46 protein-coding genes and 2 pseudogenes (1 of these 48 running past the window's edge) are annotated in these 57,671 nt (G+C 52.3%); 27 read left to right on the top strand and 21 right to left on the bottom strand.

Translation table 11 applies throughout. The annotated features are described in order from the left end of the window. The 3 genes from aat to infA all read left to right on the top strand — a co-directional run. A protein-coding gene (gene aat, locus ON072_RS15435; protein ID WP_025011174.1) for a leucyl/phenylalanyl-tRNA--protein transferase crosses the window boundary here: on the top strand, positions 1-628 show its 3' portion. Its footprint begins 83 nt before the window's first position; only the last 628 of its 711 coding nucleotides appear in the window; its start codon lies off the left edge, out of view; it ends in the stop codon at positions 626-628. Next, complete coding sequence (locus ON072_RS15430; protein WP_025011175.1) at positions 618-1,328, top strand: arginyltransferase; 711 nt, start codon at positions 618-620, stop codon at positions 1,326-1,328. Before aat ends, ON072_RS15430 begins: the two co-directional genes overlap by 11 nt. Positions 1,329-1,408: 80 nt before the next feature. After that, complete coding sequence (infA, locus tag ON072_RS15425; RefSeq protein ID WP_005500725.1) at positions 1,409-1,627, top strand: translation initiation factor IF-1; 219 nt, start codon at positions 1,409-1,411, stop codon at positions 1,625-1,627. A 191-nt stretch (positions 1,628-1,818) separates the two neighbouring features. On the opposite strand, the gene clpA is transcribed toward infA, so the two are convergent. Then, on the bottom strand, positions 1,819-4,077 hold the full coding sequence (clpA, locus tag ON072_RS15420; protein WP_028781435.1) for an ATP-dependent Clp protease ATP-binding subunit ClpA: 2,259 nt from the start codon (positions 4,075-4,077) through the stop codon (positions 1,819-1,821). Between the two features lie 34 nt (positions 4,078-4,111). Further along, entirely contained in the window at positions 4,112-4,420 is a 309-nt protein-coding gene (gene clpS, locus ON072_RS15415; RefSeq protein WP_025011177.1) for an ATP-dependent Clp protease adapter ClpS, read from the bottom strand. A gap of 396 nt (positions 4,421-4,816) precedes the next feature. Here clpS and cspD point away from each other — a divergent pair, with 396 nt between their 5' ends. Beyond that, entirely contained in the window at positions 4,817-5,023 is a 207-nt protein-coding gene (cspD, locus tag ON072_RS15410; protein WP_025011178.1) for a cold shock domain-containing protein CspD, read from the top strand. A gap of 99 nt (positions 5,024-5,122) precedes the next feature. On the opposite strand, the gene ON072_RS15405 is transcribed toward cspD, so the two are convergent. Continuing rightward, entirely contained in the window at positions 5,123-7,348 is a 2,226-nt protein-coding gene (locus ON072_RS15405) for an NADP-dependent isocitrate dehydrogenase (RefSeq protein WP_107111454.1), read from the bottom strand. Between the two features lie 324 nt (positions 7,349-7,672). Between ON072_RS15405 and ON072_RS15400 the strand changes: the two genes are divergently transcribed. The 6 genes from ON072_RS15400 (at position 7,673) to ON072_RS15375 (ending at position 13,517) form a co-directional block, all read left to right on the top strand. Next, positions 7,673-8,503, top strand: coding sequence for a pseudouridine synthase (locus ON072_RS15400; protein WP_107111455.1), 831 nt, complete (start codon positions 7,673-7,675; stop codon positions 8,501-8,503). Further along, a complete protein-coding gene (locus tag ON072_RS15395; RefSeq protein WP_208141770.1) occupies positions 8,496-8,948 on the top strand; it encodes an NUDIX hydrolase in 453 nt (150 codons plus the stop codon). Before ON072_RS15400 ends, ON072_RS15395 begins: the two co-directional genes overlap by 8 nt. Positions 8,949-9,115: 167 nt before the next feature. Then, entirely contained in the window at positions 9,116-10,231 is a 1,116-nt protein-coding gene (gene mnmA / locus ON072_RS15390) for a tRNA 2-thiouridine(34) synthase MnmA (RefSeq protein WP_028781431.1), read from the top strand. Positions 10,232-10,234: 3 nt separating this feature from the next. Beyond that, positions 10,235-10,852 (top strand): high frequency lysogenization protein HflD, encoded by a 618-nt coding sequence (gene hflD, locus ON072_RS15385; protein WP_028781430.1) that lies wholly within the window; start codon positions 10,235-10,237, stop codon positions 10,850-10,852. A gap of 28 nt (positions 10,853-10,880) precedes the next feature. Further along, positions 10,881-12,251 carry an adenylosuccinate lyase gene (gene purB / locus ON072_RS15380; protein WP_025887690.1) on the top strand — a complete coding sequence of 457 codons (1,371 nt, stop codon included), beginning with the start codon at positions 10,881-10,883 and terminating at the stop codon, positions 12,249-12,251. A 123-nt stretch (positions 12,252-12,374) separates the two neighbouring features. Then, on the top strand, positions 12,375-13,517 hold the full coding sequence (locus ON072_RS15375) for a ribosomal protein uL16 3-hydroxylase (RefSeq protein WP_071237476.1): 1,143 nt from the start codon (positions 12,375-12,377) through the stop codon (positions 13,515-13,517). Between the two features lie 128 nt (positions 13,518-13,645). Here ON072_RS15375 and ON072_RS15370 read toward each other — a convergent pair whose 3' ends face one another. Next, on the bottom strand, positions 13,646-14,080 hold the full coding sequence (locus ON072_RS15370; RefSeq protein WP_044734627.1) for a DUF4826 family protein: 435 nt from the start codon (positions 14,078-14,080) through the stop codon (positions 13,646-13,648). A 300-nt stretch (positions 14,081-14,380) separates the two neighbouring features. Here ON072_RS15370 and ON072_RS15365 point away from each other — a divergent pair, with 300 nt between their 5' ends. Together ON072_RS15365 and ON072_RS15360 are read left to right on the top strand one after the other, a co-directional pair. Beyond that, positions 14,381-15,415, top strand: a complete 1,035-nt coding sequence (locus tag ON072_RS15365; protein WP_107004919.1) for a Glu/Leu/Phe/Val dehydrogenase dimerization domain-containing protein — start codon at positions 14,381-14,383, stop codon at positions 15,413-15,415. A gap of 174 nt (positions 15,416-15,589) precedes the next feature. Beyond that, a complete protein-coding gene (locus ON072_RS15360) occupies positions 15,590-15,928 on the top strand; it encodes a hypothetical protein (protein WP_232786092.1) in 339 nt (112 codons plus the stop codon). Positions 15,929-15,956: 28 nt separating this feature from the next. Here the strand turns inward: ON072_RS15360 and ON072_RS15355 are convergent, their stop codons facing one another. The 4 genes from ON072_RS15355 to ppsA all read right to left on the bottom strand — a co-directional run bounded on the left by ON072_RS15355 (position 15,957) and on the right by ppsA (position 22,857). Continuing rightward, positions 15,957-16,379, bottom strand: a complete 423-nt coding sequence (locus tag ON072_RS15355) for a MarR family winged helix-turn-helix transcriptional regulator (RefSeq protein ID WP_025011184.1) — start codon at positions 16,377-16,379, stop codon at positions 15,957-15,959. Positions 16,380-16,827: 448 nt separating this feature from the next. Further along, entirely contained in the window at positions 16,828-17,277 is a 450-nt protein-coding gene (locus tag ON072_RS15350) for a DUF1285 domain-containing protein (RefSeq protein ID WP_025011185.1), read from the bottom strand. Positions 17,278-17,345: 68 nt separating this feature from the next. Further along, complete coding sequence (gene ydiJ, locus ON072_RS15345; RefSeq protein ID WP_107004920.1) at positions 17,346-20,390, bottom strand: D-2-hydroxyglutarate dehydrogenase YdiJ; 3,045 nt, start codon at positions 20,388-20,390, stop codon at positions 17,346-17,348. Positions 20,391-20,487: 97 nt separating this feature from the next. Beyond that, entirely contained in the window at positions 20,488-22,857 is a 2,370-nt protein-coding gene (ppsA, locus tag ON072_RS15340) for a phosphoenolpyruvate synthase (RefSeq protein ID WP_025887681.1), read from the bottom strand. 124 nt (positions 22,858-22,981) lie between these two features. Between ppsA and ppsR the strand changes: the two genes are divergently transcribed. From ppsR to ON072_RS15320, 4 genes are all read left to right on the top strand, one after another. Further along, complete coding sequence (gene ppsR, locus ON072_RS15335; RefSeq protein WP_028781424.1) at positions 22,982-23,794, top strand: posphoenolpyruvate synthetase regulatory kinase/phosphorylase PpsR; 813 nt, start codon at positions 22,982-22,984, stop codon at positions 23,792-23,794. 242 nt (positions 23,795-24,036) lie between these two features. Beyond that, positions 24,037-25,101, top strand: a complete 1,065-nt coding sequence (locus tag ON072_RS15330; RefSeq protein ID WP_144190663.1) for a 3-deoxy-7-phosphoheptulonate synthase — start codon at positions 24,037-24,039, stop codon at positions 25,099-25,101. A gap of 196 nt (positions 25,102-25,297) precedes the next feature. After that, positions 25,298-25,729 carry an acyl-CoA thioesterase gene (locus ON072_RS15325; RefSeq protein ID WP_025011189.1) on the top strand — a complete coding sequence of 144 codons (432 nt, stop codon included), beginning with the start codon at positions 25,298-25,300 and terminating at the stop codon, positions 25,727-25,729. A gap of 225 nt (positions 25,730-25,954) precedes the next feature. After that, on the top strand, positions 25,955-26,620 hold the full coding sequence (locus tag ON072_RS15320) for a response regulator transcription factor (protein ID WP_025011190.1): 666 nt from the start codon (positions 25,955-25,957) through the stop codon (positions 26,618-26,620). Positions 26,621-26,643: 23 nt separating this feature from the next. Here the strand turns inward: ON072_RS15320 and ON072_RS15315 are convergent, their stop codons facing one another. From ON072_RS15315 to ON072_RS15305, 3 genes are all read right to left on the bottom strand, one after another. Further along, positions 26,644-27,105, bottom strand: coding sequence for a hypothetical protein (locus tag ON072_RS15315; RefSeq protein ID WP_025011191.1), 462 nt, complete (start codon positions 27,103-27,105; stop codon positions 26,644-26,646). A 164-nt stretch (positions 27,106-27,269) separates the two neighbouring features. Beyond that, the gene (gene fghA, locus ON072_RS15310) at positions 27,270-28,106 is read right to left on the bottom strand and encodes an S-formylglutathione hydrolase (protein ID WP_062793911.1); all 837 of its coding nucleotides are present in this window, start codon (positions 28,104-28,106) and stop codon (positions 27,270-27,272) included. A gap of 10 nt (positions 28,107-28,116) precedes the next feature. Beyond that, the gene (locus ON072_RS15305) at positions 28,117-29,241 is read right to left on the bottom strand and encodes an S-(hydroxymethyl)glutathione dehydrogenase/class III alcohol dehydrogenase (protein WP_274626093.1); all 1,125 of its coding nucleotides are present in this window, start codon (positions 29,239-29,241) and stop codon (positions 28,117-28,119) included. Positions 29,242-29,373: 132 nt separating this feature from the next. Between ON072_RS15305 and ON072_RS15300 the strand changes: the two genes are divergently transcribed. Then, positions 29,374-30,267: a LysR substrate-binding domain-containing protein gene (locus ON072_RS15300; protein ID WP_274626092.1), complete on the top strand. Its 894-nt coding sequence runs from the start codon at positions 29,374-29,376 to the stop codon at positions 30,265-30,267. 174 nt (positions 30,268-30,441) lie between these two features. Here ON072_RS15300 and ON072_RS15295 read toward each other — a convergent pair whose 3' ends face one another. From ON072_RS15295 to ON072_RS15280, 4 genes are all read right to left on the bottom strand, one after another. Next, positions 30,442-30,945: a YaiI/YqxD family protein gene (locus ON072_RS15295; RefSeq protein WP_256873008.1), complete on the bottom strand. Its 504-nt coding sequence runs from the start codon at positions 30,943-30,945 to the stop codon at positions 30,442-30,444. Positions 30,946-31,093: 148 nt separating this feature from the next. Beyond that, positions 31,094-31,879, bottom strand: a complete 786-nt coding sequence (locus ON072_RS15290) for a hypothetical protein (RefSeq protein ID WP_107004923.1) — start codon at positions 31,877-31,879, stop codon at positions 31,094-31,096. A gap of 14 nt (positions 31,880-31,893) precedes the next feature. Further along, positions 31,894-32,334 (bottom strand): hypothetical protein, encoded by a 441-nt coding sequence (locus ON072_RS15285; protein ID WP_144128438.1) that lies wholly within the window; start codon positions 32,332-32,334, stop codon positions 31,894-31,896. Between the two features lie 183 nt (positions 32,335-32,517). Next, positions 32,518-33,093: a helix-turn-helix domain-containing protein gene (locus tag ON072_RS15280; RefSeq protein ID WP_025011196.1), complete on the bottom strand. Its 576-nt coding sequence runs from the start codon at positions 33,091-33,093 to the stop codon at positions 32,518-32,520. A 129-nt stretch (positions 33,094-33,222) separates the two neighbouring features. Here ON072_RS15280 and ON072_RS15275 point away from each other — a divergent pair, with 129 nt between their 5' ends. The 7 genes and pseudogenes from ON072_RS15275 to ON072_RS15245 all read left to right on the top strand — a co-directional run. Beyond that, entirely contained in the window at positions 33,223-34,395 is a 1,173-nt protein-coding gene (locus ON072_RS15275) for a benzoate/H(+) symporter BenE family transporter (RefSeq protein ID WP_028781414.1), read from the top strand. Positions 34,396-34,732: 337 nt separating this feature from the next. After that, positions 34,733-35,707 carry a hypothetical protein gene (locus tag ON072_RS15270; RefSeq protein WP_045284114.1) on the top strand — a complete coding sequence of 325 codons (975 nt, stop codon included), beginning with the start codon at positions 34,733-34,735 and terminating at the stop codon, positions 35,705-35,707. A 741-nt stretch (positions 35,708-36,448) separates the two neighbouring features. After that, the gene (locus ON072_RS15265; protein ID WP_144128439.1) at positions 36,449-37,729 is read left to right on the top strand and encodes a hypothetical protein; all 1,281 of its coding nucleotides are present in this window, start codon (positions 36,449-36,451) and stop codon (positions 37,727-37,729) included. A gap of 2 nt (positions 37,730-37,731) precedes the next feature. Further along, positions 37,732-39,852, top strand: coding sequence for a LodA/GoxA family CTQ-dependent oxidase (locus ON072_RS15260; RefSeq protein WP_107004926.1), 2,121 nt, complete (start codon positions 37,732-37,734; stop codon positions 39,850-39,852). 67 nt (positions 39,853-39,919) lie between these two features. Beyond that, a complete protein-coding gene (locus ON072_RS15255) occupies positions 39,920-41,101 on the top strand; it encodes an NAD(P)/FAD-dependent oxidoreductase (protein WP_273643738.1) in 1,182 nt (393 codons plus the stop codon). Between the two features lie 458 nt (positions 41,102-41,559). Further along, positions 41,560-41,961, top strand: coding sequence for an NAD(P)/FAD-dependent oxidoreductase (locus ON072_RS15250; RefSeq protein WP_144222244.1), 402 nt, complete (start codon positions 41,560-41,562; stop codon positions 41,959-41,961). 406 nt (positions 41,962-42,367) lie between these two features. Further along, positions 42,368-42,508 (top strand): annotated as a pseudogene (locus ON072_RS15245) (IS110 family transposase); the annotation flags it as partial. A gap of 13 nt (positions 42,509-42,521) precedes the next feature. On the opposite strand, the gene ON072_RS15240 reads toward ON072_RS15245, so the two are convergent. Together ON072_RS15240 and ON072_RS15235 are read right to left on the bottom strand one after the other, a co-directional pair. Then, positions 42,522-43,055 (bottom strand): hypothetical protein, encoded by a 534-nt coding sequence (locus tag ON072_RS15240; RefSeq protein WP_011080376.1) that lies wholly within the window; start codon positions 43,053-43,055, stop codon positions 42,522-42,524. Between the two features lie 89 nt (positions 43,056-43,144). Beyond that, the gene (locus ON072_RS15235; RefSeq protein WP_107004927.1) at positions 43,145-43,702 is read right to left on the bottom strand and encodes a hypothetical protein; all 558 of its coding nucleotides are present in this window, start codon (positions 43,700-43,702) and stop codon (positions 43,145-43,147) included. A gap of 313 nt (positions 43,703-44,015) precedes the next feature. On the opposite strand from ON072_RS15235, the pseudogene ON072_RS15230 reads away from it, so the two are divergent. After that, positions 44,016-44,977: pseudogene (locus ON072_RS15230) on the top strand (integron integrase). Between the two features lie 410 nt (positions 44,978-45,387). On the opposite strand, the gene ON072_RS15225 reads toward ON072_RS15230, so the two are convergent. Beyond that, positions 45,388-48,612 carry a S41 family peptidase gene (locus ON072_RS15225; RefSeq protein ID WP_107004928.1) on the bottom strand — a complete coding sequence of 1,075 codons (3,225 nt, stop codon included), beginning with the start codon at positions 48,610-48,612 and terminating at the stop codon, positions 45,388-45,390. 330 nt (positions 48,613-48,942) lie between these two features. Between ON072_RS15225 and ON072_RS15220 the strand changes: the two genes are divergently transcribed. Then, positions 48,943-49,695 carry a phosphatase PAP2 family protein gene (locus ON072_RS15220; RefSeq protein WP_261753042.1) on the top strand — a complete coding sequence of 251 codons (753 nt, stop codon included), beginning with the start codon at positions 48,943-48,945 and terminating at the stop codon, positions 49,693-49,695. A gap of 94 nt (positions 49,696-49,789) precedes the next feature. On the opposite strand, the gene ON072_RS15215 is transcribed toward ON072_RS15220, so the two are convergent. Further along, the gene (locus ON072_RS15215; RefSeq protein WP_261753043.1) at positions 49,790-53,218 is read right to left on the bottom strand and encodes a hybrid sensor histidine kinase/response regulator; all 3,429 of its coding nucleotides are present in this window, start codon (positions 53,216-53,218) and stop codon (positions 49,790-49,792) included. Positions 53,219-53,816: 598 nt separating this feature from the next. Here ON072_RS15215 and acs point away from each other — a divergent pair. Further along, positions 53,817-55,769 (top strand): acetate--CoA ligase, encoded by a 1,953-nt coding sequence (acs, locus tag ON072_RS15210; RefSeq protein WP_208156327.1) that lies wholly within the window; start codon positions 53,817-53,819, stop codon positions 55,767-55,769. A 452-nt stretch (positions 55,770-56,221) separates the two neighbouring features. On the opposite strand, the gene ON072_RS15205 is transcribed toward acs, so the two are convergent. Further along, positions 56,222-57,391: a DcaP family trimeric outer membrane transporter gene (locus ON072_RS15205; RefSeq protein WP_208141812.1), complete on the bottom strand. Its 1,170-nt coding sequence runs from the start codon at positions 57,389-57,391 to the stop codon at positions 56,222-56,224. Positions 57,392-57,472: 81 nt separating this feature from the next. Further along, the coding region (locus ON072_RS15200) for a hypothetical protein (RefSeq protein WP_274626091.1) at positions 57,473-57,671 on the bottom strand (199 nt) is incomplete at its 5' end.

The following is a 57,671-nucleotide window of genomic DNA, read 5'->3' as shown; positions in this document are numbered from 1 at the left end:
GGCCATTGGCGGCGACCTGCATCCCAGGCGGTTACTCAACGCCTATTACGAGGGCATTTTCCCCTGGTTCAATACCCATGACCCCATTCTCTGGTGGTCTCCGGATCCCCGCGCCGTCTTTGTTCCTGGCAGCATCAATATCTCCCGTAGTCTACGCAAGTATTTGAAAAAACAGGATTGGACTTTCAGCATCGACCGAGCCTTTGCCGATGTGATGGCCGGTTGCGCCATGCCGCGAAAAGATCAGCCCGGCACCTGGATAACCGGAGAGATACGTCTGGCCTACCAGGAGCTGCACCACCTGGGTCATGCCCACTCCTTCGAGGTCTGGGACAATGGTCGCCTGATAGGTGGCCTGTATGGCCTGGCCGTGGGTCAGGTGTTCTGTGGCGAGTCCATGTTCCACCGTAAAACCAACGCCTCCAAGGCGGCCTTTATCGCCCTGCACCAATATGCACTCAAGCAGGGTTTCAGGCTTATCGATGCCCAGGTGATGAATCCGCACCTTGAGAGCCTCGGAGCCAAAAGTTTAAAGCGTAAAGATTTTCTCGCACTCTTGAAACAATTCAGGGACGGTAGTCTTGCCAGGGATTGCTGGCAAACCGACGAGGTCAAACTTGAACTCTGATAACCATGCCATTGCCATAGGCCTCAGCCAACCCTTTGCCTGCAGCTACCTGAGCGGACAACAGGAGCAGTTATTGGTGATCCAGGAAGATGAGCTGGACTTGTCACTGTTTGAGCGCCTGTTGGCACTGGGGTTTCGCCGCAGTGGCAGCGCCATCTACAAGCCCCGTTGTCCCCACTGCAACGCTTGTCAGCCCATCCGAGTTCCCCTGGATGAATTTCGCCTGTCCAAAAGACAAAAACGCACCCTGGCCAAAAACCGTGACCTGCACTTTAGGATTGTGACCGAGGAAACCCCGGCTCACTATCCCCTCTATGAGCGTTATATCTGTGCCCGCCACAGTGACGGCCCCATGTATCCTCCGAGCGAAGAGCAGTACCGTCATTTTCTCGCCTGTGAGTGGCTCAGCCCGGTGTTTATCGAACTTTGGCATGGTCAGCGACTGGTTGCCGTGGCGGTGACAGATCTCCTGCCCCAGAGCCTGTCAGCCATCTACAGCTACTTTGACCCGGACTACAGCGACCGCTCCCTCGGGATCTTACTGGTACTGCTGCAATGCCGCCTGGGCAAATTGATGTCGAAATCGTTTCTCTATTTGGGATATCAAATAGATAACCACGACAAAATGGGTTACAAGCGACTCTACCGCCCCTATGAGATCCTCGGCGTTCAGGGCTGGCAGAAAAGCGACAATCACTGAGGCCTCCCCTTTACAGCCGCTGTAATTTGCGGCATGATACGGCGGTTTTTTACATTCGAGGCTAACGGGATAACTGATTAATGGCGAAAGAAGACAACATTGAGATGCAAGGGACTATCCTTGAAACCTTGCCAAATACAATGTTTCGGGTTGAACTGGAAAATGGTCACGTTGTGACTGCTCACATTTCCGGTAAAATGCGTAAAAACTACATCCGAATCCTGACCGGTGACAAGGTCACTGTGCAGCTGACTCCATACGACTTGAGCAAAGGCCGCATCGTCTTCCGCTCACGCTAAGATCCCAGTTATTTCTCAAAAGCCGGCTGTGCCGGTTTTTTTGCTGGTGAGCCCATGGGGGCGACCCACTGCGCAGCAGGCGCACCTGGCCTGCCGTTGTCTATCCAGGCATCAATGTGTCGGATAAGGGTCAGGATTCAGAATAAAAATGGCTGCCAGTGGCAGCCATTTTTTTGTTTCGACTTAGCTTCTCAGGAGATCTTCTCCGGCGCTTCCGTGTTGATTTCCAGTTCGCCATCTTTGACATCCACATGGGCGATGCCACCGGACTCAAGTTTACCAAACAGGATTTCATCGGCCAGCGGCCGTTTCAGCAGATCCTTGACCACTCTGGCCATAGGTCTGGCCCCCATGGTCTTGTCGTAACCCTTCTCGGCCAGCAAGGTTCTGGCTTCATCACTGACTTCCAGCGTCACCCCTTTCTGATCCAACTGTGCCTGCAGCTCGACCAGGAACTTGTCCACCACCTTGGCGATAATGGTCATATCCAGATGGTTGAACCAGATAATGGAGTCGAGTCGGTTGCGAAACTCGGGCGAGAACACCTTATTGATCTCCGACATCGCATCCTGGCTGTGATCCTGCTGTTTGAAGCCAATGGACTTACGCACAGTTTCCTGCACCCCGGCGTTGGTGGTCATCACCAGGGTCACGTTGCGGAAATCCGCCTTGCGCCCATTGTTATCGGTCAAAGTACCGTGATCCATTACCTGCAGCAGCAGGTTATAGATATCCGGATGCGCCTTTTCGATTTCATCGAGCAGCACCACACAGTGAGGCGTCTTGATCACGGCATCGGTCAGCAAACCACCCTGATCGTAGCCGACATAACCCGGAGGTGCGCCAATCAAACGCGACACAGTATGGCTTTCCATATATTCGGACATATCGAAGCGGATAAGCTTGAGCCCGAGGCAAGCCGCCAACTGATTGGTCACCTCTGTCTTACCCACCCCGGTTGGGCCGGCAAACAGGAAGCTCCCCACAGGTTTATTTTCATTGCCAAGACCACTGCGTGCCAGCCGAATCGCCGCGCTGAGACTCTCTATCGCCTTGTCCTGACCGAACACCACCATCTTCAGGTTGCGTTCCAGGTTTTTCAGCAAGTCCTTCTCGGAAGAAGTCACTGTTTTTTCCGGGATCCTGGCCATCTTGGCGATGATGGTTTCAATCTCGCTCTGACCCACGGTTTTCTTGCGTTTGCTCTGAGGCATCATCGCCATCCGCGCCCCCGCTTCGTCGATCACATCGATGGCCTTGTCCGGCAGATGTCTGTCGTTGATATGCTTATCCGACAGGCTGGCAGCGCTGGCCAAGGCCGCCAGGGTATAACGCACCCCATGATGTTCTTCGTAACGGCTCTTGAGCCCCTGAAGTATCTTGGTGGTTTCGGCCACCGAAGGCTCGTGAATGTCCACCTTCTGGAAGCGCCGCGCCAGTGCCCTATCCTTCTCAAAAATACTTTGATATTCCTGAAAAGTAGTGGAGCCCATACAGCGCAGATTACCGCTGGAGAGCAAGGGCTTGAGCAGGTTGGATGCATCCATCACCCCACCGGATGCCGCGCCGGCACCGATAATGGTGTGGATTTCATCGATGAACAGAATCGCATTCTGATCCGCTGTTAACTCCTTGAGCAGGCTCTTGAAGCGTTTCTCGAAGTCGCCGCGATACTTGGTGCCGGCCAACAGCGCGCCGAGATCCAGAGAGTAGACGGTCGCTTCGCTTATCACCTCAGGCACAGACTCATTGACTATCCGATAGGCCAAACCTTCGGCGATGGCGGTCTTTCCGACGCCAGCCTCGCCCACCAGCAGCGGGTTATTCTTGCGGCGACGGCAAAGAATTTGAATCGAGCGTTCAATTTCGTTATCGCGGCCGATAAGCGGATCTATCTTGCCCTGCTTGGCCATCTCATTGAGATTACTGGCAAACTGAGCCAGCATGCTGCGCTCTTCTGTAGCTTCGGATTGATCTTCCAGGCTTTCCTGCGACCCCGGAGCATCGGCCTCATCGTTCTTGGCAAAGCCGTGAGAAATATAATTCACCACATCCAGGCGGGTAATATCGTAACGGCGCAGCAGATAAACCGCCTGGGACTCCTGCTCACTGAAAATGGCTACCAGCACGTTGGCGCCGGTCACCTCATTGCGGCCTGACGACTGCACATGAAACACTGCCCGTTGCAGCACCCGCTGGAAACCCAGTGTCGGCTGAGTCTCACGTTCATCATCGGGATCGCTGATAATGGGTGTGGTCTGGGTAATAAAGTTGGCGACCTCCTCCTTGAGTCGGTCGATATTGGCGCCACAGGCGAGCAAGGCATCCCTTGCGGCGGGGTTATCGGTCAGCGCCAGCAGTAGGTGCTCAACCGTCATATATTCGTGACGGGCATCTCTGGCTTGTTGGAATGCCAGGTTCAAGGTCACTTCAAGATCTTTGTTCAGCATACGCACCCCCTAAAAAACTACAGAGACAGGCTGGTTAAGCTTCCTCTAACGAACACAGTAACGGATGTTGGTTTTGTCTTGCAAACTGATTCACCTGAACCACTTTGGTTTCGGCTATCCCGAACGGGTAAACGCCGCAAACCGCTTTTCCCTGATGATGTATGGTCAACATAATGTCTGTGGCTTCCTGTTCATTCTTGCGAAAGAACAGCTGCAGTACCTCCACAACAAAGTCCATTGGGGTATAGTCATCGTTGTTCAGAATCACTTTATACATTGGAGGTGGTTGCAATTCCTGCTCAACCCCTTCCTCCACACGTTCTATCTGTCCAGTCTTACCCATGATTCAATATTAGCCTCTCAACTTGGCTTCTACCAACACTATGCCCGGCCATGTCTCAAAGTACCGCTTGGCGGGCCCTGGGCGGTATTGCCCTTTATCACACTATACTCTGGCGCGGCGGCGCTTGTCTAAGGCGTTTCTAACTCATGCTTATTTTTCAATCGGTTAAAACGTATACGCCGAGAATAAGCCTAAGATGTTCCAGGTAGGCATTACCGATAAAGTGCCACCATGGCAAAACCGTATACGCACAGTAACAAATACAATGTTGTTTTTTTGTTAACTTAAGCTTGACATCCAGCAACACTGCTTACATTCTGTTATCTGAGCGCCTGCTAAAGCGCTCAAAAGTTTTACTATCTTACTGGGAAGCAGACAATAGAAGGAAGTGGAAGTATGGCAAGCGGAACTGTTAAATGGTTCAACAACGCCAAAGGATTCGGGTTTATCTGCCCTGATGAAGGTGGTGAGGATGTTTTTGCGCACTATTCAACCATTGAAATGGAAGGCTACAGAACTCTAAAAGCAGGCCAACCTGTTGAATTTCAAGTTGAGAAGGGCCCAAAAGGTATGCATGCCTCGGCTATCTCTCCAGTTAAATAACCGGGTGAACAGAGATGAAAAAAGGCGGGGTTATCCCCGCCTTTTTAATGCCTGTTTAGCAATTGAATGAGGGAGAACTCCCTCATTCAGCTTTCAGTATCAAGCGCTCAGAAGACGATTCAGGCTGGCACTCGGGCGCATAGCCTGCTCGGCTTTAACAGGATCCAGCTTGTAGTAGCCACCCAGTTCAACGGCACCACCCTGGGCACCATTGAGTTCCGCCACTATCTGCTCTTCTGCAGCCACCAGGCCTTCGGCCAGAGGTGCAAAATAAGCTTTCAGCTCGGCATCCTTGTCCTGCTTGGCCAGCGCGCTGGCCCAGTACTGTGCCAGGAAGTAATGACTGCCGCGGTTATCCAGCTGCCCCACCTTACGGGATGGTGATTTGTTGTTATCCAGGAACTGCCCTATCGCCTGATCCAGGCAATCAGCCATCACCTGTGCCTTGGCATTGGCTGTCGTCTGGCTTAGGTGCTCGAGTGAGGCTCCCAACGCCAGGAACTCGCCCAGAGAATCCCAACGCAGGTGGTTTTCCTCTTCAAACTGCTGTACATGCTTGGGCGCACTGCCACCGGCACCCGTTTCGAACAGACCGCCACCGTTCATCAGCGGGACGATTGACAGCATCTTGGCACTGGTACCCAACTCAAGGATAGGGAACAAGTCGGTCAGGTAGTCACGCAGCACGTTGCCTGTTACCGAAATCGTGTCCTTACCGGCTTTAATACGCTCAAGGGAGAAACGGGCCGCCTTTTCAGGTGACATGATGTGCAACTCAAGCCCATCGGTATCGTGCTCAGGCAGGTAGGCCTTCACTTTAGCGATCACCTGGGCATCGTGGGCACGGTTTTCATCCAGCCAGAATACCGCCGGAGTGTTGGTCAGTCTTGCACGGCGTACGGCCAGCTTGACCCAGTCACGGATAGGTGCGTCTTTTACCTGGCACATGCGCCAGATATCACCGGCTTCAACGGCGTGGGACATAAGCAGATTGCCGTCCTTGTCCAGTACTTTAACCGTACCGGCCGCAGGGATTTCAAAGGTCTTGTCATGGCTGCCGTACTCTTCGGCCTTCTGTGCCATCAGACCCACGTTTGGCACGCTGCCCATGGTTGCAGGGTCGAAGGCGCCATGTTCCTTACAGAAACTGATGGTTTCCTGGTAAACACCGGCATAGCAACGATCCGGGATCAGCGCCTTGGTATCTTTCAACTGGCCATCCGGGCCCCACATCTGGCCGCTGGAGCGGATAGCCGCCGGCATGGAAGCATCGATAATCACATCGCTTGGCACATGAAGGTTGGTGATGCCCTTGTCTGAGTTCACCATCGCCAGCTCAGGGCGGCTCTGGTAGACGGCGGCGATATCGGCTTCAATGGCCGCTTTCTGCTCGGCCGGCAACTTGGCTATCTTGGCATAAACATCACCCAGACCATTGTTGACGTCCACACCCAGCTCACGCAAAGTTTCACCGTGTTTGGCAAATACATCTTTGTAGAACACCTTCACCGCATGGCCGAACATAATAGGATCGGACACTTTCATCATGGTGGCTTTCAGGTGCAGTGACAGCAGTACATCTTCCTTGCGGGCCGCTTCAATTTCGCGCTCGAAGAAGGCGGTCAGTTCACGCTTGCTCATAACGGCCGCATCTATGATTTCACCGGCCAGCAACTTAAGCCCTTGCTTGAGCACCAGTTGGCCGCCATCATTTTGTTCCAGCACTATGCTGACAGTATCGGCCTCTTTGAGGGTAACGGACTGCTCGCTGCCGTAGAAATCCCCTTGTTGCATGTGGGCCACATGAGATTTGGAGTCCTTGCTCCAGGCACCCATTGAATGCGGGTGCTTACGGGCATAGTTCTTGACCGAAGTCGGGGCGCGGCGATCTGAGTTCCCTTCACGCAGCACAGGGTTTACCGCACTGCCTTTGATCTTGTCATAACGGGCCTTGATTTCCCGTTCTTCATCGGTTTTGGCTTCGGCCGGATAGTCAGGCAGATCATAGCCCTTGGACTGCAGCTCTTTGATACAAGCCTGCAGCTGAGGAATGGACGCACTGATATTGGGCAGTTTGATAATATTGGCTTCGGGCTGGGTTGCCAGCTCACCAAGCTCAGCCAGGTGATCGCCGATACGCTGCGCTTCGGTCAGACGCTCGGGGAAGGCGGCAATCACACGGCCGGAGAGAGAAATATCACGGGTTTCGACATTGATGCCGGCTGCCTGAGTAAAGGTTTTGATGATAGGCAGTAGAGATAAGGTCGCCAGAGCCGGCGCTTCATCTGTCTGCGTATAGATGATAGTGGGGGTTTTATCAGTCATTTTCAGTCCTACGCTTTTTATAAAAATGAGTTGTTATAAGTGTTGTTATTCTTTAATTTCCTTGCCTCTTTCGCCCTGGATACCTCTACCGTCGGTAATCTATGTCTATCTTGTTATGGGCGTAAAAATTGGTTGTAGATCACAATTTGGCGAACATCATAGAGCATTCCGGCCAAGATTCAAATTCCACTATAGGCGAGTGACAGGTACACTTTGCCAAAAGTCACAACCCCGTGTCGCCGCCAAACCAGACATAGGTGTTACACTCAGGCATATCACTCCCAAATGGTCAGAGCACGCGGCTCAAGCAGCCAGGATATCTCAATGAATTCGCCAACCTCCCAACCAAGACGTAAACCCAAACGCCAGCCCAGTCACCCCAAGGGCCCTGACGGTAAAGAGTTTGGCCGAGAGAAGAGTCAGCGTTCCACCAAACCAAGCCCCAACAGCAAGAGTTTCAGTAGCAAGAGTCCTAATAACAAAAGCCCCAATAACAAGAGACAGGGCCTGAATAAAAAGCGCCCTGGTCCTCAAAAACCCCGGCCAAAAGTACCACCACTCTCGGTTGCAGAAACCCAGGTGGTGCTGCTCAACAAACCCTTCGATGTGTTATGCCAGTTTACCGATGAAGGCGGACGACGCACGCTCAAAGATCTACTGCCCATCGCCGGTATCTATGCCGCCGGCCGCCTGGACAGAGACAGCGAGGGTCTGTTACTGCTCACCAATAACGGTCAGTTGCAGGCCAAGCTGACCCAACCCAACAAGCACACCTTCAAGACCTACTGGGTACAGGTGGAAGGCGATGTCGATGACACCGCGATTCAAGCCTTACGTGAGGGAATTGAGTTGAAAGATGGCCCCACCCTACCTGCAAAAGTCCGACGACTGCAACAACCCGAATCTTTGTGGCCACGTAATCCGCCCATTCGTGAGCGGCGCAATATCCCCACCACTTGGCTGGAGATCTGTATCCGCGAAGGGCGCAATCGTCAGGTACGAAGGATGACAGCCCATGTCGGGTTTCCCACTTTAAGATTGATACGTTATGCCATAGGCGATCTCAGCCTGGATACCGAGCAAGGGCAATGCCTGCAACCCGGTGAATATCGTACTCTTTCTGAGGCGGCGATTAAGGAGCTTCTCCATGACTGAACGTTATCGCCCCAATGTAACAGTGGCCTGCATTATTGAGGCAGAGAAGCGTTTTTTGCTGGTCGAGGAATTGATAGAAGGCCAACAGAAATTTAACCAACCGGCCGGTCACCTGGAAGCAAATGAAAGCCTTATCGACGCCTGTCGCCGCGAGGTGCTCGAAGAAACCGGCCTGACTGTCACCCCTGAAGCCCTGGTGCGGATAGATCAGTTCAGTGCTTCCAAAGAGCTGGCCTTTTTACGTTTCACCTTCTGTGCTCGCCTGGTCAAGTGTCAGAGTGCCAAGCCGTTGGACGTCGCCATCAAGGCCGCCCATTGGTTGCGCATGGATGAAATCACGGCCTTGGGGTCCAAGCTTCGCAGCCCCTTGGTCAGCGCCACACTGGAGAGCTATTTGCAGGGACAACGGCTGCCGTTATCTTTGCTCAATAGCGAGCTGTTGTGATTAGCTCTGGGCACCAAGGCGTGATAGAATACGCCCCCGCAGAAACTGAGCGCCTTATGGCTGTTTGTCCACCCCAGCGTCGCGCCAATAACGGCCTGCCACAACCGGGCACAAGCAGCAGTTCTCTTTTCGGGCGTTCATGAATGAATTCAACGGTTTTAGGATCTATGACAGCTAACACTCCCAATGCATCAGGAAAAAAAGTCATTGTCGGCATGTCCGGCGGTGTCGACTCATCTGTTTCAGCCTATCTGCTGCTCCAGCAGGGCTATCAGGTAGAAGGCCTGTTCATGAAGAACTGGGAAGAAGATGACACCGACGAATATTGCTCTGCCGCCGAAGATTTAAAAGATGCCCAGGCTGTCTGTGACAAGCTGGGCATCAAGTTGCACACAGTCAACTTTGCCGCCGAATACTGGGACAATGTGTTCGAATATTTTCTGGCCGAGTACAAGGCCGGACGCACGCCTAACCCGGACATCATGTGCAACAAGGAGATCAAGTTCAAAGCCTTCCTTGAGTTTGCCGATGACATTCTCGATGCCGACTATATCGCCATGGGCCACTATGTGCGCCGCCGTGATACCGACGGCAAAACCCAGCTGCTTCGCGGCATAGATGGCAACAAGGATCAGAGCTACTTCCTCTACACCTTGAGTCACCAACAGGTGGCACGTAGCCTGTTCCCTGTGGGTGAACTGGAAAAACCCGAAGTTCGCCGCATCGCCGAAGAGCAAGGGCTGGTCACCTTCAACAAGAAAGACAGCACCGGTATCTGTTTTATCGGTGAGCGCAAATTTACTGAATTCCTTGGCACTTATCTGCCCGCGCAACCGGGCAAAATCGAGAGTGTCGACGGTGAAGTGATAGGCGAGCATCAAGGGCTGATGTACCACACTCTGGGCCAGCGCAAAGGCCTTGGGATTGGCGGCATGAAAAACAGCAACGACAATCCTTGGTATGTGGTCGACAAAGATCTGAAACGTAATGTATTGGTTGTCGCCCAAGGCGGCCAACACCCAAGACTCATGTCGGTTGGCCTCACAGCCAGACAGTTGCACTGGGTAGACAGACAAGGCCCGGCCGATGGCGCAAAAATCACGGTCAAGACCCGTTATCGCCAGCAGGATATCCCCTGCACTGTTTATGTCCAGGGTGACGATGAGCTGAGAGTGATCTTCGACGAACCTGTGGCGGCAGTCACGCCAGGGCAGTCGGCAGTATTCTACGACGGTGAAGTCTGCCTGGGTGGCGGCATCATAGAAACCCTGATTAGGGAGTAATCATTGAGCGAGCAATTGCATGACCGCACCATGGCATTTGCCGGCATATTGCAGGCTATCGCCCAGGTGCAATACATAGCCCGCCACGGGGAAAGCGATCCGCAGCAGTTGGCTGCGGCACTCGATGGCATCATGGTGACAGATCCCGAGAATATCGATGAGATCTATCCCGACAAAGTTGTGCTGGCCAACGGCTACAAGTGGATTATCAACCAACTGGGTGACAGCGCCCAGAAAGATGTGGAAATCACCCGCTATCTGGTCGGCATTCTGGCGCTGGAGCGTAAACTGAGCCGCAACCAGGCGGCTCTGGGGATGCTGTCTGAGCGCATCAATCAGGTGCATCGCCAATTGAGCCACTTTGCCATAACCGACGAGCAGGTTATCGCCAACCTGGCCAGCATCTACAGCGATATCATCAGTAATTTGGGGCCCAAGATCCAGATTTCGGGCAACCCCAACATACTGCAGCGGCCACTGGTCCAACATAAAATACGCGCCTTGTTGCTGGCAGCAATGCGCAGTGCCGTACTCTGGCGTCAACTCGGCGGCAAACGCAGACATCTGGTGTTTGCCCGCAAGGCGATCGTCGATACAGCTAAAAAAAGCCTCACCCTATAATAAAGCCAAGTTCATCAAGGAGCTTATAATGGATCTTTCCGCACTGACTGCTATCTCACCGGTAGACGGGCGTTATGGTAGTAAAACCGCCGAACTTCGGGGGATATTCAGCGAGTACGGTCTTACCAAGTATCGTGTTCAGGTCGAAATCAACTGGCTGAAACTGCTTTCCAGCTGCCCTGAAATCGAAGAAGTCCCCCCCTTCAGTGAAGAAGCTCTGGCATTGCTGGACAATATTCGCGATAACTTCAGCGAAGCCGATGCCCTGAGAGTCAAAACCATCGAAGCCACCACCAACCATGACGTTAAGGCGGTGGAATACTTCATCAAGGAAAAAATCGCCGACAATGCCGAGCTGGCCGCCATAGGCGAGTTCGTGCACTTTGCCTGCACCAGTGAGGACATCAACAACCTGTCCCACGGCCTGATGCTGACCGAAGCCCGTGAACAGGTACTGCTGCCATACTGCCAGAAGCTGGTCGATGCCGTTAAAGAGCTGGCCAGACGTTACAAGACTGTGCCTCTGATGTCCCGTACTCATGGCCAACCCGCCTCGCCTTCGACTCTGGGTAAAGAGATGGCCAACGTTGCCGTACGTCTCGAACGCCAACTCAAACAAATTGAAGCGGTTGAGATCATGGGTAAGATCAACGGCGCCGTGGGTAACTACAACGCTCACCTGTCGGCCTACCCAGAAGTTAACTGGCATGAGCTGTCACAGCGCTTTGTCACCAGCCTGGGGCTGAACTGGAACCCCTACACCACTCAGATTGAACCGCACGACTATATTGCCGAGCTGTTCGATGCCGTGGCCCGTTTCAATACCGTGCTGATTGATTTTGACCGTGATATCTGGGGTTATATCGCCCTGGGTCACTTCAAGCAGAAGACTGTGGCCGGTGAAATCGGCTCATCCACCATGCCGCACAAGGTTAACCCTATCGACTTTGAAAACTCGGAAGGTAACCTGGGCATAGCCAACGCCCTGATGCAGCATCTGGCCAGTAAACTGCCGGTTTCCCGCTGGCAGCGCGATCTGACCGACTCCACAGTACTGCGTAACCTGGGTGTGGGTATCGCCCACTCGCTGATCGCCTACCAGGCCACACTCAAGGGTGTCAGTAAGCTGGAAGTCAACGAGGCGCACCTACGCGATGAACTGGATCACAACTGGGAAGTGCTGGCCGAGCCGGTACAGACAGTCATGCGCCGCTATGGCATCGAAAAGCCTTACGAGAAGCTCAAGGAGCTGACCCGTGGCAAGCGTATCGATGGTCAGCAGCTGGCAGCCTTTATCGACGGTCTGGAGCTGCCTGAGAACGTGAAACACGAACTCAAGCAACTGACGCCGGCCAACTACATAGGCCGCGCCGAAGCCTTTGTCGATGATTTGAACTGATAGCCTCTTGGCTGTCACGGGCGGTACTGGTTTCCAGTACCGCCTTTTTTCTCCCCGGGGTTTATGCCGTTGCAAGCGGGATAACTGACTGGCCATTGAAACAGTTTATGGATTGGATAACAGATGACGAACACTTACCAGCTGACTCTGGACAGCAATGCCTTTGTTAAAGAGGTGTGGCAGCAACAACCCAAGGTGATCAGACAAGCCTTCAAGGACTTTGTCGATCCTATCGCCGCCGATGAGCTGGCAGGCCTCGCCTGTGAAGAGGAGATTTCCTCACGGGTGGTAATCACCAGGGGGCAGGACTGGGAAGTGATCTCAGGCCCATTTGAAGACTATGACAAGTTCGGTGAAGAAAACTGGCAACTGCTGGTACAGGCCGTCAACCACTGGTATCCGGACTCACAGGGTCTGGTGGAAGCCTTCCGTTTCCTGCCGGACTGGCGCTTTGATGACCTAATGGTGTCCTTTGCCACGCCGGGTGGCGGTGTCGGCCCCCATATCGACAACTATGATGTCTTTATCATTCAAGGCGAGGGGCGCAGGCGCTGGACAGTGGGTGCCAAGGGTCAATACGCCAAGCGTGGCAACAATCCCAATACCCCTTTGATTGAAGACTTTGAGCCCATCATAGATACAGTGCTGGAGCCCGGCGACATGCTGTATATTCCGCCCGGTTTCCCCCACAGGGGCGAAACCCTGACCCTGGCACTGTCCTACTCAATAGGCTTCCGGGCACCGAGTCAGCAAGAACTTATCAGCGAAATGGCCGACTTTATGCTTGATCAGGATCTCGGCCACAAACGCTTCACTTCGAGTGAAGAAGCCGGGCAACCTGCGCTGATCGCCAAGAGCCAGCAACAGGGGATGATGGCGCTGCTGAAAGAGCTGACTGAAAACCCTGACTATTATCAGGGCGTGCTTGGCAAGTTGCTGAGTCAGAACCGCTTTGAACTGGATATTTGCCAGGGTGAGCCTATGAGTACCGAGGAACTCATTGAAGCCGCGGCCGAAGGCGCTGTATTCAAGCGCATAGGTGGGCTTAAAATTCTCATGCTGGAAGACGATCCCAACTGCCGACTGTTCATCAATGGTGAAGCTTTTGAATTGCCGCAAGGCAGTGAAAAGCAGGCGCAGCTTATTGCCAATCACACCAGCATCAGCGGCGAAGATCTTGAGTCACTGCTTCAGGATGATGCCGTGGCATTGCTGCTGTGCGAACTTTTGGAAAAGGGTTATTGCTATCTCAGTGACGAGGAATGAGCCGACTACCCTACTGCTAAAGCCGAGGTTTGAGAACCCTTATTCAGACTCTCACTTGGCTTGGCCAGACACTGCACAGACACTAAAAAAGCAGCCTACGGCTGCTTTTTTTGTTTGCTCTAGGGTTATCAGCCCCAGAGTTTATCGTCTTCCTGGATCTTGTATAGGCTCTCGGCTCTGGAAACCAGCAACTGGGCGAACTTGGCCTGGGTAGGGTCTTTGGTCGCCCCAGATTGCACCAGGTTCTCGGCCTTGAGCTGCCAGGTCAGCGAAAAGTGACGCAAGGCTTCGCGAGCAGTGGCTGCTACGCTGACATCAACATAGTCAGAAGGCAAGTCACCGGACATCACCCAATAGGTCTTGTGGCTGGGCTGTTTGGATTCGATTTTCCACATGGCTACATAAGGCGCCAGATAACGGCTTTCCGCCGGTACCACTTTGCTGGGGATCACCCCTTTCTCTGCAAGAAATTTATTGGCTTTCTGGAACTGTTCACGCACCCAAGCCTGGCGCAAGGCTTCCTGCTGTTCGGCGTTAGGCGGTGTACTTGTCTGTTCAGTCATAAACTTTCCTTTCTTCTTGTTTGTTTTTATTGTGTTTTTATATTCTGTATCTGTTCAACTAAGCCTCTGGCCGGTTTTTCAGTACCCACTCCATAATGAGACGACTATGGGTGGCTGACTTCAGTTTTCAACCAGCTTTACGTTAACGTAAGGTGGAAAGCAAAATTGCCAGATAGATCACAAATATTCTGCTCATCAGCTTTGTTGAGAGTATCGCTAAATGCTATGGTTCTGCAATAAATATAACAAGCGGTCGGCGGCCGCTAAGCGCCGCCCCAATAAGCACAGCGGAGAACAGACGTGGCTGTATTTAATCATGTATCATTCGACGAACATGAACAGGTAGTATTCTGTCATGACAAGGAAAGTGGCCTGCGTGCCATCATCGCCATCCACAACACCAACCTGGGCCCTGCTGTAGGCGGTTGCCGTATGTGGAACTACCAATCAGGTGATGAAGCCCTCACTGACGTGTTGCGCCTCTCCCGCGGTATGACTTACAAGAACGCGCTGGCCGGTCTGGCCATGGGTGGCGGTAAGTCGGTGATCATAGCCGATCCCAAGACAGAGAATCGTGAGCAGCTGTTCCGCGCCTTTGGCCGTTTTGTTCACAGCCTGGGCGGCCGCTACTACTCGGCCGAAGATGTGGGTACCACCCCTGCCGACATCATGATTGCCCATGATGAAACCCCTTATGTGCTTGGCCTGGAAGGAATGAGCGGCGATCCCTCTCCTTTTACCGCCATGGGAACTTACCTGGGTATCAAGGCTGCCGTTAAACACAAGCTGGACAAAGATAGCCTCAAGGGCCTCAAGATAGCCGTTCAGGGCGTAGGCCATGTGGGCTATTATCTGTGCAAGCATCTGCATGAAGAAGGCGCAGAGCTGTTTGTAACCGATATCCATCAAGCATCACTGGACAAGGTCGCCACCGACTTTGGCGCCGTAGTGGTTGCCCCTCAGGACATCTATGCTCTGGACGTCGATGTCTATGCACCTTGCGCCCTGGGCGCCACACTTAACGACACCACACTGCCACAGCTGAAAGCGAGCATAGTCGCAGGCTGCGCCAACAACCAGTTGGCCGAGCCACGCCATGGTGAGCAACTCAAGCAGATGGGCATCCTCTATGCCCCAGACTATGTGATCAACGCCGGTGGTATCATCAACGTGTCTTTCGAAAAAGACTATGATGCCACCAAGTCTACCGCCAAGGTTGAAGAGATCTACAACACCCTGTTGTCTATCTTCAAGCAGGCCGATGAGCAAAACCGCACCACGGCTGAAGTAGCAGATGAGATGGCCCGCGCCATCATCAATGGTACCCAAGCCTAAGCTCGCTCATATTCCCATAAAGGGGCCTTCGGGCCCTTTTTTATTACTGAAAAAATTTTCCTCCTGTCGGCAAATAGATAAGCACCGGAAACAGAAAATTCATTTTTACGGACTGGCAAGCGTCATCTGCCTCTGCTTGACTTAGCATTCGTCATCTCGAAGGTCAGGGAGTCAATGATGCTCAGATTCGGCTATGAAGTGGAACAGCAAAAGGTTGAATTACAGGCCAGCAACTGGAATGGATTTGAGCGTTTGTTTGTCGACGGTAAAGTGGTATCCAGCAAATTCAACCTAGGGCTGCACAGCGAGCACAGCTTCAAGTTGCGTAACGGTGTACGTTGCCGAATGCAACTCCTGGTTGACCCCACCACAGAGCTGACTATCTGTCGCATCTACAAGTGTAACCGCCTGCTGGCGAGCCTCAAACAGGGGAAACAGCAGTCAAGCCGCTCACATCTGCAACACTGGTTGCTACTGGGGGGATTGGTGTGCGTGCTATTAGTTTATCTTTGATTTACCGAGCACACATTCAACCATAGGGTTAACGCTTGTCAGTATGATTGATCTTGTTGAGCAGCATGAGCAGCTGCCCTCTTTCCGGCTCATCCAAGGCTGCCATAAACTTCTCGTTGACCCGCTCGGCCTCGCGGATTAAGTCCTGCTCCATCGCCTTGGCCTGATCGGTCAGGAAAATTTGAAACGCACGCCGGTTGTCTTCTTCCTGATGGCGATAGATTAAGCCTTGTACCTGCAGTTGATCCAGCAGGCGTGTCATGGTGTAGTTGGCCACATCACAGCGACGTGACAACTCGGTTTGGCTGATCCCTTCCTCTTGCCAGAGCGCAAACAACACAGGCCAGAGTTTAATATCCAGCTGATAACGCTTCAGGCGGCTATCCAGTTCATGTTGCAATTCCACGTTCAGATGGGATACCAGATAACCGAGACTCTCTTTGCGGTTCAAGCAACACCTCCTGTACTTCAGGGCTTGTCTGTTCGCTATCGGCAGGGCTTCGCCCCATTCAGCAAAATCGCTTATTCTGCTTCATTGGCGCCGGGCCATTTCCACTGCCGAGTTTAACTATACCACTGTGCCAAATGATTGACCTACTCAGTGGCATGAAAGCAGCGCAAGGTAGGACATCTCCAGCGGAATAAATCTGCATTGACCGCCCTATACGCAGCTTTTTAACTCGCCTTTTGGGGCATATCTACCAGTCCAGTATCCGCTTTAAACTTGAGTGGCGGCCTTGATTCTGAGTCAATCAAACTTCTATACGAATGGTATTAATACTACCACCTGCTGAATATTTCACTAACACAAGAAAGGAGAATAATGGGGCATTTACAGTCAGGCTACTGTAAATAAAGGTTTTATATCTGCCTGAATGGCAAAGCGATTCCTTTGACTTTTAACTCAGTAAATAGGTTTCGGCAAAGCGATAGAAACAGGCACGCCCAAGCCTGGCCTTTAGACCTCGAGGCAAGCTTACCAATAGCCCGGATTCGGCGCTCTCAAAGGCATTGAGCCCCAGCACCTCGAACTCATTACCCTGGGAGCAAACCAGGGCAAAACGGCTGCTCTCGGCCTCGATATCCAGCTGCTTGTAATCAACTATGATGAGCGGTGTGTCGGCCACCGCTACCTTCAAACGCTCTGCCGGGGTAATCAACAGATGTTCACCCTCGATGCAGTGCAAAATACTACTGAAGAGCCTGGCGAACTTGGCCGGCAACGGTGAGTTGAGATAATACCAGTCGCCTTTAACGTCTATCTCAAACAGGGCTTGCTGCTGACACAAGTCCGGCCTTGCCCCAAGCCCTTTCAGAGCGTCACTCACCTTGTCTGCCGACTGTTTCATCCTGACTTCCTATTCTTGGGTTCCCTATTCATGGGCTCCACACTTTTGGAGCCCTATTCTTGGCGCTCTCAGGCTTGCGTTTGAGTCAGCTCCAGCAAGGCTTCGATGGGGTGCCTGGGCCTAAAGCCACCAAAGCGTTTGACCTGGCTGCGACAGGAGTAGCCGGACACCAGTATCTGCTCCTGCGGCAGCGACTTTATCGCCTCGTCCCAGGACATCTCATACAGAGCCTTGGAGCGTGGCAGGTTTTCCAGCTCATGGCCATAGGTACCGGCCATGCCGCAACAACCCAGATTCACGGTTCCCAACTTGGCACCAAAACGGGCAAAGATGGTTTGCCATTCTTTGGCAGTGCCGGGGCGAGCACTGGATTCAGTGCAGTGGCTGAACCAGGTGAACTCGCGCCCGCTTGCAGACAGTTGCGGTAACTGCTCGAGCATGGCACTGAGCCACTCGCTGGCAAGCTGGACATTGAATTGGCCGCGCTTGGCGCCGAGCGCCTCACGGTATTCGTCGCGATAAACCAGCACCAACGCCGGATCTACCCCCACCATGGGCATGCCAAGGGCATGCACCTGATTGAGAAAATCGGCGGCGGTCTGTGCCGTCTTGGCAAACTGCTCCAGAAAGCCCTTGATATGAGCCGGTTTACCGTTGGGCTTGAACGGCAGCAATACCGGCTTGAGTCCAAGCGCTTCGATCAGGCGAATAAAGCGATAAACCAGTTCGGCATCGTAGAAGCTGTTGAAAGGATCCTGCACTACCAACACATAGTTTTGTCGCTCAGCGGCGGGGATAGCGCTCAAGGCGTTGAGATCATAACCACGGCTGGGGTGAGCATCCAGGCGCTGTTTCAGCGTAGGAACAGACAGCGCAGGCGCATCCACATACCCCAGAGCCTTCTTAATCACCCACTTGGATAGAGGATTCTGCGCCGCAAAGTTACTCAGCCGGGGCGCCTTGGCCATCAGCTGCACCGAATCCTCGACACCGGCCACCAGATAATCCTTGGCGGGACGCTGATAACGGCGGTAATAGATACTGAAAAACTGTGCCCGGAACTTGGGGACATCCACCTTCACCGGACACTGGCCGGAGCACGCCTTACAGGCGAGACAGCCCTTGAGCGACTCCATCACCTCGTGGGAATAGTCGTATTCTTTCTTGGCGTTGAGGCTGTTCTGCAGCCGCTGCAATAAGCCCATGGGTTTGGACTTGGCCAGCAGATTGACGTCAACGCCTTCAGATTCCAGCAGTCGCAGCCACTCACGCATTAATCCGGCGCGGCCCTTGGGCGAATGGATCCTGTCTCCAGTCACCTTGAAAGAGGGGCACATGGGCGAAAAGCGGCTGTAGTTGAAACACAGGCCGTTGCCGTTACAATTCATCACATCCGGGAAGGCATCGCGGACACTGACAGGTATTTGCCTATCGAAACTACCGCGCTTGGTACTGTCGACATTGTAGATAAGCTGTTGGCCTTTGGGCGCCACCAGCTTACCCGGGTTGAGTTTATTCTGGGGGTCGAACAGCGTCTTAATTTCTTCAAGCTCGCTCCAAAGCTGCTCGCCAAATACCTGGGGGCCATACTCACCACGCACGCCTTTACCGTGCTCGCCCCACATCAGGCCGCCGTATTTCTGCGTCAGTGCTGCCACTTGATCCGAGACGGTGCGCAGCAAGGCTTCATCCTTGGGATCGCACATATCCAGCGCCGGACGCACGTGCAGCACCCCGGCATCCACATGGCCGAACATGCCGTATTGCAGTTGATGGCTATCCAACAGGGCACGGAACTCCATGATATAGTCGGCGAGCTTTTCCGGTGGTACGGCGGTATCTTCGGCGAAGGCTATCGGTTTGCGGCGGCCTTTGGTGGCCCCGAGCAGCCCGACCGCCTTCTTGCGCATGGCATAAATCTTATTGATGGAACCGGCATCCCGGGTAAGCTGATACCCAAGCACCCCTTTTTCACCGGCAGCAATCTGTGCATCCAGCGCCACGGCCAGACGCTCTGCCCGCTCATCGACCTGGGCTTGTTCTCCGGCAAACTCCACCATGTTAAGGCCATCGATTACCTTGCCGGGCACTTCCTGGATAAGCTCGGATACCGAGTGCCAGATAATGTCTTCCCGCGCCAGATTCAGCACCTTGGAATCGACGGTTTCCACCACAGTGGCATTGGCGAGCACCAAGTCGGGCGCATGGCGCAGTGCCGATTCAAAAGAGTCATACTTGATGTTGACCATAAGGCGGCTGGCCGGCAAAGGGGTGATATCCAGTTTGGCCTCAGTCACCACCGCCAGCGTACCCTCTGAGCCCGTGAGGATCCGCGACAGATTGAATTCGCAGAGCTGTTGATCCCAGACATTTTTCAGATCGTAACCGGTCAAAAAACGGTTCAGCTTGGGAAAGCGCTGTTCAATCAGCTCTCGCTGCTCACGGCAGCGACGGGCCACCTCGGTAATCAACTTGTTGCCGAGCGGGTTGTCAGTGACCTTCTCACCCGATTCCAGTGCCTCGCGGCTCACCGGAGCCGTGTGCAGCACACTGCCATCCACCAACACACTGGTAAGCTCCAGCACATGATCCGAGGTCTTGCCATACACCAGCGAGCCGGCGCCGGAAGCATCGGTATTGATCATGCCGCCCAGAGTGGCACGGTTGGAGGTGGAAAGATCCGGGCTGAAGAAAAAGCCGTGCGGCCGCAGCGCATCATTGAGCGCATCCTTGACCACACCGGCCTCGACTCTGACCCAACCTTCCTCTGGATTAACTTCCAGCACCCGGTTCATATGGCGCGAGAGGTCCAGCACTATCCCATGGGTCAGCGCCTGGCCATTGGTTCCTGTACCACCGCCGCGGGCACTGAAGACCACCTTGGCAAAAGCTTCCTCACAGGCGAGCCGCAACGCCATGGCAATATCGGCGCTGTCTCTGGGATAGAGCACCGCCTGCGGCAGGAACTGATAGACAGAGTTATCCGTCGCTTGAGCCAAGCGGGCACTGTAGCGCCTGTCGATATCGCCGCGAAAGCCTCGCTGCTCAAGCGCATCCAGATAATCCAGATACAGGGGTTCCAGAGTTTGTTGGTGTGATAATAGGGGTAACATCTTATTGCTCGGCTCAATTATTGTTATCGGGCCATTATAAACAAAAAGAAGCCGCTAAAAAGCGGCTTCTTTCATAACTTACTGAGTTGTTTCAAGCTTAGCCGTGGGCTTCAGCCAGGTACAACCAGGTGTCGATCACTGTGTCGGGGTTCAGAGACACTGTGTCTATGCCCTGCTCCACCAACCAGGCAGCGAAGTCGGCGTGATCCGAAGGACCCTGACCACAGATACCCACGTAAGCACCCTTGGCCTTGGCAGACTTGATAGCCATCGCCAGCAATGCCTTAACGGCTTCGTTACGCTCGTCGAACAGGTGACTGATGATGCCCGAGTCACGGTCCAGACCCAGAGTCAGCTGAGTCAGGTCGTTGGAGCCGATGGAGAAACCATCAAACATCTCCAGGAACTGATCCGCCAGCAGGGCGTTGGATGGCAGTTCACACATCATGATGACGCGCAGACCATCTTTACCACGCTCCAGACCCTGCTCTTTCAGCAGTTCGATAACCTGACGGCCTTCTTCAAGAGTACGAACGAACGGGATCATGATCTCTACGTTCTTCAGCCCCATGTCGTTACGAACCCGCTTGATGGCTTCACACTCGAGGGCGAAACAATCACGGAACGACTCGGAGATATAGCGGCTGGCGCCACGGAAGCCCAGCATTGGGTTCTCTTCCTCTGGCTCGTACTTGTCACCGCCGATCAGGTTGGCATATTCGTTTGACTTGAAGTCAGACATACGCACGATGGCCTTCTTGGGGTGGAATGCTGCAGCGATAGAAGAGATACCTTCCACCAGACGGGCAACATAGTATTCAACCGGAGATTCATAACCGGCAATCATCTCGGTGATCTCGGCTTTCAGCTCATCGGTTTGCTGATCAAATTCCAGCAGAGCCTTGGGGTGAATACCTATCATGCGGTTGATGATGAACTCGAGACGGGCCAGACCCACACCTTCGTTAGGCAGACGGGCAAAGTCGAAGGCGCGGTCAGGGTTACCCACGTTCATCATTATCTTCATCGGCAGATCAGGCATGGAATCTACGCGGCTGGAAATCACATCAAACTCCAGCTTGCCTTGATAGATATAACCTGTGTCGCCTTCAGCGCAGGATACCGTCACTTCCTGACCGTTTTGAATTTTGTCGGTCACGTCACCACAACCCACTACCGCAGGCACGCCCAGTTCACGGGCAATGATAGCAGCGTGACAAGTACGACCACCACGGTTGGTGACAATGGCGCTGGCGCGCTTCATGATAGGTTCCCAATCCGGGTCGGTCATATCGGTAACCAGTACATCGCCTGGCTGGATCTTGTCCATTTCGTCGATAGATTTGAGCACCTTGGCAACACCTGAACCCACCTTGTGGCCAATGGCACGACCCTCACAGATCACTTCGCCACGGCTCTTGAGGTGATAACGCTCAATCAGCTGCACATCTTCACGGGAGCGTACGGTTTCAGGGCGAGCCTGAACTATGTAGAGACGACCGTCGTTACCGTCTTTGGCCCATTCGATATCCATCGGACGGCCATAATGCTTTTCAATGATCATCGCCTGCTTGGCCAGCTCCATCACTTCTTCATCATTGATGGAGAAAGTCATGCGCTGTTCTTTGGCGACATCTTCAATTTTCACCTGCTTGCCGTGAGATGCATCATCCGAGTACACCATCTGGATCAGCTTGCTGCCGATGTTACGACGAACAACGGCCTTGTGACCGGCAGTCAGGGTTGGCTTGTGTACGTAGAACTCGTCTGGGTTAACCGCACCTTGTACTACCATTTCGCCCAAACCGAAGGAAGAAGTGATAAATACCACGTCCTTGTTACCGGACTCGGTATCCATGGTGAACATCACGCCTGAAGCCGCCTTGTCGGAACGTACCATGCGCTGAACACCGGCTGACAGCGCCACACCGCGATGGTCGTAACCCTGATGCACACGATAGGAGATAGCGCGATCATTGAACAGGGAGGCAAACACATGCTTGATGGCAACCAATACAGCTTCGAAGCCCTTCACGTTGAGGAAGGTTTCTTGCTGACCGGCAAATGAAGCGTCGGGCATATCTTCTGCAGTGGCAGAGGAACGCACGGCGAATGAGGCGTCTTGGGTTTCAGAGGCTAATTTTTCGTAGGCTTCCCGAATCGCTTGTTCGAGTTCTGGCTGAAATGGGGTTTCGATAACCCACTGTCTGATCTGTGCACCAACTTTAGCCAGTGCGTTGACATCATCTACATCCAATGTGTCAAGAATGTCGTATATCTTCTGGTTTACTCCACTTTGCTCAAGAAACTCATTGAACGCGTGGGATGTGGTCGCAAAGCCGCCAGGTACTTGAACACCGGCATTGGCCAGATTACTGATCATTTCACCAAGGGAAGCGTTTTTACCGCCGACCTTGTTGACGTCACCCATGCCTAATTCCTGATACCAGAGTACGTATTGCTGCACAGTTCTATCTCCGCAAGTTTATTTCAGTGGCCCCTTCACACGAGGGCAGCGGCATTTTACACTCCGTGGCAACAAGCGTAAATCTATAATTTTATTTGTAATTTTATTACTACACGAGGTCGGCATGGCACGTAAAGTATTCTACATTTCTGATGGAACAGCGATCACGGCCGAAGTGTTTGGTCACGCAGTACTTTCTCAATTTCCATTGGAATTTGACTCACTTACCATTCCTTTTGTGGAAAATACTGCTAAGGCAGAAGCCGTTAAAAAGCAGATTAATGATAGTTTTATTACAACAGGGGAACGGCCTCTGGTGTTTCATTCCATCGTCAAACCGGAAATTCGCGACATCATTTATTCCAGTGAAGGCCTGGACTACGACTTTCTCAACACTTTTGTCGCGCCACTGGAGCAACAATTGGGGGTACCGGCCAGCCCGGCACTGCATCGCACCCATGGTATGGCCAACGCAGGTTACGATGCCCGTATCGACGCCATTAACTTTGCCATGGAAAACGACGACGGCCAGACCATGAAGCATATGGACAAGGCCGACATTATCCTGCTTGGGGTTTCCCGCTGCGGCAAGACGCCATCAAGCCTCTATCTGTCGATGCAGTTTGGTATCAAGGCCGCCAACTATCCTTTTATTCAGGATGATATGGACAACCTCAAGCTGCCCGAGGTGCTGAAACGCAACAAATCCAAACTGTTTGGGCTGACCATTGAACCCGTACGCCTGCATGAGATACGTCAGAGCCGAATGGAGAACAGTCGCTATTCCTCCTTGCGCCAATGCCGCCTCGAAGTCAAAGAGGTGGAGATGATGTTCAAGAAAGAGCGCATCCCTTATATAGACACCACCAACCAATCGGTCGAGGAAATTGCCACCAAGATCCTCGATGCCACGGGTCTTGAGCGCCATATGTTCTGAAAATCCCCCCAGGCGGCAGACAAAACCTGCCCGAGTTGAAACTGAGTTACAGAATGGCATTTTCTGGCTAACTACTTGTTACCACAGTGCGAACCCTGAATGGCTCAAGTGGGACTTGACACTTTTTCAAGGCCCACTTGGGCAATTATCGGACAATTGCCACTTTGCAGCTCGGCTCGATTGGTTATAATCCGACACAAGATAAGCGCAAAGCGCTCAAGAAATTTCCCCCGGTATCATGAATGACCATTAAAACAGACGAATTACGCACCTCTCTCTTATGTAAAGTGATCTCACCTGCCCAACTCGCATCTGAGTATCCATTGACTCAGGAAGCCGCAGACTACCTGGTTGAACAACGCCGCGAAGTCGAAGCCATTATTCAGGGTGACGATCCGCGTTTGTTGGTCATCATAGGACCCTGCTCCATCCATGACACAGAAGCGGCCCTGGAGTATGCCGGTCGCTTGGCCAAGCTGCACCATGAACTCAAAGACGATCTCTGCATTCTGATGCGGGTCTATTTTGAGAAGCCCCGCACCATAGTCGGCTGGAAAGGCCTGATTTCCGATCCTGACTTGGACGGCAGCTTCAGCCCCAATAAAGGCCTGCGCCTTGCCCGCAAGTTACTGCAGCAGATCACCGAGCTGAAACTGCCTATCGCCACCGAGTTTTTGGATATGGTGAATGGTCAGTATATTGCCGATCTCATCACTTGGGGCGCCATCGGGGCCCGCACCACAGAAAGCCAAATTCACCGCGAAATGGCCTCGGCACTCTCCTGCCCGGTAGGCTTCAAGAACGGTACCGACGGCAACATCAATATCGCCGTCGATGCAGTGCGCGCCGCCAGAGAACCACATATCTTCTACTCTCCGGACAAAGACGGCTCACTGGCGGTCTACCGCACCCATGGTAATCCGTACGGGCATATCATTCTGCGCGGCGGTAAAACTCCCAACTACAGTGAGCAACATGTGACCAAAGCCAGAGAGCAGATGGACTCGGTTGGGATCCACTCCGGCATAGTGGTCGACTTCAGCCATGGTAACAGCCAGAAGCAGCACAAGAAGCAGCTGGAAGTCGCCGAAGATATCATGACGCAGCTGCGCAGCGGCTCCACCGCCATTGCCGGTATCATGGCCGAGAGTTTTATTGTGGAAGGCAATCAGAAAGTGGTTGCCGGTGAGCCACTCACTTACGGCAAAAGCATCACGGATGCCTGCCTGCACTGGGAAGACTCGGAAAAGCTGCTCAGAGATCTGGCCGCTGCTGCCAAGGAAAGACGCCGCCTGCAGGGCAAATGAGTCGCCCAGATACGGACCACTGAAATGGAATCGCCCCGGTATCTCCACGCTGGAGATGTCGGGGCTTTTTCATGCCCGGATACATTTGAACATCCAATATTTTTCATGCAGGGCTTTCTGGCCCAGGCTGTCAATCCGCCTTTGGTCGAACTATAATACCGCCCCTGATTTTCCAGCATAACCTTGAGGTTGCCGTATGCCAGAAACGACACAGAGCCAATATGAAGTGGCGGTAGCACGCCGAATTGAACAAGCCGAGGCTCGGGTGATCAAGGCGGTTTTCCCGTCCATTACCAATCATCACAACACACTGTTTGGCGGTGAAGCCCTCGCCTGGATGGATGAAACCGCCTTTATCGCCGCCACCCGCTTTTGTCGCAAGACACTGGTCACCGTCAGCTCTGACAGAATCGATTTCAAAAAACCGATCCCCGCCGGTAGCCTGGCAGAATTGATCGCCCGGGTGATCCATGTGGGCAACACCTCGATGAAAGTCGAAGTGAACATTTTTGTAGAAGATATGTATCAGGATAAGCGCGAGCACGCTATCCGCGGTGTCTTCACCTTCGTGGCTGTCGATGAAGACAGAAAGCCGACCCAGATCTGGAGTGATGATCTGGCCAACTAAGCCCTCGCATAATCCTGGCCTGTATCTGGCTACAGGCTTTTTAGGTTTCATTCTGCAACAGTCTTTGCCGCTGAAAAGGCTTTTATTGACCGTCATTCTCGACTAAAGTCTAAAAGCGACAGTAACAAAAAGTCACTTAAACCCTGATAAAGCAATAGGATTATTTGTCACTTTTCTGTTACATTGACCCTTCTTCAGCGTGCAGAGCCATAATCATAACAAGCCATGAAGCCAGAAAACTTAAATATTATCATCGCCGATGATCACCCTTTATTTCGCAATGCCCTGCGCCAGGCGCTTAACAGTGGTTTATCCAATACCCGCTGGTTTGAGGCCGACAGTGCCGATGCGCTGCAAAAACTGCTTGAGCAAACTCATCAGGGCTATGATCTGGTACTACTGGATCTGCAGATGCCGGGCTCCCATGGCTACTCCACCCTTATCCATCTGCGCGCCCACTTCCCCGAACTGCCGGTGATAGTGATTTCAGCCCACGAAGATGCCGCCACCATCAGCCGTGCCCTGCACTACGGCGGCGCCGGTTTTATTCCCAAATCGGCTTCGATGGAAACCTTTATCGAAGCAATCACCGCAGTAATGTTCGGCGATATCTGGCTGCCTCAAGGCATAGAGTTGGTTGAAATCAATGATGAGGACGAAACCGACAAGGTCGCCGGCAAGCTCTCTGAGCTGACGCCGCAGCAATACAAGGTGTTGCAGATGTTTGCCGAAGGCCTGCTCAACAAGCAGATAGCCTACGACCTGGGCGTATCCGAGGCGACCATCAAGGCCCACGCCACCGCTATCTTCCGTAAGCTGGGGGTTCGCAACCGCACCCAAGCCGTGATAGCGCTGCAGCAACTGGGGATGGAAAAGGTCGAGATCAACTGATCTCACCGCTTCCCAAAGATTTTTCAGTCCTCCATGGCGGCACATTTGCCAAGATAGATGATTTCCGGCGCACCCGGGCACAACACTTCGACACACTCATCGCCGGTGCAGATAAGATGTGACCAGCCTTCGCTGTGTCCATGGAAGAAACTGATTGGGCTTTCCTGCGACCAGGCGTGATCTTTAATCAGGCGGCTGTTGTAACCCTGTTCGTCCCCAAGCTCGCTCAGCGCCTGCCAAAGTTCCAGCAACCCATGTTCATCCAACATACGAAACGCAGTGACCGAGTGGTAATGCAGCCGATAGCGCCCTTCACTCGGTAAATGAAACAGCTCCAGGCTGAGATCGACTCCGGGATGGGGCGTATTTTTGATTTGATAGCGTTTGCCGCCGGGAAGCTGCAACATGAAATCACCGCCCCAGAAGAGCCCGGTGATAAAAAGATCCCCCTGCTCAAAGGGTGTCTGCCATCTGCCTATTTTCATGCTCCCTCCCATTAATCCCTACGCTCGTTAATCCCCCCTCAGACAAAAGTGGGGTAAACAAGAAAGTACTCAACAAGCGGATACCGGGCAATGGCCGCTATAACGCATAAAAAAGCGCCGCCGGGGCAAACCCTCGGCGGCGCTGCATTTGAGAGGCTCAGCGTTTACAAGCCCAGATGGCCGGCATGAAACTTAAGCTGCTCGTCGATAAATGAGGCGATAAAATAGTAGCTGTGATCATAGCCGGGGTGGCTGTGAAAACTCAGCGCAATTCCAGCATCAGTGGCTGCGGCCTGCAAGGCCTGTGGCAGTAACTGCTCGGCCAGAAACAGATCACTCTCGCCCTGATCAACCCGCATCGGTAGCCCTTTGGCACCACTTTTTATCAGCTCTACCGTGTCATAAGCCTTCCAAGCCTCCCTGTCGCTGCCAAGATAGGCAGCAAACGCCTTCTGGCCCCAAGGGCACTGGCTAGGATGACTGATGGGGGCAAAGGCACTGGCGCTGAGATAACGGCCCGGATTTTTAAGGGCTATCATCAGCGCACCGTGGCCGCCCATGGAGTGACCGGCAATGGCGCGCTTATCCGATACCGGAAAGTGCTGTTCTATCAATGCCGGCAACTCATCTACCACATAGTCATACATACGATAGTGGCTGCTCCAGGGGGCCTGGGTAGCATTGACATAAAAACCGGCCCCCAACCCCAGATCGTAGGCGGCATCATCGGCATCGGCCACGCCTTCTCCGCGCGGACTGGTATCCGGGCAAACAATGGCCAGCCCCAGCTGAGACGCGAGGCGCTGGGCCCCGGCCTTTTGCATAAAGTTTTCATCCGTACAGGTCAACCCGGAGAGCCAATACAACACAGGTACCTTTTGGCTATTGGCCTGCTCCGGCAGATAGATGGCGAAACGCATCTCGCAGTTCAGACTGCTGGAGTGATGACGATACTGCTTGTGCCAGCCTCCAAACGACCTGTTGTTACTGATATTTTCCATCAGAAGGTCCTCAGAAGTGGATCACGCTGCGAATGCTCTTGCCTTCATGCATCAGCTCGAAGGCTTCATTGATATCTTCAAGCCCCATGGTGTGGGTGATAAAGTCATCCAGCTTGAATTTACCGGCCAGATAATCTTCCACTATGCCAGGCAATTGTGAGCGTCCTTTGACACCACCGAAAGCCGAGCCTTTCCACACCCGGCCGGTCACCAGTTGGAAAGGTCTGGTGGAGATCTCCTGTCCGGCACCGGCAACCCCGATGATCACTGACTCGCCCCAGCCCTTGTGGCAACACTCGAGCGCCGAGCGCATCACATCCACATTGCCGATACACTCGAACGAATAATCGACGCCGCCGTCGGTCAAATCCACAATCACCTGCTGAATAGGCTTGTCATAGTCCTTGGGGTTGATGCACTCGGTTGCCCCCAGCTTCTTTGCCAGTTCAAACTTGGATTCATTGACATCTATGCCTATGATGCGACCGGCCTTGGCCATCACAGCGCCAATCACCGCCGACAACCCTATGCCGCCGAGCCCGAAGATGGCCACTGTGGTACCCTCTTCCACCTTGGCAGTGTTCATTACAGCGCCCATGCCGGTAGTGACACCGCAGCCCAGAAGGCAGATCTCTTCCAGCGGTGCCGACTTGTTGACTTTGGCCAGGGAGATCTCAGGCAATACAGTATATTCAGAGAAAGTCGAGCAGCCCATGTAGTGGAAAATCGGCTTGCCGTCTTTGAAGAAACGGGTGGTACCATCCGGCATCAGGCCCTTGCCCTGGGTCTCGCGGATCTTCTGACACAGGTTAGTCTTGCCGGAGCGGCAGAACTTACACTCACCGCATTCAGGCGTGTAAAGAGGAATAACATGATCTCCCACCGCCACACTGGTGACGCCTTCGCCGACCATCTCCACTATACCGCCGCCCTCATGGCCGAGAATGGCCGGAAACACGCCTTCTGGGTCGTCGCCGCTCAAAGTAAAGGCATCGGTATGACACACACCACTGGCAACAATGCGCACCAATACCTCACCGGCCTTGGGCAACATCACATCCACCTCTTCCATCTTCAACGGCTCACCGGCAGCCCAGGCTACGGCGGCGCGGGACTTGATAAATTTGTCTGTCATTGTCGCTTCCTTCTGTTGTGATTGATTCGGTAACGAACCTCTTGGCTCATAAACCGGTTGCCAACATTGTATTTATTCCCAAATAAAAGATAATCAGCCAAATATACAAATCACTTTTACTGAGAAGTAATAATGAACCACTGGGAAGGGATCAGCGAATTTATCGCCGTGGCCGAGAGCCAGAGCTTTACCCGCGCCGCCGAGCGGCTCAACTTGTCTGTAGCGCAGATAAGCCGCCAAATCGCCGCGCTGGAGAAACGCCTGGCAAGCAAACTCTTTTATCGCACTACCCGCAAGGTGTCGCTCAGTGAAGAGGGTCAGCTTTATTATCGCCACTGCCGCTTGCTGCAAGATGGTATAGAAGAAGCCGAACGCGCCCTTGGCAGTTTGAAACAAACCCCGCAGGGCATGCTGCGGGTGACGGCGCCGGTCACTTACGGCGAGCAGTTTATTCTGCCGCTGCTGAATGACTTTCTCTGCCTGCACCCCAAGCTGGATCTGCAACTGGATCTCAACAACAAGACGCTGGATCTGATTGATGGCGGTTATGATTTGGCGATTCGGCTGGGTAAGCTGGCGGACTCCAGCTTGATGGCGCGGCGTCTTGGCAGTCGCCGCAATTATGTCTGTGCCAGCCCGGAGTATCTGGCCAACCACGGCGTGCCCCACACTCTGGGCGAGCTGCATCGGCATCAATGTTTACTGGGTAACCACCCTTACTGGCGTTTTATCGAGCAGGGCCAGGAACGTCAATGGCGTTTGAGTGGCCGCTTGGTGTGTAATTCTGGCCCTGGGTTATTGGATGCTGCCCGCAAAGGGCTCGGGCTGGTGCAACTGCCCGATTATTATGTCGGTGAGGATCTCGCCAGCGGCGCCCTGGTATCTGTGCTCGAGGCTTACCAGGCGGCGCCTGAGGGTATTTGGGCCTTATACCCACATAACCGCCATCTGTCGCCCAAGGTCAGTCTACTCTTGGACTTTTTGCAGCAGGCGCTGCCGGAGGCGCCGGATCTGGGCAAGTCTTGAATGGATGCCCTGCCTTGAATGGATGACAGGTCTTGAGCTGCAGCCAGATCTTAAATAGGAACTGAATTCTGCGTAGACTCTGAATCCTGCATAGCCGCTAAAATTTCAACTCTCTGAGCTTTCGAGTCCCCGTGATTTCGAATCTCTGTGATTTCAAATCTAGACTTGGCAGGCTTACCCCTGACGCGTCTTAGCGCGCTGCCAGTGCAGCAGATATTTATCCAGCTCATTGGCAAAAGCTTGTCTATCTGCCTGGCTCAACTTGGGACTGCCACCGGTATCTATACCGCTGGCACGCAGGGTATCGAGAAAATCCCGCATATTGAGGCGGGCACGCACATTGTCGCGATTCAGCAGCTCACCGCGGCTATTGAGCGCCTTGGCGCCCTTGTCTATCACCTCGGCCGCCAGCGGAATATCATTGCTGATCACCAAATCGCCGGCCTGACACAGGCGCACGATTTCGTTATCGGCCACATCAAACCCCTTGGGAACTTGTAAGGTTTTGACACTGGCAGCACCTGTTATCCTGAGCGCCTGATTGGCGACAAAAGTGACATTGATGCCGGTACGCGCCGCCGCCCGCACTAACATTTCGCGGATCACTACCGGGCAGGCATCGGCATCGACCCAGATTTGTGCCAGGTCTGATGCCTGCTCATTTTGATTCTGCTGCACTCGCGCTCCTTTAGTTTGCAATAAAATTTGCATGCCATTCTATCCCAAGCCACGTATCGGTGCGCGCTAAATCCCCATGCCTACAATCAAGCATTTTGCCCGGGAGCGTATCAACACTTCGCCCTCCTGAGCATCAACTCAAACGCTTTCAATCGTGCTCTTCTGCCAGTTTGGCACACCAGTCATCATACTCAAGCGGCTCGTGCCCACGCGCACCTTGCTCTTCCGTGTAATCGCAATAGTTGCACCACAGCGTCAATGCCCGGCGATAAGCCTCACCACTCAAATTAAAGCGGGATAACGGCACAACCGGTAAAATAGTGGCCAACTCATCAAGCTCATCTAGCATCTGCCAACAGATATCGGCCCGAATACACAAACAATACGGCACTTCATGCAACGCAAAATCCAGGCTGTCCAACAGACTGCGGGCCAAATGCAATGCTGCTTGCTGGCGCAGGAAGTCTGTAACCCCACTATCGGCCAGTATTTGCTGCAGCAAAATCTCGGGAGACGGATTATCAATGCCTTCTGCGGCATTCAGTAGCGGCCGCATTTTGATATAAGTATCCTGCAGCCCATAAGCGCAGTAGAGCCAAAGTTTTACTCTGGGCTCATCAAAACGTGCCAGCCAAAACGCCTGCAACTTTGGCAGTAATCCGGGGTGGGCCAAGGGCAGTGCCAGTGAAGGACTGTCCAGCTCAAGTTGCCTAACCTCCTCGCTCGCGGCTTGCGGGGCGTTTATATCCGGCTGTGAACGGCAGAGAGCCAATTCACATAGCGACTCAAGGTAAGATGCCAGCGCCTCACCCTCGAGCGCGTCTATGCGCTCAAGCACGGCTGCTAACTCTTTTTTCCATAAAGACTTAATTCCGCTCGCCCTGGCCTCGAGGTAAGCTCGCCAATCGCCGGCAATATCCAAGTTAGGGATCATTTTCCAACCATAAATTATCTATCACTCTTTGTATAAAAGGCCTGTAGCTCGCTTGAAATCGCATCCTGGTAGCTGGAGCTCAAAAACTGGCCCCAAGCTCTGCCCTCTTTGAAAACCTTATTGACTGTATCGACCAAGAAAACGCTTTGCACTATGGCCCATTGATTATCCAACTTGGCTACATAATCTGCCGGGGAGAGTGCTTCTTCACTGATTTTGGGGCAAAAGATAATAACCTGAAGATACAAACCCCAAACTAGCGGCAAGAATCCCACCTTAAACGCGACTCTGTTCCTTAACTGGCTGATGTAAGTATCCATATCTGAAGGCAACTCAGCCAGACAAACCATAGCTACGGCTCTATTGCTGGCCCAGGTTTGCCTTTTCAAAAGCGCGACGCACCCGGGGATCTTTGCTTCACATTCCTGAACCGGCTTGAAGCCCTGTGCCTTCAAAGCCAGCGCCATGGATTTGCCTACAGCTGTTATCGTCATACTTGACTCTCCGGACAACCACTAGCAGCTAATACTGGGTGTCTCAAAGCAGTTAAAGCAGTTAATACTGGGTGTCTCAAAGCAGTTAAAGCAGTTAATACTGGGTGTCTCAATTATTTTTGTTGGGTGTTTGGCTTGTCGGCGTTACTCAGTGGCAGGCGCTTCCCTGTGGTAGTGGATAAGATCATGAAACACTGCGGGTTGATCTCTTAAGTTGCGGTAACCATGGGGTTTATCTGCGGCAAAGCGCACGGCCTCACCCTGCTGTAATGGCTGCCACTGACCATCGACTAACACTTCCATAGTGCCGCTCAACACGATCACATGCTCGGTCACACCCGCCTCATGGGGCTCGGAGAGACGCTCATAGTGCGGCAATAGGGTAAGTTCAAACATTTCAAAACCAAAGCGAGGCTCAAAGGGAAATAGCGACGCCACTAACATGCCATCGGTTGCAGGCTTTTGGCGTAATGCATCGGCGTTACGAAAGACGGCGCCTTGGCTCTCGGGCATTGGCTCCAGAAAGGTCGAGAGGGAGGTATTAAAACCGCTGGCGATTTTCCACAGAGTAGCAATAGTGGGGCTAGATTCGCCGCGCTCAATCTGGCCTATCATGGCCTTGCTTACGCCTGTCTCGAGTGCCGCTTTATCTAAACTCCAACCCTTTTGGCTGCGCAGTTGCTTTAGGGTCGCGGCAAGATAGCTATTGATGGTCTGCATTAGGTTCTGGCGCTTAAAAAATTATTTGTACGTTATAACGCACAGGTGCTATCTTGTCTATCTCGTGCGTTATAGCGCACAAGAAATGGTTCGACGATCAAGGCTAAGGTAGGTAGAGGAGTAAGGATGATGTGGCGCGAGGCTTTAGGACTATCAAAAATATCGGCGGGCTTTATTGCCGTGCTGGTGGGCTACAGCAGTTCGGCGGTGATTATCCTGCAGGCGGCGGATGCCGTGGGCGCGACATCGGCACAAATGAGTTCATGGCTGTGGGCCTTGGGTGTCGGCATGGGGCTCACCAGTATTGGCCTGTCTCTCTACTATAAAAATCCGGTGCTTACGGCATGGTCGACCCCAGGGGCGGCGCTGATGGTCACCAGCCTTACGGGATTAAGTATCCACGAAGCCGTTGGTGCCTTCCTGATTAGCTCTTTGTTGATCACGCTTTGCGGCTTGGCAGGCTGGATGGATAAGCTTATTCGTATCATGCCGCAGTCAGTCGCTTCGGCCATGTTGGCGGGGATTTTACTGCAGTTTGGCTTAGGGCTGTTTCAAGCCATGCAGACTCAACTGAGTTTAATCCTATTGATGTTATTGGTGTTTATTGTGCTTAAGCCCTGGGCGCCGCGCTACATTATGTTGCTTACCCTTGTCGCGGGGATAGGGATGAGTTATCAATTGGATCTACTGAAACTCGATAAGCTTGAGCTGCAATTCGCCGCCCCCGTATGGATAGCGCCAGCGTTTTCTATAGCCAACGTGGTAGGTGTGGCGCTGCCCTTATTTGTGGTGACTATGGCCTCACAAAATATGCCAGGGGTAGCAGCGCTTCACGGCCATGGTTATCGCCCGCCTATCTCGCCACTAATTACCGTGACGGGTCTGATGGGCGTACTGTTTGCACCCTTTGGCGGCTTTGCCTTTAATCTCTCGGCCATTACGGCAGCGATTTGCATGGGTAAAGAGGCAGACCCTAACCCCGCAAGCCGTTACTGGGCGGCGGTGTGGGGCGGAGTATTTTATTTGATAACTGGTCTACTCGGCGCAACAGTCGTTGGGCTATTCGCCGCATTTCCGAAGGAATTGGTGCTCGCGATTGCAGGATTGGCGCTGCTTGGCACCATAGGTAACAGTCTAACCGCAGCGCTTGCGGATAACGACGAACATGAAGTGGTGGTAATTACGTTTCTCGTCACCGCATCTGGCGTGAGTGTATTGGGGATCGGCAGCGCCTTCTGGGGATTATTGCTCGGGTTTTTAATGCATTACTGGCACAAGCATCGCGCGTTAACCACAACTTAAACAGGCAAAAGCTTAGCTGTGGTTAGGTCTAAATAGCTTATATGGACACCTCTCCGATGCAAGCACCGGCAGGTCTCTTTCTGACAAAGTAGCCACACACATATATCCGGCTTCGTGAGCCCTGATGAACATCCGTACTCTCTGTCCTCATTAGTGCCATGGCTTTTAGCAGCCCAGCTATTTGTCAGGTTCACAGAGAGTCGGTTCTACCTGTCAGCACATCAACTCTTTGGACTGGAGCAAAATGGGGACACCCATAATTCTTGCCCATAATTCTTGGCAGGTTTCTCTCACCTTGTCTAGGCTTGAATGGAGCCTTTGAAAAGGAAAGGATGCCATGCCGAGGCCAAGATATGCTCAAGTCAGTCTTGAGGACACCCCCTTCTATCACTGCATCTCCCGCTGTGTACGTCGCGCCTTTCTATGTGGCGTTGATGATTATTCCGGCAAGAGTTATGAACATCGCCGTGATTGGGTTGAGTCGCGTCTATTGGAACTGGTGGCCGTCTTTTCCATTGACTTGTGTGCCTATGCAGTCATGTCCAATCATCTGCACTTGGTGCTCAGAGTTGACTTGAAAACCGCCACTGAATGGACATTGGAGCAGGTTTTACAGCGTTGGCACCTGCTTTACAGTGGAACCCTGTTATCCCAGCGTTTTCTGCGCGGTGAAACACTTTCTGATATTGAATATCTCACCCTGCAACAAACCACTGAAGTCTATCGCCAACGTTTGATGGATATCAGTTGGTTTATGCGGGCGCTCAATGAACCTATTGCCAGACAAGCCAATCGGGAAGACGGATGCAGCGGTCGCTTTTGGGAAGGCCGCTTCAAATCCCAGCCATTGTTGGATGATGCAGCGGTATTGGCCTGTATGGCTTATGTTGACTTGAACCCTATCCGCGCGGGAATAGCCAAAACCCCGGAAGACTCAGACTATACCAGTATTCAACGGCGGATACGGGCCGCGATGCAAGGCAAAAACACACCTGAGCTGTTACCCTTTGTCGGCAATGAACGGCTGAACATGCCACAAGGATTGCACTTTGAAGCCAAGGATTATCTGCAACTGGTCGATGATACCGGGCGTATTATCCGCCATGACAAGCGCGGCCAGATTACTGCTGGCACTACGACCATTTTGAATCGTTTAAACATCCCCGTCGGCAACTGGCTCAAGTTGACGACTGATTTTAGCCGTCTATTCAAGGGGCCGGTTGGTACACTGGAATCTCTTACAGACTACTGTATTCACCTGCAACGACGACGAAGGCAAGGGGCCGCTAATTGTCAGAAGTTGTTTAGCTAAATCCCCTTAGTCTTCTCCACCAACTGAGTCGAACTTTGTTCGATTTCAATAATGCCTGAAATTCGAATTTTGCACTCACTTCAATAGTCGAATGGCCTTCAAATGGCCTGAAACACTATTTCCTTTCAATAGAAACACAGTATTTTACAAGCTAGATCACTAGAGATTTTTCTCACCCAACACTTACAATCGGTTATTTACAATGGGTGTCTTAATTATTGCACACCCAACACTTACAATCGGTTATTTACAATGGGTGTCTTAATTATTGCATTAATTATTGCAGCTTAATTATTTGGCATTGGGCGCCTTAATTATTGTCGGCGCCTTAATTACTGTCATTATTTGTTATACGATGGGTGTCTTGATTATCATTGATTATCATCTTTCTATCGATTTCTTTATCACTTCCCTATCGACTCTCTTAATTGCTTTAAATCAATCACTTGCAGTAAGACATTTGAAATCAGCATCTAAATTTACTTGCTTTTCAAAGAGAAAAAATAGCAGACTTAAGTTCCACAAATTTCACCGGCATAAATTGCGCCCCTATCAATTTGAACTATACTCTTTATCTTAAATTAAAAGATAAAGATGTCCCTCGTGCTGATGATATAAACACGGGATAATAAACCATACTAAGCTAAGGATGAGCTTAGCTTTATCTGTTAATAGACAATTTTGAGAGGATTTATGAACAAAACAAGGATGTTAAGTAAGCTCATGTTGACGGTGTTGAGCATGAGCACATTAAGCCTTTTCAGCTTCTCAGGCTGGGCCGATGAATACTCGCCAACCGCAAACTGTACCGCAGATGCGTCATGGTTTGAAGGTAAATTCAACCCCAAGATCGCTGCCGATAATTTTGATGATTCCACCATATGTGACTTCCATCAATTCTCCTGGCGAAGCTTCATCTGGTTAACCGAACAAGCTGACGAAGGAAAACTCCGCTTTGAAACCTTCTATTCTGATACCGGGATCTATCCTGACAGTCAGCCTGGTAACCATTTGCTGGGAGGTGTCAACCAGGCGGGTTCAAATGGAATTTTAATCGACCAACATGGACGGGCGTTATATACCAGCATGATGATCAACGATATCTACCGTGACTTTGTCATAAAACACAAACTCTATACCCAAAGTGGGATGCAACAAGCTGATAATAAACTTAATTTCCCCAATGGCGCTATGTCACTCAAGGCCGCTTGGAAGATTGTCCAGCCCGGTGAAGACACCTCTGGTTTATATACCACCAAAGCCCCGATACAACTGCTGACCGTCGATAACGGTCAGGTGGTGATCCCTGAGAATGCACAACAGGAGATGACTCAAGTTGCCTTGGTGGGTTTCCATATTGCGGTATACGTCAATAAGCACCCCGAAGCCATCTGGGCCACATTCGAATTTAAAGACAATGCTCCCACCTTTGCCAAAGGGCAGTCACCCAACAAAATTGTTTCCGATAAGGACTATCTCTTTTATAAAGCCAACACCTTAGCCAAAGACTGTAATACCAACAACGCCGGCATGAATGCCATATTAAAGCTCGATACCAAGACCCAAACCATGGCTGCGGTAACTCAGACATGTCTGCAATACGCACAAGGAACGGTTGATAATCTGCCAAATCCAAAGAAGGCCAAAGAAAATGTTCAAGCCATTATCAGTCTCAATGATAACGTGCATCAATTAATGCCTAAAGATTCTATCTGGCGTAACTACCTTGAGATAGGTGCCGTCTGGTTCAGTAAAGAAGACCATCTTACCCCAGACTGGAGTCCGAACATGGATCCCGATGCCGAAACAAACTTACTGATTGGGTCTACGCGGCTATCAAATTCCACTATCGAAACCTTCACTCAAAATCAACGCTCAGCCAATGAATGTTTCTCCTGTCACAACACCACTGCGGTAACAGATACCCCGGAAAAAACAGCGCCTCTGGCAGGAAAAAATATCAATACCAGCCACATACTGTTAAAGAACTACCTCAACGGCCACTCAGTTAAAAGGAATTAATTATGACCGTCAGTTTACGCATTCACCCAACTATAGGCTTTGCCCGCGTCGGCAACAGTATGGACTACTACATCGAACCACAAACCATAGCTGCAATGCCGCAACCCGGACAAACACTCACAGGGGGACTCCCCATTAAAGCGGGCACAGACAACACCCCTATTAGCAGCTCAGACATTCGTGACAGCCAGGGGCGTCTCAAACGACAAGGAGCAAGGTTTAAAATTTATCAATATCCACATAAAAACAGCCCAAGTTATCCTGCGCCGCAAGCACAGGAGGTAACCATTGGCAGTGAAGTCGATGGTAAACGCGTCACAGATATCATCTGGACAGTGCATCTTGCCAATAAGAAAGCAAACTGCTGGGAAATGGATGAGAGCGCTAATTTAGGGATCATTCTCTATCAAGATGGCAAGACACCGCCCCTGCGCAATCCCAGTTTTAATCAAACGGACAACCCGGCCGATACTGTACGTCTGCAAAAATTAGTCATTGATGCCGGTCCTCGCACCATAAGTACGAATAAAAGACAGACGGCTCAATTCAACCCAAGCACCCAGGCCAGTTACTGGGACCAACACACAAATGCAGTTATCCCTCTACCGGACTATCCCCAATCTTACCCAGCAACGGCTGGCAATGATGATCCCAACACTCGTATCGACTATTTAGGAGAGATCCAAACCGAAACCAACGGACGTCTGGTGGTGCTTGGCGGCTTTGGTAAAGCCTGTGGCTTTGATCAACTGGGCAATGCCGATCCCAATGCAAAATTGGATATGGATGTCGATAATAACAACTGGCTCGATGATACCGCAGATGGCCCTGTCACCGCCGTATTGCTCTTTGATGATGGCAGTTATCAGACACTGGAAAACAGCGCCTGGGTTGTTAGCACAGATCCGGCATATGCGCCGCAAACACTCAATGTTGTTAGCCTGTGGGATGATATCTACACCACCTGGGTAGAAGCATTCAATCTCAACCCAGGCTTATATCAAAATAATGCCTACAACCCTGAGTATGTTCCCGACTTTGCCCAGGACATTCAGCCCATACTGAGGGCGGCCTCCATGCAAATGTGGAACACTAACCTGCCTGACAGTGCCATCAAAAGTCATCGGCAAATCGATAAACTCACTAAAAACAAACCTCAGTTTGACATCATGTCTTTTATGCGCAAACCCAGCGCAGATGAGAACAATCATCTTGAAGACGGCTCCCCGATGATGCCCCTCTCTCTGGGGGATGCCAATAAGAGCTTTCTCACCTTAAGTAACAGCCAATACTTCCTTATGCAACAATGGGCTAAGGGATTATGTTCCACCTCGGCTCCAAGCATGACAACCCCATTAAATGAGGGTGAAGCCCTGGATAGAGCCGTACTAATGAACTGTTTGGGTGGCCGTTTTAGCCCGGGTATCGATCTCACCTTTATCGTACGGGACACTAAGCTGTATAACGCTGACTGGCAAAACCCGAATATTGGCCCCTTTAGAATCAATCGCCAGCCATTAAATTATGCCGTCGCCACTAAAGGCAGCCCATTTCTGGGTGTCGGTTATGTTCCACTGCGCAGCCACCCCATACAACCGGGGGATTTATGTAAATTCATGGCCATTCCCTGGCATACGGATTATAACTCCTGTGCCACCCATACCCCCGCACCTAATCCGGGTGGAGTTATCACAGAAAGTAATATCTACGGCGGTAATATCAATACCAGTCTGTTTTGGTCCTGGCCTGCCCAAAGACCCGTTGCCGTTTACACCTATGAGGATGTAGCCAAACGCAATGATAACACCCTGCCATTACAGCGTTACTCGGTCAGGGGGCAAGGAACCAGTGCCAGTGGACAACAACTCACCTTCGATGCTCAGGGTAAATTAAACAACTCACCCGCTTCTAATGTCGGTCGATATCAGGATCGTCACGGGATCCTCAACAACTGGCAAAATATCGGTGTCGTGATCCAAGGGGCCGCCATCGATGGATACCCGGCGCACTTAGACCCTAACTATTACCTGGAAGTCCAAAGTGGTTTTAGCCAAGACGACAGCAACCTGGTTATGCCTTGGGACAATACGGTTACCGACCCTGTCTATCCACCAGAGAAGTAATCTCAAAATGCTCTGGCCTGCATCAACTGCAGTGCCAGAGCAGCACAATAGATAGATAAAACAGCCTATGAACAATTATTCAGCTTCAGCCACTGCTACTCAAGTTGCCATCATAGGTGGTGGTCCAGCCGGTTGCTGCTGCGCCATTCGCTTAATCCAACAGGGGATAGATGACATTGTCATCATTGAGTCTTCTGATTATCAGCAGTTTCGCATCGGTGAGAGTATTCCCCCGCAAACCAAACAGCTGTTTCATCAACTCAAGATCTGGTCAGCATTTGTCAAGCAGCAACACCAACCCTGCTATGGCAGTCGCTCATGGTGGGGAGATAATCGCAATGGCTTTAACGACAGTTTGCTCAGTCCCTATGGGCATGGCTGGCACCTTAATCGCCAAAAATTTAATCGTTTTTTAGCCGAGCAGGCTCAAAGTGCAGGTGTAACCTTGTTAACCCAATGCCAATTTAAAACTGGCAGGCTTGTCAATGATAAGTACCATCATTTAACGCTTGATAGACAGGGGGCTGAACATCAACTCAATGCCAAGTTCGTCGTTGATGCCAGCGGGGCACGCGCCAGCTTCGCCCAAACCCAGGGAAGTAAAAAACAATCAAACCATGCCCTGGTAAGCCTGGGACGCCGCTTTATCATCACAGATAAACACTATCCTTTGTCACAGCAAACACACCTTGAAGCTGTTGAAAATGGCTGGTGGTATGCCGCCCGTCTGCCAAATGACAGAGTACTGATAAGCTTAACGACGGATCCCCAAACAGCTAAAACACTCAAGCTTCATGAGACAAACAACTGGCTCGATATCCTGGTTAACTCTCCCAATACCAAGGCGCTGCTGCAGGGAGTCACTCCCGAAGATACCCAGCCTAAACGCTATCCAGCCTCCTCATTTTGTTTAAACCCTGCCACAGGCAAAAACTGGCTTGCCATTGGTGATGCTGCCTGTACATTCGATCCCATCACCTCAGGCGGGATCATCAAAGCCATGGCCGACGGTGTCACCTGTGCAGATATCATCGCGGGTATATTCAAAACATCAGGTCATGACACTCACCATGGTCTGATGCAATATCAGCAAATGCTCATCCAGCGCTACCAGCATTATCTGGCCATGCGCGCTCATTACTATCAGCAGGAAAAACGTTTTTTAAACAGCCCCTTTTGGCAAAAAATGCAGGCTATGAGCCCTCACAAGATTCAAAGCGAAATGGAACTGCAGGCCAATTTAACGTAAATAGCGACGGCGAATAGAAGATCACTTGTCGTTGTACTCGTGATTTCCAAAGAAACCCGATGCCGCAAGGCCATTCCTTGATATCCCTATCGTTAGACATTCGAAAATTTATTCATATTAGACACCGTGTCAGTGCGTCCAGGAAGGAGATACCCCGTGTCTGGTGTGGAATCACTGGCTGTGTTGCTGTATTAAGATCGGCTATTTAGCAAATATGCACAGGCCTTTACGTTAAATAGAACTAAATAAAACCGCCCCATAATTCTTGCACTCGCTCCTATAACCGAACGCCCCTTAAGGGCTTGAAAAACAAAGTTCTTTCAATGGAAACATCTGCCTTTCTGTAACACAGACATGACTAAAGCTTTTACTCAGCTAATTGTGGGTGTCCTTGTAGCCGGTAGGTGTCCTTGTAGCCGGTAGGTGTCCTTGTAGCCGGTACTCCCAATACCAAGGCGCTGCTGCAGGGAGTCACTCCCGAAGATACCCAGCCTAAACGCTATCCAGCCTCCTCATTTTGTTTAAACCCTGCCACAGGCAAAAACTGGCTTGCCATTGGTGATGCTGCCTGCACATTCGATCCCATCACCTCAGGCGGGATCATCAAAGCCATGGCCGACGGTGTCACCTGTGCAGATATCATCGCGGGTATATTCAAAACATCAGGTCATGACACTCACCATGGTCTGATGCAATATCAGCAAATGCTCACCCAGCGCTACCAGCATTATCTGGCCATGCGTGCTCATTACTATCAGCAGGAAAAACGTTTTTTAAACAGCCCCTTTTGGCAAAAAATGCAGGCTATGAGCCCTCACAAGATTCACAGCGAAATGGAACTGCAGGCCAATTTAACGTAAATAGCGACGGCGAATAGAAGATCACTTGTCGTTGTACTCGTGATTTCCAAAGAAACCCGATGCCGCAAGGCCATTCCTTGATATCCCTATCGTTAGACATTCGAAAATTTATTCATATTAGACACTGTGTCAGTGCGTCCTGGAAGGAGATACCCGGTGTCCGGTGTGGAATCACTGGCTGTGTTGCAGCATAAGCATCTGTTAGTTCGCAAATATGCACAGGCCTTTACGTTAAATAGAACTAAATAAAACCGCCCCGTAATTCTTGCACTCACTTCTATAACCGAACATCCCTCAACGGCTTGAAAAACAAAGTTCTTTCAATGGAAACATCTGCCTTTCTGTAACACAGACATGACTAAAGCTTTTACTCAGCTAATTGTGGGTGTCCTTGTTGCCGTTCTAGCGATTTCTTGAGGCTGGGAAACCAAAGAAAGTGGCGATTATTGCCTGCGTTCGCAAGATGGTGGTCATCCTAAACTCTATGCTTCGAGATGGCATCATGTGGGACCAAAACACCGCCCAAAATAAAGGATTGACGCCATAGTCGTTTGTTAGGCTTATGCCCAACGTATGTTCATGAACCTATTTAATTCGTCGACGCTCTCTCTGTACGCATAGATGGGAATTTCTCCAAGCCCAATAGCTTTTGCAACAGCATAGCGATGATGCCCGCCTTGGAAAATGACTTCACTATTTTCAACAGGCTTTATGACTGGTGGCGTGATTGGTTTACCCTCAGATAAATATACAATCATTTTTGCCAACTTAGATTGACTGCCAACTTTCCAAAGTTCATCTCCATCTCTACGACTAAAATGGCACAAATATCTATCAAACTCTTTTAGAGGCATATGCCCTAAAACTAGTCCATTTGGGTAAAATTCATCAAATTCAGACTTACTTAAACCGTCAAAGCAATATCGCTGAGATTCAGGGCGATAATCCCAATTAATTGTTATTGTTGGCCATTCGTTCGGTTGTTTGCCGTAGAGCTTTTCCGATTTGGTATGCAATTCTTCACGTTCCGCCATCGAGCGCTTGTAATCTTCTGCACTCTCATACCCGAAGACTTGAGCTAATTCATCGTTCATTATTGAGACATTTCCTCTGATAAGCCTAACGCCACCAGCAGGGGCAGACAAAGCGCGTAGCGGTTTGGCTGTCCCTCTGACTGGATTTGTTATGATTCGCACTGCTTACAAATGTGATTGATTTTAGCTCTTGTCTTTTTCCATATTTGTGAGTCCCATTCATCACTTTTTAGTAACTCAACATAATCAACAAGATCTTTTTTTAAGCACTCCATAAACTTTGTTGCGTTTATGACTTTTTGTTCGGTATTTACAAGAGACGAAGCCTTTCGATTAATTTTCCAGCCTCCCGTAGTCTCTGCTTGATGTAACAACCCGCATCTAATATGTTTGTAAAAAGCTTGATGATTACCTCTAAGTTCTTCAAAATGTTCAGAACGGTCAAAAAAGTAAGCAAAGGCAAGAGCACTTCTGCTATTGGAGTTTGGCCAACCTTGCCTAAATGATTCTAACGATTCAATCATCAAGCAGGATACTGACATCATGCTAAATCCATGTTTAATTTCTTTATCAGAGAACGGCGTAATATATCGCTCGGTAAACCTCTCCAAAATAAAATTAGCTATTGCATCTTTGTCACTTCGCGCAACCATTGCTTTGTATTCAGCAACGGTTGTATTTGAACTTAATTTTGTATCTTCAGACACAGCACCTTCCTAGAGTCATAACAGCTGTATAGTGCGCATGCGCGTTTTAGTCATCGGAGGAGTGTAAACGCGCATCGCTATCTCTTTGTATTAGTTAAATATAACAGAGTTTAGCCCGAATATCCCTTGCAGCAAAACGCGCATGCGCGGTTTCCAAACCTATTATCTACCAAAATGGTTTTATATCTTTATGAATTTTAAGTTATTTTTTGTGATGCTGCAGAAATAACGCGCAAAATTATCTCCAAATTTCTGGGCATTTTGTCAAAACCTCAACAATACTGTATAAAAAAACAGTTTCCAGGTGCTCGCAATGACCAGTCCAAGTCCTTTTTTAACTTCTGTTCGGGAAACCATGCGGATGCGCGGTTATAGTGTTAAGACTGAGAAAGCCTATCTCTATTGGATCAAGGCTTTTATTCTATTTCACGATAAACGCCACCCAGAGACTATGGGAACGAACGAAGTTGGCCAGTTTTTGAGTTACATTGCCAACCAACGTAATGTGGCAATCAATACCCAAAAGATGGCGTTGAATGCATTAGTTTACTTATATCACAAGTACTTGCATCAAGAACTTGGCAACTTAGGTTTTCGTTATGCCAGTAAGCAACGACAACTCCCAACAGTATTGCACCCGGATGAAATCAAGCTCATCCTTCAGCAGTTGTGCGGGCGTGACAGGTTGATCATTGAATTACTCTATGGCAGTGGACTCAGAGTATCTGAATGCCTTAGGTTACGGATCCAGGATATTGATCTCGTTCAATTGGCCTTAACCATACGGGACGGTAAAGGACGTAAAGACAGGCAGACGATATTAAGCCAACGCTGTGCATTTCAATTACCTGTGTTTATGGAACAAGCTCATACTTTACAGTCGCGTGATAACGAAAGAGGAATTGGCCCATCTTTACCCTATGCTCTGGAGCGTAAGTATCCCTCTGCATATAGACGTCCGGGATGGATGTTTGTTTTCCCCTCAACGGCCATTAGCCAACACCCTTACACACAGACTATGTGTAGACACCATTTACATCAAAGCGTCATTCGGAAAGCCCTCAGCGCCGCAGTAATCAAGTCAGGTATTGCGAAAAGGGTCACATGCCATACCTTCAGGCATTCCTTCGCGACTCATCTGTGCAGGCTGGCCGAGACATCAGAAGCGTCCAAGAGCTGTTGGGGCACAATGATCTGAAAACAACCCAAATATACACACATGTGCTTGGCCAGCACTATGCCGGAACCGTAAGCCCTTTAGATCAACTGATTTGAAGCGCCAAGTTAATCATAGCTACTATCTTTATTCGATGAGCAAGCGTCCTACAAAAGCTGATTAACCCTCATAGCTACCGCACGGGCGCGAATGTTGTTCGTCCCTGAATTCCGCTGAAAACGGAAAAATACCACTGCCACCGACTTTGAGCTTAAGGAAGCGCTAAAGATAAGCACTTGAATTAGTTACACAATACCCAGTCCCGTTTGTTAAGACAATTAGCCAAAGGTCAAGTTTTTGACAAAAACCATAAAAGCCTGTCTTGGTTATTTTTTTGCAAAATAATTGGCTGAGTTTTGATAGTTTTCCAACAAAAAGCGCCGCTTGCCTGTAAGTAAGACTGAGGCAAGCGGCGCAAGTTATTGGGCTATTTTCCCCTGAGCTATTTCATCCTAGCCATGTCACAGGGCTATTTCACCTGAGGCACCCGCACAGGATCGGCGGGCTGTGGCAGCTTCACCGGCGCAGCAGATTTCAGCTCATCCAAGGCTATGGCGATGGCCTTTTCCAGCTGAGGATCTATGCCTTTGGCTGTGTCTTTGGTCCACTGCTCGACTTCCACATCCGGGGCCACACCTTCGTTCTCGACCCGCCACTGGCCGTCGATACTGAAGAAACCGCTGCGCGGCGCCGTGATATGGCCGCCATCCATCAGGGAAGGCACACCCCAGATGCCAACCAGGCCACCCCAGGTGCGTTTACCCACCAGCTTGCCCACTTGGTAATAGCGGAACATATAAGGGAGCATGTCGCCGCCCGAGCCGGAGACTTCGTTGATCAACATTACCTTGGGCCCCCAGATACCGCTGCCCGGGCTGGTCATGGGGTGATCACCGGCCATCTGGTTATTGAAGTAGCCGTTACGCTCGCGGCGCAGCACATCTATGATGTACTCGGCAATGTAACCGCCGTGGTTGAAGCGCTCATCTATGATCACCCCCTGGCGCTGATTCTGGGCGAAGAAGTAGCGGTTGAAGTAACTGAAACCGTTCTCACCCGTGTCCGGAACCCAAACATAAGCCAGTTTGCCACCGGAAGCTTCATCCACCCGCTTGCGGTTATCCTCGACCCAGGCGTTACGTCTCAATGCCTGTTCGCTGGCCGTTGGCACCACAGTCACCTCAAAGGCTTTTTTGTCGCTGCCATCCGGGCTGATGCTGAGACGGGTTTGTTTACCGAGAGTCCCCTGGAAGGCCTGATAGAAGTTGGCCTTGTTATCCAGCGGTTTGCCGTTGACTGCCAGCAGATACTGGCCCGCCTTGACCTGGGGATAGAGAGCCAGCGGCGCACTGCCTTGGTCCGCCGGATACCAGTTTTCGCCGCGATAGATGCGGCTGAAGCGGTAACCCTTGTCGGTCGCCTCAATATCGGCGCCGAGCAGACCGGTGCGGTTGTCGGCAATTTCCGGCAGATCGCCATCATTGGTAAAGGAGTGGCCCACAGAGGTTTCGGCGCCCATGTTATCGAGCAGATAGGTCATGTCAGCGCCGTGGCGCACATGGGCGACCAGTGGCTGGAACTCCTTGTATACCGCGTCCCAATCGGCGCCGTGCAGATTACTGACATAGAAGTAATCGCGCTGGAAACGCCAGGCTTCGCGGAAGATTTGCTGCCACTCTGCCTTGGGATCGATACGGGCCGTCAGCTTGACGTTAAGGGTCTTGGCATCGTCCCCCATCGGCGCGGCGCCGGCAAATTGCTGCCAGTTGTCGCCGATTTTCACCAGCAGGCTCTCGCCGTCGTGGCTCAGATGATACTCATCGACATCACCGGCCAGGGTATCGGCCTTACGTTCCTCAGTGCTGTACTTGCGAAGCTCTGTGGTTTCATCCAAATCCTGCATATAGAACAGCTCACCTGGCTTACCGGCGCTCAGGCTGTGGATTTTACCGCTTTCACCCAGAGGCAGCACCCGCTGCGCTATACCGTTGAGATCGATTCGCACCGCAGGCGGCGCATCTGAGCCTTTGGCTTCCTCTTCAGTACCGCTGCCCTCTTCCTCGTCGCTTCTTGGCAGCATGGGCGCCTCGGTGCGGGTATTGAGCAGCATGGTATAGAGGCCGTAAGTCGGGGTGAAGGCAACCGAGGTCATATCCAACCAGGCGGCGTGAGGGCCATAGTCGGTACTGGCGGCAAAATAGAGCTTGTCGCCGGCGCTGTCCCACACTGGGTAACGCACATCGGCCATGCCCTGGGTAATTCTGTTACTCTGATTATTGCGGGTATCGAACAGGTAGAGACTGCGGAAAAAGCTGTCATCCTGCTTGCTGTAAGCCAGATAACGGCTGTCAGGCGACCAGCTGGGGGCCATTTCCCAGTCGGGGTTCACTACCGGCTGGCTGTCGATAACCTGCGCCTTACCCTTGGACAAGTCTGCCAGCCAGAGTTGCTGGCGCTGATCGCTGAACACCAGCTGTTTATCATCGGGCGACCAGATAAGCCCGCTATAGAAGCCTTTTTCGGCCAGTTTGATCTCTTGCTGCGGCTTGCCGAGTTGATCGGCTATCACCAGGCGATATTCGCCGCTCTTGTCGGAGAACCAGGCCAACTGTTTGCCGCCGTTGGACCAGGCGGCGCCTACTTCGCGGCTGTCTGAGCTTTCAGTAAGATTACGGGCATCGCCGTGCTCCACGGGCACGGTAAATACATCGCCGCGGGCCACAAACAAGGCGCGCTTACCGGTAGGCGAAATGGCCGCCGACTCTATCTGCTTTTCGACCTCTTCAAAGCGTGGCCGCACCCAGGGGAAATCGGCATGCAGGCTGATGGCCAGTGCCTCACCCTTGTCGTTGGAATTGGTATTAGCCAGCGACTTTTTCACCAGCTCACCGCGGTATTCGTATACCAGAGTGTCGTTATCCAGGGTAAAGCCTTTGACATCGGCATCCTGGTAATAGGTCACCTGCTCCGGCTCGCCGCCTTTGGCCGCTACCCGAAAGATATTGGTGACCTGGGAGCGGTTGGAGAGGAAATAGATATAGTCGCCGTGCCACTGGGGCTCGAGATCCTGGGTGTTGTCCCAGGGCAGATCTTTTTCCTCCAGGCTATCGAGCGAAATCAACCTGAGCGGCTGATTCTGGCCGCCGCGGTAGTTACGCCAGCCCGGATCCCAAAGACCGGCGCGGCGGTAAACCAGCTGCTTGCCATCGGCAGAGAAACTGCCGTCAAAGGCGCGGTTCATGGGTAAAGGCTTGGGATTGCCGCCCTCGATGGACAGGGTAAACAGCTGCTGCCAGCCCCTCGGGGCATTGGCCCTGCCGGAGCGCAGCAATACCGACTTGCTGTCCGGGCTCCAGCCCACCAGCTGATCCACATCCGGGTGGAAGGTCAGGCGTTTGGGCTCGCCACCGGCAATCGGCAGCAGGTAGATATCCTGATTGCCCTCATAGTCGCCGGTAAAGGCCACCCATTTGCCGTCCGGCGACAGCTTGGGTTGCATCTCCTGCCCCTGGAAACTGGTGAGGCGCACCGCCTCGCCGCCCTTGAGCGACACTTTCCAGATATCCTTGGCGTAGGCAAACACCAGAGTATCACCGCGAAGATCCGGCTCCCGCAGGAGTTTGGCCTCGGCAGCCAGCAAATTGGGGCTGCCTAGCGCAAGGGCCGTCAGCCAAAAGAGTTTATTGAGCTTCATTCCTGTTCCTTGTATTTGAATACCAGCAAACCTGTGGGGATCCCCCGCCAAAACCGCAACTTAACCAGCGCCATAGCAGAGCTACCCCTGTAACATAACCAGTGGTAAAAAAATACGCAAAAAAGGTTTTGTTTCAACTCATTGCAATACGCCATTCCGGGCGATTGAGACAAAAACGCCCGGCCTTAAGCAGACCTTAATCTGAGCCGGCCAGAATAATTCCTATCCACCAACCGGGCCATGAGTTCTACGCCCACTTTTTCAGGCTTTTTATTTCGCAGATCTCAGCTGCGACTCTGTCTCAACTCGCACTATGTCACAGGAATCACAATGCCCATTGCAAGCCACCCGCTGAGTTTTCAACACTGGTTCAAACATCATCTGCTGTTGCCGTTATCGGTAGGGCTTGGCCTGCTTATCTTGCTGCACATCACTAATGCCGACCTGCTGCTGGCACAGTGGATGTTGGCATTTGAGGGCACCAACACGGCCTGGCCCTGGCGCCATGCCTTTGTCGCAGACAAACTGCTGCACACAGGAGGACGGGATCTGGTGGTGCTGGCGGCAGTTGTGTTGCTGTCGACCCTGGTATTGAGCAGTTTCAAAGCCTCAATGAAGCGCTGGCGCCGGCCCTTGCTGATGCTGTTTATAAGCGCCCTGGCAACCGTGCTTTTGGTGCGTATCGGCAAGAGCATGACCAATGTTGCCTGCCCCTGGGATCTCAGTTTATTTGGTGGCCAGCAGCCTTATCTGCCCTTCCCCATGAGCCTGAGTGTTGACACTGAATTGGGCCAGTGTTTCCCCGGCGGCCACTCCAGCGGCGCCTTTGCCTGGGTGGGACTTTATTATCTGGCGTTGGTCTTGAAGCCGGAATGGCGCTTTAAGTTACTCGGCGCGGTATTGCTGATAGGCGCTGTGTTCAGTCTGTGTCAGGAGTTTCGCGGCGCCCACTTTTTATCCCACGATATCGCCAGCGCCCTTATCGGTTGGATCATGGCGACCTTGAGCTACGGCCTGGCTTATCGCCCTTGGCGAGCGGCAGGATACGCCGGGGTTCCGGCGCAGACACAGGCACAGATATAGGCACAGACAGAAGTGACCCACTAAAATACAGAGCCTGATCTATCGCCAATAAATCAGGCCCTGTTTCCAAAGGCTATTTCACTGAGCTTTTGAATTACGCCTTCTTTACCAGGCTTGAGATCAAGGCCCTGAGCGCCGCCGGTTTAATCATCTTGGCCATATAGTGGTAACCGCGGCGCTCGACATCCTCCACCAGATCCTTACGGGTGTTGGCGGTGATCAAAATGCCGGGCAGATGTTGCCCATACAGCGCCCTGAGCTCATCCATGGCATCGACGCCGTTTTGCCCCTTATCCAGATGATAATCCGCCAGCATGATATCCGGCGCCACCCCTTTGAGCCCCAGCTTGATCCTGGCATCACTCAGATCCCGGGCGCAGATCACCTCGCACTGCCAGCGGCTCAACAGGCTTTCGAGCCCGGCGAGGATAGCCTCTTCGTTGTCGATACACAGCACCTTGACCCCGGCGAGCGGTTGCAACACAGAAGAGATGGCCTTGGGCTGCGGCACGCTGACAGTGGCCCCCAGCGGCACCCGAATGGCAAATACAGAGCCCTTGCCCTGCACCGAAGAGACGCGGATATCATGCTCCAGCACTTTGCTTATTCTGTCGGCTATCGCCAGCCCAAGCCCCAGGCCGTTGACACTGTTTGAATGGGGGTTATCCAGGCGCTTGAACTCGTGAAATATCTCCCTAAGCTGCCCGGCTTCGATGCCGCAACCGGTATCCAGCACCTGCACCTCAAGCTCACTGCCGCGGCGGCGACAGCCCATCAGCACCCGTCCACCCTTGGCATAGCGATAGGCGTTGGTGAGAAAGTTCTGCAGCACCCGCCGCAGCAGTGACGGGTCTGAATTGACCGTCAGGCTGCAGGGCATCATGGCAAAGCGGATCTGGCAGTCTTTGGCCATGGCCTCAAACTCCACCGCCAGGGCGTTGAGCACTTCGGAGATGGCAAAGTCGCGCCGTTTTACCTCCACCATGCCGGAATCCAGCTTGGAGATATCCAAAAGATCGGTCAGCAGTTCACCGGCGGTTTTCAGTGAGCTGTTGACATGGGAGAGGGTCAGTCGCCCTTCCCTGTCCAGCCCGGGATACTGACTCAAAGAGGCGGTAAACAACCTGGCCGCATTGAGCGGCTGCATTAAGTCATGCCCCACCGCCGCCAGGAAACGGCTCTTGGAAGCGTTGGCCATCTCCTCCTGGGCCTTGGCTTCGAGCAGCTTGCTATTGAGCAGCGCCAGCTCATAGGTGCGCTCCTTGACTCTGGCCTCCAGGGTCTCGTTAACCTGCTCCAGCGCCTGTTGCTGCTCACGATATTGGGTAATGTCGGTAAAGGTCATCACAAAACCGCCGTCCGGCATGGGATTGCCTTGAATTTTGATCACCTTGCCATCGCGCCTGCGCCGCTCTGAGCTGTGGGCGGTGCCGTTACGCATATGCTGTACCCGGCGCTCGACATGCTCATTCACATCCCCCGGGCCGCAGTAGCCACGGGAGGCATTGAAACGTATCACCTCGCTGATGGGCATGCCCGGTTGCAGGAAATCCTCCGGATAGTCGTAAAGCTCTACATAGCGGTAGTTCCAGGCCACCAGGTTGAGATCTTTGTCCACCACGCTCATACCCTCGTAGGCGTGTTCTATGGCGGCGCGCAGCATGTCCTGACTGAGAATAATCTTCGATGAAGCCTCATCCACCAGGCTGAAGACTTCATCGAGGGCCAGATCCCGCCCCTGCAACACTGAGTCCATCACCAAAGAAGCGCTGGAAGCCCCCAGCACCCCGGCCAGCATGTGCTCGGTATGGGCAATAAGCTCGGGCGATGCGGTCTTGTGCCAGCTGTCGCTGCGCACCGCATCGGCAGAAAAGCGCGAGAAACTCTCATAGGCCCGGGTCGGGCTGACAAAGCGGCTGGCCAGGATAAGCAAGTCCTGCTGGCTGATGGGGCCTGTCTTGCGATTACCTGTGTTTTTGAGTTCACCCGGGGTGACAAAGGCGCTGGCCTGAATACGCTCCACCAAGCCGGCGCGCAGCCAGATAGAGCCGCCGATATAGCCAATCAGGTTGGCGCCGAGTGCCAACAGGGTATCGTTGACATTGGGCTTAAGCGCCTTTAACAGTTCAAATTGACCTACCAGCACGCCTTCCCAAGCGCCAGAGCCCTTGAGCAGCAAAAAGCCCCACAGGCCGAAGCCCGCCGCCATGCCGAGAAACACCCCGGCGCGATTGCCATGTTTCCAGTAGAGCCCGCCCACCAAGGCCGGTGCCAACTGGGCAAAGGCGCCGAAAGACAGCATGCCCAGGTTGGACAGAGAATCACTGCTCTCAAAGCTCAGGTAACTGAAATACCCGAAAGCCAGGATAAGCGCGATGGAAAGACGTCTGGCATAGAGCAGTTGCTGGGAAAACTGGCTAAAGTTCTTGCGACGGATCTGCCCGGTACGCAAGAGTACCGGCACCAGCCACTCGTTGCTTATCATCACACTGATGGTCACCACAGCCACTATCACCATGCCAGTGGCGGCCGAGAGGGTTCCCAGCAGCGCCACTATCGCCAGCCAAGGTGCGTCCAGCGCCAGCGGCAGATTGATCACATAGGTATCGGCAGAGACACTGTCGCCGAGCAGCACCTTACCCGCCAGTGCCAGCGGCCCTACAAACAGGCCGAACAGACCGATATAGAGGGGGAACAACCAGCGCGCCTTGGACAGAGTCTGCTCGCCTTCTGCCTCGACCACCATTACGTGGAACTGGCGCGGCATACAGAGAAAAGCCGCCATACCGACTATCAGCTCGGGCATCAGCGCTTCGAGCCTTAGATTGGGATTGACTATTACCCCCTTGGCGCTGGCCTGGCTCCAGAGGTCGCCAAAGCCGCCGAATACCCCGAAGACCACTATGCCGCCCACCAACACAAAGGCGGCCAGTTTCACCAAGGATTCAAAGGCGATAGCCAGCATCATCCCCGGGTTATGCTCAGTGGCATCCAGTTTGCGGGTGCCGAAGAGGATGGCAAAGATGGCCAGCAGCACGGCGATGATAAGCGCGACTTTGGCGCCATCGAGCGGATCATCCGGGCTTTGGAACAGGCTTAGGCTGAATACCATGGCTTTCAGCTGCAGCGCGATATAGGGCATGATGCCGAACAGGGCAATGAGAGTGATGATCACCGCCAGCGGCTGCGACTTGCCGTAGCGGGCGGCTATAAAGTCGGCCACCGAGGTGATATTTTGCGCCTTGGACACCACCACCATTTTGCGCAGCATGCCAAAGCCCAGGGTAAAAATGATGATGGGGCCGATAAAGATATGCAGATAGGACCAAAAATCATTGGCCGACTGGCCAACCGTACCGAGAAAACTCCAGGAGGAGCAATACACCGCCAGGCTGAGGGCGTAGATCCATTTCTGCAACCTGCGGGTGACACCACTGAACCAACGCTCCGCGCCCCAGGCAAGCAGAAACAGCAAACAGACATAACAGACGGCGATCACCGCCACAAAAAGGGTCAGATTCATAGGGTTCTCTTTATTGTCGCCGTATCCGTCGGCGACTGTTGTTATCCCGGCTAGATTACACCAGCCAATGGCTTTGATGAACCGCTGCCTTGGTATGCGTTCATGTTCCCTTACTTTGCAGAGGCAGAAACCCGGCGTTTTCAGGCGGCTTTCAATGCCCTGAAAAGCTAAGGAAGGTGCGAACAAGTCCCATGCGTGCTCTGCGTCGGCTTACGGGCATGGATGCAAGGCGTGGTTCGCAGCAAATGGCCTTAGTCCTTTGTAAGAAGCACAACACAGCAGGCAGGCCTGTAAGCCACGCCCTTCGGGGCTTACACAGCAACCGGCTCTCTGCGTTATCCGACTTCGACAGGCCCCGGCATGCCTTCAGTCAGATGCCTTGAACGCCAATTGCTGTGTAAGCCAGAGTGCCGCGAGGACTTATTCACACCTTCCCTAAAAAACGGCGCCGGCTCAAGCACTTCAAGCTGTTCGTTTTAAACGCAATAACCGGTTAATAAATAACATTTTTTCAGAACTAGACCAATGTCTAATAGAGACGGCACCGGCAAGCATCCCATACTTTGGCTCACGCATGACAAAAACAAAGGGAAGCCAAATGAGCACTCAGTCTCTTTATAAAGTGCCCGCAGCAATTGCGGCCAATGCACTGGTAAATGATGAAAAATATAAGAAAATGTACCAGGAGTCCGTGGTTAACCCCGAAGGTTTCTGGCGTGAACATGGAAAACGTATCGACTGGATCAAGCCCTATACCAAGGTCAAGAAAACCTCATTTGACGATCACAACCTGTCCATCAACTGGTTCTACGACGGCACACTGAACGCCTCGGCCAACTGCCTCGACCGCCACCTGGAGAAACTGGGCGACCAGACCGCCATCATCTGGGAAGGCGATGATGCCAAAGATCAACGCACCCTGAGCTACAGCCAGCTGCACACAGAAGTGTGCAAATTTGCCAACGCCCTCAAAAGCCAGGGCGTGCGCCGCGGTGACGTGGTCACCATGTATATGCCCATGGTGCCGGAAGCCGCCATCGCCATGCTGGCCTGTGCCCGCATCGGCGCCGTGCATTCCGTGGTATTCGGTGGTTTTTCCCCGGATTCCATCGCTTCACGTATCATAGATGGCCGCTCCAAGGTGATTTTGACCGCAGACGAAGGTCTGCGTGGTGGCCGGGCCATCCCACTCAAGCGCAATATCGACGAGGCGCTGGCCCATCCGGATGTCACCACGGTTGAGAAGGTGATAGTGCTCAAACGCACCGGCAATGGTATCAACTGGGTCGATGGTCGTGATGTCTGGTGGGAATCGCTGACCGAAACCGCTTCCGAGCATTGCGAAGTGGAAGAGATGGGCGCCGAGGATCCATTGTTCCTGCTCTACACCTCAGGCTCTACCGGTAACCCCAAGGGTGTACTGCACACCACGGGCGGCTACATGGTGTACGCCTCCATGACCCACGAATATGTGTTCGACTACAAGCAGGGCGAAGTCTACTGGTGCACCGCAGATGTGGGCTGGATCACCGGCCACAGCTATATGATTTACGGCCCGCTGGCCAATGGCGCCACAGTGCTTATTCACGAAGGTGTGCCCAACTACCCAAGCCCTGCCCGCCTGGGCGAGATGATTGACCGCCATCAGGTCAACATACTCTACACGGCCCCCACGCTTATCCGTGCCCTGATGGCCGAAGGCAAGGAGCAGTTTGACCAGTTTGACGGCAGCTCGCTGCGGATCATGGGCTCTGTGGGCGAACCCATCAACCCTGAGGCCTGGCGCTGGTATCACGAGGTCATAGGTCATGAGCATTGCCCGATTGTCGATACCTGGTGGCAAACCGAAACCGGCGGCATTCTAATCAGTCCGCTGCCCGGTGCCACGGACACCAAGCCTGGCTCGGCCACCCGTCCCTTCTTCGGGGTGCAACCTGCGCTGGTAGACAACATGGGCAATATTCTGGAAGGCGCTACCGAGGGCAACCTGGTGATGCTGGATTCCTGGCCGGGACAGATGCGCACGGTTTACGGTGATCATGAGCGCTTTGCCCTGACCTACTTCAAAACCTTCCGCGGCATGTATTTCACCGGTGACGGTGCCCGCCGTGATGAAGATGGCTACTACTGGATCACAGGTCGGGTCGATGACGTGATTAACGTCTCTGGTCACCGGTTAGGTACCGCCGAGATTGAAAGCGCACTGGTGGCGCACGATCTGGTGGCCGAGGCTGCGGTTGTGGGTTACCCCCATGACATCAAGGGCCAGGGGATCTACGCCTATGTCACGCTGACCAAGGGCATAGAAGCCACCGAAGAGCTGAGACAACAGCTGAGACAATGGGTGCGCAAAGAGATTGGCGCCCTGGCGACCCCGGATCTTATCCAATTCGCCGGCGGCCTGCCCAAGACCCGCTCCGGCAAGATCATGCGCCGCTTCCTGCGCAAGATTGCCGCCAACGAGATAACCAACCTTGGAGATGCATCAACTCTGGCCGACCCAGCCGTGATTGATACTCTGATTGAGTCGCGACTCAACCGTACAGAGTAAAAGCTTACTTCCTCCTATTGCCCCTCCTGGAGGGGCATTTTTTTTACTTTCAGCTTGCCTCAGAATCGGCTTAAACGGGTTACCTATGTAAGCCGCTCATACATTTCAAGTACCTCCTCCAGTTGACCCCGAAGCATTAACATGTGAAGAATGACTCCTCACATGTTATCAATGGCATGAATAGCGAATTAGTGTTTGGTAAGCTCAGCGCAACGATAACCAACATAATGGGCCATTGCCTGCTTCTGGCGTTGATGAACCTCTATGACCGGAGTTTGCAATGAAGGGGAACCATGTCATTCATTACAGCCCCTAAACCTTTGAGGCAGATTTCACAATTGCCTGATATTTAGGTAGCCACCGAATAAAGCAAGCCACCCTGAGGTGGCTTGGCTAAGAGTATAAATAGGGAGTCACAAGTAGGGAGTCACAGCTCCCGGTCGCAACAAGGGTTAGAGCACGTATTTGGCCGAGAAGGTGACCCGGTTAAGCTCACCATCTGTGCCATTTTCCCGCTCGTTCTTGGCATACATATACTCTACCCCAAAGGTCAGTGCCTTCACCGGCGAGTAAAGCAGGTTGATATAACCTGAATAGGATTCCTTATTGGCGCTGCCTCCGGTCAGAGACACATCGTTATCGGCGCTGAAAGCGGACAAGGTAAGGCTTGAACGCCACTGTTCGCTCCACCAATGACGATAAGACACAAAGCCTGAGTAGGATTCTATCGCCTGCAGGTCGTTGTTGTTGTCCAGTACCGCGCCATTGGCAAAGTTCAGCGCCACATAGCGGCCCAAGCCTTCGCCATAGGTGGCGGTGAAACGGATATCATCACGGCCCACAGGAATGATCCCGGCCACGCTGGCGCCATAGCCGAGCTCAGTGCTGTCTATATCCTGATTGGCAATACGGGTCTCCAGTTCGAGCTGCCTCAGCATCCCCATCACAGAGAAACTGGCGCCGCCTGAGGTCTTGAAGTTATAACGGGCGATAAGATCCGGCATCACCCCATTGCCACTGGTGATCCGGCTGCCACCGCCATAGGGAGTAATGGTAGTTTCCGGGTTTTCAATGGCGATTTGAAAGCCACCATTGCTGTATCTCAGCTGCGCCTGACGGGCAAAGGGAGTCCCTTCGGTAGCACCGACAAAATCAAGGTTTTCCGGCAGTGCCCCCGGGTTCATAAAAGTGGTCCAGGTCTGGCCTATGGTCCAGTTGTCATAGCTGATAAAGGCGTGACGAATGCGCGGTGAATAGCTGTTGGATACCCGCTCATCACCATCGGTATGAGTCATGAAGTCCAGCTCAATAAAGCCGGTGAGAGTGTGGCCGTCGAGATCTGTTACCGTCTTGAAGTTAAAACGGGTTTCCCGCGCCTGGAAGTCGGTCACCTGATTGCCGTTGCCATCTACCCCATAGATGGCGCCGGGCACATAGAACTGGCGTGAGACGTTGTTGGAGTCGGGCGCGCCATTACTGTAATCGCTGAACATGATATCGGCCTTGAGATAGCCGCCAAACTGCACGTCAGTCTTTTCCAATACCGATGCCTGAGCCGTCCCCAAACCACCCAGAGCCAGAAGGGTTGCAGCGCATACCCCGGTGAGTCTTGCTTGTTTCATCTTGGATTGTCTCCTTGTTGTTATGCCAACCCATCCGGCAAAAAACACAACTGCCAAGACAGATTGAGAAAGCAAGAAGCACTATCCGATGTTTAACAGAATTGAAACATTGGCAATAGGTCTATGAGACAAAAGTAGAAAAGTATTGGCTAAATTAGCTTGGATATTGCGAATCGACTGAAGCTGGATATTGGCGAGCTTGGCGTTTTCAAGCGGAGTTCTGGATGGTGGGTCGTGAAGGATTCGAACCTTCGACCAATTGGTTAAAAGCCAACTGCTC

Source organism: Shewanella sp. K8, from assembly GCF_028823715.1.
Taxonomy (GTDB): Bacteria; Pseudomonadota; Gammaproteobacteria; order Enterobacterales; family Shewanellaceae; genus Shewanella; species Shewanella algae.
The sequence above is the reverse complement of the archived record's forward strand: the minus strand, read 5'-3'. Positions and strand labels throughout refer to the sequence as shown.

What these genes read in the sequence shown, in the direction of transcription:
- cspD (WP_025011178.1), top strand. Translation starts at nt 4,817, where the DNA reads ATGGCAAGCGGAACTGTTAAATGGTTCAACAACGCCAAAGGATTCGGG.
- ON072_RS15240 (WP_011080376.1), bottom strand. Translation starts at nt 43,055, where the DNA reads ATGAACGATGAATTAGCTCAAGTCTTCGGGTATGAGAGTGCAGAAGAT.
- ON072_RS15205 (WP_208141812.1), bottom strand. Translation starts at nt 57,391, where the DNA reads ATGAAACAAGCAAGACTCACCGGGGTATGCGCTGCAACCCTTCTGGCT.
- ON072_RS15270 (WP_045284114.1), top strand. Translation starts at nt 34,733, where the DNA reads ATGCCGAGGCCAAGATATGCTCAAGTCAGTCTTGAGGACACCCCCTTC.
- mnmA (WP_028781431.1), top strand. Translation starts at nt 9,116, where the DNA reads ATGACAGCTAACACTCCCAATGCATCAGGAAAAAAAGTCATTGTCGGC.
- ON072_RS15325 (WP_025011189.1), top strand. Translation starts at nt 25,298, where the DNA reads ATGCCAGAAACGACACAGAGCCAATATGAAGTGGCGGTAGCACGCCGA.
- fghA (WP_062793911.1), bottom strand. Translation starts at nt 28,106, where the DNA reads ATGGAAAATATCAGTAACAACAGGTCGTTTGGAGGCTGGCACAAGCAG.
- ON072_RS15405 (WP_107111454.1), bottom strand. Translation starts at nt 7,348, where the DNA reads ATGACTGATAAAACCCCCACTATCATCTATACGCAGACAGATGAAGCG.
- ON072_RS15315 (WP_025011191.1), bottom strand. Translation starts at nt 27,105, where the DNA reads ATGAAAATAGGCAGATGGCAGACACCCTTTGAGCAGGGGGATCTTTTT.
- ON072_RS15275 (WP_028781414.1), top strand. Translation starts at nt 33,223, where the DNA reads ATGTGGCGCGAGGCTTTAGGACTATCAAAAATATCGGCGGGCTTTATT.
- ON072_RS15360 (WP_232786092.1), top strand. Translation starts at nt 15,590, where the DNA reads ATGATGCTCAGATTCGGCTATGAAGTGGAACAGCAAAAGGTTGAATTA.
- clpS (WP_025011177.1), bottom strand. Translation starts at nt 4,420, where the DNA reads ATGGGTAAGACTGGACAGATAGAACGTGTGGAGGAAGGGGTTGAGCAG.
- purB (WP_025887690.1), top strand. Translation starts at nt 10,881, where the DNA reads ATGGATCTTTCCGCACTGACTGCTATCTCACCGGTAGACGGGCGTTAT.
- ON072_RS15320 (WP_025011190.1), top strand. Translation starts at nt 25,955, where the DNA reads ATGAAGCCAGAAAACTTAAATATTATCATCGCCGATGATCACCCTTTA.
- ON072_RS15225 (WP_107004928.1), bottom strand. Translation starts at nt 48,612, where the DNA reads ATGAAGCTCAATAAACTCTTTTGGCTGACGGCCCTTGCGCTAGGCAGC.
- clpA (WP_028781435.1), bottom strand. Translation starts at nt 4,077, where the DNA reads ATGCTGAACAAAGATCTTGAAGTGACCTTGAACCTGGCATTCCAACAA.
- ON072_RS15215 (WP_261753043.1), bottom strand. Translation starts at nt 53,218, where the DNA reads ATGAATCTGACCCTTTTTGTGGCGGTGATCGCCGTCTGTTATGTCTGT.
- ppsR (WP_028781424.1), top strand. Translation starts at nt 22,982, where the DNA reads ATGGCACGTAAAGTATTCTACATTTCTGATGGAACAGCGATCACGGCC.
- ON072_RS15280 (WP_025011196.1), bottom strand. Translation starts at nt 33,093, where the DNA reads ATGCAGACCATCAATAGCTATCTTGCCGCGACCCTAAAGCAACTGCGC.
- ON072_RS15400 (WP_107111455.1), top strand. Translation starts at nt 7,673, where the DNA reads ATGAATTCGCCAACCTCCCAACCAAGACGTAAACCCAAACGCCAGCCC.
- ON072_RS15290 (WP_107004923.1), bottom strand. Translation starts at nt 31,879, where the DNA reads ATGATCCCTAACTTGGATATTGCCGGCGATTGGCGAGCTTACCTCGAG.
- ON072_RS15300 (WP_274626092.1), top strand. Translation starts at nt 29,374, where the DNA reads ATGAACCACTGGGAAGGGATCAGCGAATTTATCGCCGTGGCCGAGAGC.
- ydiJ (WP_107004920.1), bottom strand. Translation starts at nt 20,390, where the DNA reads ATGTTACCCCTATTATCACACCAACAAACTCTGGAACCCCTGTATCTG.
- ON072_RS15265 (WP_144128439.1), top strand. Translation starts at nt 36,449, where the DNA reads ATGAGCACATTAAGCCTTTTCAGCTTCTCAGGCTGGGCCGATGAATAC.
- ON072_RS15395 (WP_208141770.1), top strand. Translation starts at nt 8,496, where the DNA reads ATGACTGAACGTTATCGCCCCAATGTAACAGTGGCCTGCATTATTGAG.
- ON072_RS15375 (WP_071237476.1), top strand. Translation starts at nt 12,375, where the DNA reads ATGACGAACACTTACCAGCTGACTCTGGACAGCAATGCCTTTGTTAAA.
- ON072_RS15255 (WP_273643738.1), top strand. Translation starts at nt 39,920, where the DNA reads ATGAACAATTATTCAGCTTCAGCCACTGCTACTCAAGTTGCCATCATA.
- ON072_RS15370 (WP_044734627.1), bottom strand. Translation starts at nt 14,080, where the DNA reads ATGACTGAACAGACAAGTACACCGCCTAACGCCGAACAGCAGGAAGCC.
- ON072_RS15220 (WP_261753042.1), top strand. Translation starts at nt 48,943, where the DNA reads ATGCCCATTGCAAGCCACCCGCTGAGTTTTCAACACTGGTTCAAACAT.
- infA (WP_005500725.1), top strand. Translation starts at nt 1,409, where the DNA reads ATGGCGAAAGAAGACAACATTGAGATGCAAGGGACTATCCTTGAAACC.
- ON072_RS15350 (WP_025011185.1), bottom strand. Translation starts at nt 17,277, where the DNA reads ATGAAACAGTCGGCAGACAAGGTGAGTGACGCTCTGAAAGGGCTTGGG.
- ON072_RS15330 (WP_144190663.1), top strand. Translation starts at nt 24,037, where the DNA reads ATGACCATTAAAACAGACGAATTACGCACCTCTCTCTTATGTAAAGTG.
- acs (WP_208156327.1), top strand. Translation starts at nt 53,817, where the DNA reads ATGAGCACTCAGTCTCTTTATAAAGTGCCCGCAGCAATTGCGGCCAAT.
- ON072_RS15305 (WP_274626093.1), bottom strand. Translation starts at nt 29,241, where the DNA reads ATGACAGACAAATTTATCAAGTCCCGCGCCGCCGTAGCCTGGGCTGCC.
- ON072_RS15260 (WP_107004926.1), top strand. Translation starts at nt 37,732, where the DNA reads ATGACCGTCAGTTTACGCATTCACCCAACTATAGGCTTTGCCCGCGTC.